This window comes from Maritimimonas sp. 2405UD52-3, from assembly GCF_056591715.1.
This window is the reverse complement of record NZ_JBWQOL010000006.1, coordinates 1-57671: the sequence shown is the minus strand read 5'-3', so window position 1 is coordinate 57671 and position 57671 is coordinate 1. Positions and strand designations below refer to the sequence as shown.

Here is a 57671-nt window from a genome sequence, read left to right as displayed (position 1 = left end):
CCGATTTTTTTCTTCTTAAATCAATAGCCAATTTTACACTAGTATTCATGATAATCAAGTTATAAAATTTGCACGCAATTTGCACGCAAATTATTGTTTTCAAATGATTTCAATGAATATCAAAATTTATTAAATTGTTGATTTTGAATTAATTAAAACTCTTATTAGATAACTTGACTGCTTATTTTTTTCGCTGTTAATCAGAGGGTCCTTGGTTCGAGCCCAAGAGGGGGAGCAAGTTTTGAATCCAGTCTTACGATTGGATTTTTTTATTTAATTTATTTTCAGCTTTTCTGAATCAATATGTGAGCTAGCGCCTTCATTAAATACATTCATCGGATGTATCTTAATTCTCAGTCTAGCTTGAGTTCAAGAGGGAGAAAAAATTGAAAGAGTTACTCAAATTCCTTATCGTAGTAATTAGTAGCATCTAATAGGAGCATTTCTAAATAGTTTCTTTCAGATTCTATACGCTGCTCATCCCAGTCTAGGTATTGAGTACAATCTTCTAAAACTATATTTTTATATTTCTGAACACTATTAATATTAAAATACAACCTGCCAGTTCTTCTAACAAAGAAATCAGCCAAACTATTAGTCATCTCATGATGAACGCAATACCATAACTCTGCACGCATTAATCGTTCTTTAGGATTACCTTTTGAAAAGAAATCCACTTTTTTTAAAATAGCTTCTGTTTGTTTTCCATAAGTAGACACTAAATACCAGGCATTATATTTACCGGGTATGCCTAGTGCTTCTAGCTTTTCTTCAACCCTTTTTTCATAAATTTTTACTTCTTCTGTTGAAGCTAAGGCATCTGAAGTCAGTGCTATCTTTTGAGTTTTAGATTTTTTAAACTCATCTCTTTTCGTGCTTGGCATAGTTTTAATCACAGAATCCATAACCCTATGCGCCATTTTTCGGTATCCTGTTAATTTTCCTCCCGCTATGGAAATCAACCCACTCTTAGAAATAAAAGTTTCGTCTTTTCTAGATAACTCAGAAGGATCTTTATCTTCCTCATGAATCAAGGGCCTTAAACCTGCCCAATTTGATTCAATATCATCCATCGTTAAATTAGCTTCAGGAAAGGTTTTATTCGCTGCCCTCAACAAGTAATCTGCATCTTCTTTAGTGGCTACTACTCTATCCAAATTTCCCCTATAAGTAGTATCTGTTGTTCCCACATAAGTCACTCGTCCCCGGGGAATAGCAAAAATCATTCGACCATCATCAACGTCAAAATAAACTGACTGCTGTACCGGTAATTTTTCTCTCGGAAATACCAGATGCACTCCCTTGGTTAAATGCAAGTATTTATGATTCATCGAACTGTCCTTCTTACGCAAGTTATCCACCCACGGACCAGTAGCCGATACAAAGTTTTGAGCACTAATATTTAATTTAATTCCCGTATTGTGATCTACACAATTAACACTTTGAATCTTACTTTCACTGTCATATACAAACTCTTCCATTTCACAATAGTTTAATGCGGTAGCACCAAATTCAGTTGCTTTTTTTAATAGTTCAATAGTTAATCTAGCATCATCAGTTCTATATTCTGCATAATAACCTCCACCTAATAATGTACTTTCATCCAAGAGGGGTTCTTTATCAATTGTTTCGCCCTTATCTAGCATTCTACGTCGATCGTCACCTTCAACATTAGCTAAGATATCATAAACCTTTAGACCTATAGATGTTAATATTTTGCCGTAGTTACCACCTTCAATAAGTGGTAGCAACATTTTTTCAGGAACTACAAGATGTGGTGCTAACTTATGGACAATAGCGCGTTCTGTACCAGACTCTTTTACCAATCCTATTTCCATTTGCTTTAGGTATCTAAGTCCACCATGTATGAGTTTTGTTGACTTATTACTGGTGCCAGAAGCAAAATCATTTTTCTCTATCAAGCAGGTTTTTAATCCACGTGAAGCAGCATCTAAAGCGATGCCCGATCCTGTAACTCCTCCACCAATAACAACAAGATCAAACTTTTCTGAAGTTAATTTTTTAAGTTGCTTTTCACGATCCAAAATTGAGAATCGTTCTGGAGTATCATTTTTTTTTATTGAAGCCGAAGTCTTTGTTCTTTCAATGGCTTTTAACCAACCTTTATATTTTTGCTTTCTTGTTTTTCGTTGCATTTTCGGCTCAAAAACGCGATCTACATCTCTAACCTTTTCTATATCATTTAATAACCAAATTTCCGCTTTGATACCAGCCAATAGGGCTGCGCCTAATGCGGTTACTTCTAACATCTTTGGTCTATCTACAGATACATTTAAAATATCTGATTGAAACTGCATCAAGTAGTTATTGGCGCAAGCTCCACCATCAACTTTTAGTGAGATCATTTGCTTACCACTATCTTCAATCATGGCATCAATAACATCTCTCGTTTGATATGCAAGTGCTTCGATAGTAGCTTTTATAATCTGCTCCCTACCTGAATCTAAAGTTAAACCGTAAATAGCACCTTTGGCATTTGCATCCCAATAGGGCGCTCCTAATCCTGCAAAAGCAGGAACTACATACACATCTTTTAAAGGAGGAATACTGGCACAAATTGCTTCAGTATCTTTAGCATTATCAATGATCTTTAATTGATCCCGCAGCCATTGTACTGATGCACCGCCAACAAAAATACTTCCTTCTAAAGCATACTTTACAGCGCCATCATCTAGACTGGCCGTTAGAGTAGTCAATAGGCCATTTTCAGAAACGACATGTTTCTTACCCGTATTTAGCAATAGAAAACAGCCTGTTCCATAGGTGTTTTTTGCCATACCTGATTTATAACCACCTTGCCCAAATAAGGATGCTTGCTGATCACCAGCAACACCATAAATAGGAATCTGATGCCCTTCATGCTCTACAAAACCGAAATCGGAGGAAGAAGCTTGCACCCTTGGCAACATAGAAGCTGGAATATTCATCGCCTCTAACATGGTTTGATCCCATTTTAGTTCTTTGATGTTATAGATCATTGTTCGTGAGGCATTAGTATGATCTGTAACATGTTTTTTACCATTGGTGAATTTATAAATCAACCAACTATCAATGGTACCGAATAAAAGATCTCCGGCTTCTGCTTTTTTTTGCGCTCCATCTACATTATCTAATATCCATTTTAATTTAGTACCTGAAAAATACGCATCAATGACTAGTCCGGTGTTTTCACGCACATATTCTTCAAGTCCTTTTTCTTTCAAGTCATCGCAGATATCAACGGTACGTTTATCTAACCAAACAATGGCATTATGAATTGGTTCTCCCGTATTTTTGTCCCAAACAACAGTAGTTTCTCGTTGGTTTGTTATCCCAATAGCAGCAATATCCTGAGGTAGTAGGTTTGCGTCTTTCAACACTTGCTCAAAAGCAGCTTTTTGATCACTAAAAATCTCATTTGGGTTATGTTCCACCCATCCAGATTGTGGATAATGCTGTGTTAACTCTTTTTGAGAAATGGCAATAATCTGTCCTTTAAGATCAAAAACAATAGCGCGTGTGCTTGTTGTTCCTTGATCAAATGCAATGACGTATTTTTTGCCCATTGGCTTGTTTTGTTTTTAAAAGATAAGATAGGTACTCAACACCAATAATATAATTACTACTCCTGCTGTTAATGCATGTTTCCAAGGTGTAATATCAATTTCATCGGTAAGCTCAGGTACATAAGGTTCCGTTCTTGGCTTAAGTTTACCTACAACAAGCATTATTAGCACATTTACAATAAACAAAATACCCATTACGTGTAGGAAATGAGGATATGCTTTGGCCTTAATCAAGGCAAGCTCATCAGGATTGGTAATACCACTAGCTTCGGCATTTGCCATGGCCGTGCTTACTGAGTTTGGTTCAAGTATTATTAAACTGGTTAAATACATAAGTACTCCACCAATAAGCACAATTTTTGCGCCTAATGCAGGTACTTTTTTTGTTAAAATTCCAATAAATACAACTGCAAAGATCGGTACACTTAAACTACCCAAGGCTCTTTGGATATAATCAAATAAACCTGCAGGAGCATTTGCAATAAATGGGGCAATCGACATAGAAACCAATGCCAATCCTAAGCCGAAACGCTTACCTGCTTTTACCGTATCATATTCTGAAGCTTCTTTTCTGAAGTATTGCTTATACAAATCAAAACCAAATAATGTTGCACTACTGTTTAATAAACTATTGAAAGAACTTAATACTGCACCAAAAAGTACAGCCGCAAAAAACCCAATAAAGGCCGTTGGTAACACTTTTTTAACCAATGCTGGGTATGCCTGATCCGCATTCTCTAAATTACCTTCGAATATATGCCAAGCTATAATACCAGGTAACACAACAATAATAGGTATTAAAAATTTGACCAATGCTGCGAGCATCATTCCTTTTTGGCCTTCTTTTAAACTTTTAGCACCAAAAACACGTTGCAGAATAGATTGGTTTGTTCCCCAATAATATATTTGTGCAATCATCATACCTGTAAATATGGTTCCTACCGGAATAGAAGAAGTAATATCTCCAGAAGCATCAAACTTATCAGGATGACTATTCCACAAAGTACTTAGACCTTGTCCAATACTACCATCACCAATTAACATCAATCCAAAAACAGGAATTAGTAATCCTCCAATTAACAGACCTATAGCGTTAATCAAATCAGAAACCGCTACGGCTTTTAACCCTCCATAAATAGCATAAATAATTCCTATAATACCTATGCTCCAAACGCAAATCCAGATCACAGCATTTTGTGACATACCAAGTACCTCTGGTAAATCAAACATGGTACTAAATGCCAATGAACCTGAATATAGAATTGTGGGTAATAATACCACTCCATAGGCCAGTAAAAATAATAATGATAGTAACCCTTTTGTATGTTTGTCAAATCTACTTTCGATAAATTCAGGTATGGTTGTAATACCCTGACTCATATATTTAGGCAAGAGGAAAACTGCACATACTACAATAGCAATAGCTGCTAATGTTTCCCATGCCATTACCAAAACACCTTCTGTAAAAGATTGACCATTCAACCCTACAATTTGCTCTGCAGAAAGATTCGTTAACAACAGAGAACCAGCAATGGTAACAGCGCCTAAACTTCTTCCACCTAAATAATAACCATCTGCAGTTTTTTCATCGGTTCCTCTGGTAGAGTACCAGGCTACAATAGCCACTAATAAAGTAAAACCAACGAAAGAAGCAATAGACAGGAAACCCATAATTATTTGTTTTAGTTAATTGGAAGGTTTCACAGAGGAAACCCATGTATTGCGAAGAAATAATCTCTTTTGCAATAGTCTCAAATGTACTAAAAAATAAGCTTCAATAATTTGTGGGTGGCAACGAAATCGTTTTAGTATTGATTGAAAAAATAGATGATCATATTGAAAACCATTGTTTTACACTTTTTACAATAGCTTCATCGCCTTGTTTACAATCAAACTCATTCGTTTTAGGGTTGTACGTATACGGTTTTTGCCACTCTTCAATGTTTTCAGCAATTTCCCTAATAGCATTACAAATGAAACGTAACTCTTTATTGGTAGTTATAGGATGCAATGATAGGCGAACCCAACCAGGTTTTATGGTCAAATCTTTATCAGATATCCCTTTAGTTATCTCTTTAGAGGTCTCTTCACATAAATCAAATAAATGATGACTATAGGTGCTGGCACATGACCAACCACCACGTACTTGAATACCAAACTTGTCATTTAGCAAGCGAACCACTAAATTATAATGAATATTGTTAATACCAAAGGATACACAACCAATACGGTCTTCATTATTATAACCAAGAATGAATAGGTTTGGAATCTTTTTTAGTTCATGAAAACAAAGTGCCAGTAACTCTTCTTCACGGTCTTTCATATTGATCACACCCATTTTATCCTTTAATCGCATTGCCAAAGCAGCTCTCATTACCTGTAAAAATCCGGGAGTACCTCCGTCTTCTTTTATTTCTATATCGTCATAATAGCCATATTCTCCCCAAGGATTCGTCCACTTTACATTACCTCCACCAGGAACATCAGGGCAAGAAGTATTATATAATTCCTTATTAAAAACCAACACACCACAAGTGCCTGGTCCACCTAAAAATTTATGTGGTGAAAAGAAAATAGCATCCAACCGCTCTTCAGAGTCTTCTGGGTGCATGTCTATTTGCACATAAGGTGCAGAAGCGGCGAAATCAATAAAGCAATAACCATCATGCTGATGCATAATTCTTGCTAATTGATAAAAAGGTGTAATGATACCTGTAACATTTGAACATGCCGTGAATGAACCTATCTTCAGCGGTCTGTCTTCATATTCTTTTAGAGCTTCTTCCAGACTATGTGGGCAGACCAATTTTTGATCATTACATTTTAAAATAACTACATCAGCTATAGTTTCCATCCATGGTACATGGTTTGAATGATGTTCCATATGAGTAATGAAAACAACTGGTCGTTCTTTTTCAGGAATATGAATTCTTTCTTTTACTGCATCAGGATAGCGTAAGCCCATCACACGCTGCAAACGCGACAAAACACCAGTCATTCCTGTTCCTGATGTTACTAATATATCATCCTCATAAGCATTGACATGATCTTTAATAATTTGCCTTGCATATTTATAGGCATAAGTTGATGCTTTTCCTGTTTCACTTGAAAATGAATGTGTATTGGCCACCATTGGGCCAATTTCTTGAGTCATAACATCTTCAATAGGCTGATAGAGTCTCCCACTGGCAATCCAATCGGCATACAAAACCTTTTTAACTCCTTCAAGAGATTCAAACTGATGGTTGTTGCCAATTACATGTTTACTGAATTGCTGAAAGTACTCTTCTAAGCCTGAATGCAGAATTTTTTGAGTTTTAGCATCTCTATTCTTTAATGAAGTATCCATACCAAAGTACTAGCTTTATAACTTCGGTAAAAGTACAGAATATTTTTAAGCTCTCTTATTTTTTGAAATTGCCAATACCCTCTTTTAACCATGCTAGATAACTCTCAATATTAGGGTCATAAGCGGAGTATTCATTCAAGTTTTCTCCTTGGTGATTAAGCAGGACATAATACGGCTGGGCATTAGCCTTATACTTTTTTATTTGAAAATCGCTCCATTTATTTCCTATAGACTTGATTTTTTTGCCAGTTGTTTCGGATGTGTACTGTTCAGTCTCTGGTAAAGCTCTTTTGTCATCAACATATAGTGAGATTAAAACAATGTCATTCTTTAATATTTCTAATACCTTGGGGTCAGACCAAACACGTTCTTCCATTTTACGACAATTCACACAAGCATGACCAGTAAAATCTAATAAAGCAGGTTTGTCAACCGATTTTGCATATTCTATTCCCTTCCCGTAATCAAGGAATGCTACAATATCATGGGGACCATATTTCGCCCCGTCAGGTAGTTTCTCCTTTGCCTCACCTCCAGAACCTAACTTCATAAAGCCTACTCCATAAGGTGATTCGCTATACTGCATCGGTGGTGGGAATCCGCTAATGAGTTTTAAAGGCGCGCCCCATAAACCAGGTATTAAATAAATAGTAAAAGCCAATACCAATAAACCAAAACTTAATCTGCCGACCGAAATATGCGTCAACGGTGAGTCATGTGGCAATTGTATTTTTCCGAAAAGATACAATGCCAATACTCCAAAAATTGTAATCCAAATTGCTAAAAACACCTCTCTTTCTAACCAATGCAATTGCAATACCAAATCAGCATTCGATAGGAATTTAAATGCAAGGGCTAATTCTAGAAACCCAAGTACAACTTTTACTGTATTTAGCCATCCTCCTGATTTAGGTAGAGAATTTAGCCACCCGGGAAAAGCTGCAAATAATCCAAAAGGTAATGCAATAGCAGAAGAAAAACCTAACATACCAACAATAGGTGCTATTCCTCCTTTTGATGCCGCCTCAACTAACAAAGTTCCAACTATTGGCCCAGTACATGAAAATGACACAATAGCCAAAGCCAAAGCCATAAAAAAGATACCTATCAATCCTCCTCTATCTGCCTGCGCATCTACTTTAGTTCCCCAAGAGCTTGGTAAAGTCAATTCAAAAGCTCCTAAAAATGAAGCTGCAAAAATTACCAGTATTAAGAAAAATAGAATATTGAACCAGACGTTTGTTGATAATGCATTTAACGAATCCGCTCCAAAAACGGCGGTTACCAATGAGCCCAAAAGTACGTAGATAGCAATTATAGAAATTCCATAAATAATAGCATTTCTAATTCCTGCTGCTCTACTCTTACTTTGCTTGGTAAAAAAACTTACTGTCATAGGAATCATAGGAAAGACGCATGGCGTCAACAAAGCGGCAAAACCAGAAAAGAAAGCAATTAAAAAAATCCCTAACAATCCTCGACTTTTCTTTTCAGAAGATTTAGAGGAGATCGATTTTCTATTTAATTCTTCGGTTTCATTCTTGTTTAAGATTTCTTCATCACTAGCTGTTTTAGTAGTATCATCACTTGTTCCGATAATACCTGATCCCACACTGGCCTTACCCTGTACAGTAAAATTTAAATCAACTTCAGTTGGTGGTAGACAATTAGTGTCATCACAAACCATAAACTCAACAGTTTCATTAATATCAATTTTATCTGATGTAAGTAACCTTATTCGTTGTTTGAAATTTGTTTCATCTTCAAAGTATTTGATATCCATTTCAAATACTTTATCAAATTCTTCATGCCCTTCACCTTCCTTAGTATTACCAACAAGTACATACTTACCATCAACATTTTTAAATGAAAAAGTGGTTGGTATAGGGCCTCCGTCAGGAATGGTTTGAGAATATAAATGCCAACCCGCTTCAATAGTAGCTTTCACTACTAAATCAAACTCAGAATCCGATATTTTTTCAACAGAAGTTTCCCACTCCACCGGATCATGAATCTGTGAAAAACCTAAGAAACTAATTAAAACTAAAAACAAGCTAAGCAAATATGTTCTCATTGAATATAATTTAGATAAAAACTTATCCTTTAGGCGCAAATTTATTTGAATCATTACAAAATAGTACTTAATAGTATGTTAAAGCACTTTTATCAGCTGCTCTAAACAAAAAACCTTATTGAATCTTCAATAAGGTTTTTGAATTTGTCTTTTATTTCTTAGTTTTCTGAAGTACTCTTTACTTTAATTTGTTGCACTACCTTGAAGTTAGTACGTCTATTCAACTGATGTTGTTCTTCAGTACATTCTTTACCATCAGTACATGCATTTACCAATTCAGATTCTCCCTTCCCCTCTCCATTTATTCTGCTAGCATCAATACCTTTAGAAATAATATAATCTATAGAAGACTTAGCCCTTCTATCTGATAATCGTTGGTTATACCTTTCTGTACCTCTGGCATCTGTATGTGAAGTTGCCATCAATTGCAACGCAGGGTATTTATTCATAACTTCTACAACTTTATCTAATTCAGCAGCAGCATCTGCGCGGATATTGTATTTATTTAAATCAAAATAAATGACATCTATATTTACTAATAACTCGTCGCCCACCAATTTAAATTCAGTAGCCAATTCAGAGTCTTGAACTATATCAGGAGCTCCCAAATCATTTATTGTTGCTACGGGAACCTCAAATTTTAAATAGCCATCTTTTTCTACAAGAATACTATACTTTGTATCACATGGTAATTTAAAGCTATAGCTCGCATCCTCTTCACCAGCAGCGGTTATTTGTACTTGATTACCATCTTCATCTAGAACTTGAACAATCACACCGGGCATTAATCGTTGTGTATCTTTATCTTTTACAACACCTTTAATAATTTGAAAACACTCTATGAATAATTCATCATCTTCACTAAAATAGTAAATATCATCATCACCCTTTCCATCCTTTCTATTAGAGGAAAAATATCCTTTGTGCTCAGCATTCTTTAGTATGTAGGCGAAGTCATCTTTTGGGCTATTAACTGGCTGTTCCAAATTTAATGCATCAGAAACAGTAGTATCAAAAATTCTGGCTGCAAATACATCTAAATTTCCATATCCTGGATGACCATTTGAAGAAAAATAAAGGATATTATCATCACTCATAAAAGGAAACATTTCGCGCTCTTCAGTATTAATCTTAGGTCCTAAATTTCTGGGTTCACTGTATGAACCGTCAGCATTAATATCTACTACATATAGATCTGTCTTACCAATACCACCAGGTCTATCAGACACAAAATATAACTTTGAATCATCTTTATTTAACGTTGGTAATCCTGATTGGAAATCATCACTATTAAATGGAAGTTTTTGCGCGTTTGACCATTCACCTTCTTCATTAACAGATGCTTTATATAACTGAATGTTGTCATATCCATCTTTACTTTTAATAGAACGATCCTTTTCATTATAATTATTAGCGCTGAAATAGACGGTTTTATAATCTTTAGTAAATGCCAATGATGCCTCATGTAAACGTCTATTTACCTCACCCGGTAATAGTCTTTTGTTTACAATCCCTCCTATGCTATCAATATCTCCTAGATATAAATCTAAATACGGCTGGCCATTTTCACGCCAAACTCTTCTTACAATTGTTACTTTTTCATTTGGGGAAGCAAATACCACCTGATTCCTTCCTAAAAAGGCTACGCCAAAATCAGCCTGTTCAGTGTTCACGTCTAACAGTTTAACACTATGGGCGCCAGGAGTTGTATTTTGTGAAATACCTATACTTAAAGAAAAAAGTATTAGAAAAGTAAAAATGTTTTTCATAAACAATATATTATATGTTCAAGACTCATCTTTGAACATTTTTTTGAGTTAATTATTTCTAATTGCCAGTAGTTAATTAAATATCAGGAGCTTTGGGGAGACTCTTGGTATAAATTGAAGCCAAAAATACTAATTAAAATTAATTTAAGAAAGATACCTTAGATGATACATGGGTAAAATAAATAAGAATTAAATTCTACCTGTTAAGAATCTCTATCATTTATAGCTTACGTTATTGCTTTTTTATAGCGCTCAACATTTGATTACATTGAATACTTCGAAGCTCGAAGCATTTCACGTTTACCAGGAGGTCCTGGAAGTCTCTCTACCATAAAACCGACTTCCTGCATAGCCCTGCGGACACTTCCTTTAGCAGCATAAGTAACTAGTATTCCATTTAGTTTAAGTGCGTTAAACATCTTTTTAAAAATTTCTACCGTCCAAAGTTCTGGTTGTACTCTTGCACCAAAGGCATCAAAATAAACCAAATCAAAACTATTTTGATCATTAATATCCTCAAAGAACTGCTCCCTTTTAGTCAATACAAATTCTTCATCTAAACTATTGTTTACGTTCCATGGTAATGAATGCATTTTAACGAAACAATCGTAATAAGCTTCCTTATCTAATTCCTTACTATAATTCAACTTTTCTACTTCAGCTATACCCACTGGATACGCTTCTATACCCGTATATTCAATTTTCAGATTGGTTTTCTTTGCTTGTAAATAGGTAATATATGCGTTGAGTCCTGTACCAAAACCCATTTCAAGAATTGCAATCTCAGGCAAATCTTTTATGTGTTCAAGGCCATTTTTTATGAATACATGATATGCTTCTTGAATGGCTCCATGTTTTGAATGATATTGTTCATTCCAATCTGGTAAATGAATAGTAGTGGAACCATCGCCAGTGATAATTATTTCTCTTTTCAAAATTAGTTAATCAAGAGTTTTTTAATTTTTGGAATAGGTCCAATACATCTTGTCTTATGGCATTCAATACAAGAATTAATGGTTTTATTAAAGTTACTGGTCAAGGATTCTTGATTTGAAGTAGTAATAGAACTTCGCAACTTTACATATATCGTTGAAAGACTATCAAATTCCTTAGTTCTTTCTGACGGATCCGTTAAGATAGCATTATGAATTGCTAAAAAATCACTTGGTAGTTGCAATAAACTATCTTGTTTTATGATTCTAGCTCTATTCGCTTTATTATACTCATACATCTGTCGCATCAATAATGCCATTTCTGAAGGTTCATATAACACTTCATTTGGAACAGTTTTTTCTTTTACTTCATTCTTTTCTTTACAAGAATAAAGACCTAGGACTATCAATAAAACAAACGCAGCTCGAGTCATTATTTTTTAATCAAAACACCATCAGCTTCAAATGCATAGGTATATTCAGGCTCAGTGATAGCTGCTATTTCCTCTTCCGATTTTCCTCCATCTTTAGCGTAATGCTTTAACTGATCAACTGAAATCTTGGTTACAAATGCTTTGCCATTCACAATTACTTCCTTACTATCAGTATCCATAGGTACAAAAAAGTCATAATCTTTAAAACGCACCATAGACTCTTGGTCATTACCCAAGTCTAATTTCATCCAACAACCTTTCTTTTTACAAACTTCATTGATTGTAGAAGCAAATTTCAATGACAAGGTGTCTCCTTCTTCAAGAGTTTTAAACTTTTTTACAACCAACTCTTTAGAAAGTGCGCCGTCATCAGTAATCTTTTTTCCAAAAGAAGCATAAGCTGTTTTGTTTTCAACTTTTCCCTGGTCTTTTTCTTTGTTTTGTTTACAACCTACTACCAGCATAAATATTGCAATAAACACTACTAATTTTCTCATAAGATTCTATCTAAAAGCTTTTAGCAAAGTTAATGTAACAATCTAAAATACAGATAAACATGCTGTTAAATTTGAGGTATTTAAATCTAAAATAATTACAAATTATAAGTTATTACCGCTAAATGAAATAAGTTTAGTTACATTTTATAATAAAAAACTAACAGATTATTATTTCACTCTCAAAATATGTACTTTTGTTGCTTTAAATAGCGTCAGTTATGAATGTAGAAGTTACTCCAAAAATAGCGGTTACTAAAATTGCAAAGTCTAAAATATCTGAAGTAGATTTTAATAATTTACCTTTTGGAAAGATTACTTCAGATCATATGTTTGTTTGCGATTATAAAGACGGTAAGTGGCAACAACCTCAAATTATGCCTTATCAAAATATTAGCTTAGACCCCGCGGCTAAAATTTTTCATTATGGTCAATCCGTTTTTGAAGGAATGAAAGCGTATAAGGATGAAGATGGACAAATTTGGTTGTTCCGTCCTGATGAAAATCAGAGGAGAATTAATATTTCATCTAGTAGGTTGGCAATGCCTGAGTTTCCTGAAGAGTATTTTATGGAAGGACTTAAAACGCTTTTAAAAATAGAACGTGATTGGATACCAACTACACCTGGAAGTTCTATGTATATCCGTCCGTTTGTGTTTGCCACCGGTGCTGGTTTTCATGCTTCTCCTGCAGATGAATATAAATTTGTAATTGCCTGCGCACCGTCGGGAGCCTATTTTGGTGGAGAGTTACGCGTGCTCATTGAGCAGAACTATTCAAGATCTGCTAATGGTGGTGTAGGTTACGCAAAAGCAGGTGGTAATTATGCAGGACAATTTTATCCTACTCAGCTAGCAATTGAAAAAGGATACCAACAAGTAATCTGGACAGATGATAACACGCATGAGTATATAGAGGAAGCAGGCGCCATGAATGTGTTTGTACGTATTAATGACACCTTATTAACGTGCCCAACAAGTGATAGAATTTTAGATGGTGTTACACGTAAGAGTATTATTGCTATTGCAGAAGATGAAGGCATCAATGTAGAAATACGCAAAATATCAGTTAAAGAAATTGTAGCAGCAGCAGAAAATGGAACGCTCAAGGAGATGTTTGGTGCTGGTACAGCTGCGGTGGTGTCACCAATTGCAGGATTTGGATTTAATGATAAAGATTATGATTTGCCTCAGCTAGAAAATGATTATGCTTCAAGATTTAAAAAACGCATTACCGATATTCAGTATAACCGAGCAGAAGATAAGTTTGGCTGGCGTTATTTAGTCAAATAATAGTTAAAATAAAAGCACTCAATTGAGTGCTTTTTATTTATCTAAAATTTCTGCAATCTTTGGCTTAAAATAATTTGGTCCTTTCATTACTTTACCATCTTCTCTATAGATTGGTCTTCCATCAGCTCCTAATTTACTCATATTACTACGCTGAATTTCATTGAACACTTCTTCAATTTTATCTTGCATGCCATGTTCTATAATAGTGCCACATAAAATGTATAACATGTCGCCTAAAGCATCTGCAACTTCTACTAAATCATTATCCTTAGCCGCTTCCAAGTATTCTTTGTTCTCTTCATCCATTAGGTCAAAACGCAATTGCATTTTTTGTTCTGAGAGTCGGGCAACAGGTTCTGTTTTATATCCTATGTTAAAAGCAGTATGAAATTCCTGAACCGCTTTAATCTTTTCTTTCATATTTATAGTTCTGTTATAAGTTTAGTTAAATCATTTTCATATACAATCTCAACGGAAGGGTTCGCATTAAAAAAGCCACGAAACGCCACCGTTTTGTAACATAAGCTTTTCGCTTTTTCTTCTTTATAGTCGTGTAAATCTGTTTCGTTGCTTTTTCAACAGTAGCCATCCAAAAAGTATTTCCAGTTACAATATCAGTATCAACAAATCCCGGTAAAATATTGGTTACATAAATCCTTGCTTTTTTTGTTCTGTCTGCCTTCATCCAAAGTGACTCTAAATAACTTGATTGATAGGCCTTAGAAGCATGATAAGCCGCTACTTGACGATTACCCACTATAGATGCAACTGAAGTTACTCCAACCAAATGACCATGACCTTGTTTTTTAAAATAATTATATGCCAACTGATATACTTTGGTAGCTCCCAATACATTAGTTTCAATAGTTGGCAAATCACCATCCCAACTTAATTCGTAATTTGGCACCGCAATACCTGCATTATGCACAACAAGGTCTACTGTATCGAAAATAGAAGGTAATTCCTTAAATAATTCATCTATAGATTCAAGATTGGTGATATCTTGTTGTTTAACAATGTAGCGCTCAGGATTTTCAGCTTGAATAGTTTCCAGTTTTTCTTTTCTCCTACCGGTGATCATCACTTTGTAGCCATCTTCTGCAAGTAGTTTGGCTAACTCCTTACCTATACCTGAAGAGGCTCCAAAAATTATAGCATTCTTACTCATTCATTAAAAATTTCATATACAAAATCCGTACTTTTGCATGCAATAAATATATAGAAATATGTTTAGCACAGGTCAAAAGATTTTTGCCTTATTTTTTATCATAGTATTTACCATAATTATGGTGTACGCCTATAGAAAAGATATCTACCTACATAAAATTTATTACAAGCGTGTATGGGTTGTTTTATTAGGTATTTTAGCTGTTGGAGGAGCTTTTGCACTTATAGCTCACTTGTTAGACTAGACTACTTTTTGAATTTCAATACTTCTGAGCGTCCTTTCTTAAATATCTTATTGCTATTGTGTTTTCCTTTTCGGAGTCTTTTTTGTTCTTCAAATGGAAGATTAAAGATCTCTTGACAATCTGCTGAGCAGCATCCTTGCATTTTTTCTTTGCACTCATTACATTGAATGAATAACAAATGACAAGCTTCATTCTCACAATTCACATGAGTATCGCAAGGGTTTCCGCATTGATGACAATTGGCAATTACATCATCAGAAATTCGTTCAGCTCTACGGTGATCAAACACAAAATTTTTACCAATAAATTTATTTTCTAGATCCTTAGCCTTGACCTGACGCATATATTCAATAATACCTCCTTCTAACTGATACACCTTTTTAAACCCTTTATGCTTATAGTAAGCACTAGCTTTTTCACAACGAATACCTCCAGTACAATACATTAAGAGATTTTTGTCTTCTTTATATTCTTTTAAATCTTCTTCGATAATATCTAATGAATCTCTAAATGTGTCTACATCAGGCGTAATTGCTCCATCAAAATGACCTATTTCACTTTCGTAATGATTACGCATATCTACACAGATGGTATTAGGATCCTCAAGTAATTGGTTGAACTCCTGAGCTTTTAAATGAACTCCTTTATTGGTAACATCAAACGTGTCATCATTCAAACCATCTGCTACAATCTTATGGCGGACTTTAACCTTCAATTTTAAAAACGACATATTATCTTGCTCAACAGCAATGTTCAATCGTATATCTTTTAAGAATGATATACTATCTAAATGCTCTTTAAAAGCACTGAAGTTTTCTGCAGGAACCGATAATTGTCCATTTATACCTTCATGGGCTACATAAATTCTGCCAAGAACATCAAGCTCGTTCCAGGTAACAAATAAATGATTTCTAAATAATTGTGGATTTCCAATTTTGGCGTACTGATAGAAAGACAATGTTAATCGTTGCTGGCCTGCTTCTTCAATTAACGCTGCTCTTTCCTTTGCACTTAAGGTATTGTACAGTTGCATGCTATACTAATTTTAAGTTTAAAAGAATGTTATAAATTTCAGCAAAAGTAATAATTTTGATACATATTTAACTTTAGAACATTTTTATTGACGAATTTGTTTGCTATTGTGTCTTTTTTATGACCTTTGCGAATACATTATTAAAAATAATATTATGAGAGTAGCAGTAGTTGGAGCAACAGGAATGGTAGGAACCGTAATGTTAAAAGTATTAAAGGAAAGAAATTTTCCTATTACTGAATTAGTACCTGTTGCCTCTGAAAGATCAGTAGGGAAACAAGTTGCATTCAAAGGAGAGCATTATACAATTGTTGGATTGCAAACCGCAGTAGATATGCATTTAGATATTGCTATTTTTTCCGCGGGTGGTAGTACTTCCTTAGAATGGGCGCCTAAATTTGCCGAAGTTGGCACTATAGTCATTGATAATTCATCTGCATGGAGAATGGATCCAACCAAAAAATTGGTGGTACCAGAGATTAATGCTTCTGTTCTTACAGAAAATGATCTTATTATTGCTAACCCCAACTGTTCTACTATTCAGATGGTTGTTGCTCTAGCACCATTACATCAAAAATATGATATTAAAAGATTGGTTATTTCTACCTATCAATCCATAACAGGCACAGGCGTAAAAGCAGTGCAGCAGTTAGAGAATGAATATAATAATGAAAAAGGAGATATGGCTTATCCTTACCCAATTCATAGAAATGTCATTCCTCATTGTGATGTATTTGAAAGTAACGGATATACCAAAGAAGAACTCAAGTTGGTTCGTGAAACACAGAAAATATTAGATGATAAATCCATAGCTATTACAGCTACAGCTGTTAGAATTCCTGTTGTTGGAGGGCATAGCGAAAGTGTAAATATTGAATTTGAAAATGATTTTGATGAGTCTGAAGTTCGCCAATTATTAAGTGAAACTTCTGGGGTTACCGTTCAAGACAATACAGATACGAATACTTACCCAATGCCTATTTATGCAGAAGGTAAAGATGATGTTTTTGTGGGTAGAATCCGTCGTGATCTGTCGCAGCCTAAAACACTAAATATGTGGATTGTTTCAGACAATCTTCGTAAAGGAGCCGCAACCAATGCTGTTCAAATAGCTGAGTATTTAGTTGAAAATAACCTTATTAAAAGTAGTGTAGCTTCTTAACTTTTATTCTGCTCCGGCTATTTCTTCTTTTTCAAGATTATCAACAGGTATAATGTTAAGACCATCATATTTCATTAAATATACACCCTGGTTTACATAACCATGTGTACCCTTAGCATATTTAAATAAGCTGCTTGTTCCTTCCAAATAGCCTTTTGTTAAAGCTTTGGTTGTTTCTGGATATGTGCCAAAACGCATTAATGCGTCATATGTTACATCAAAACCTCTAAATGCATATTCAGAAGGATCAACATAATTCTTGGCTTTAAAAAGCTGAATAAATTCTTTTACCTTACTATCTTCTTGATTAATATAACTAACAGTGGGGTAATGAAAGTTTACATGAGCCAAACTATTATTGCTTACATCCTTAAAATTATTTCCTTTATTCATTGAAAACAACGTTGCTTTTACTTTTTCTGGTAATACTCCTAAATTTTGAACAACATCTGTTGTAACAATAGGGTCATTACTGATCAAGACAATTATATTTTCTTCTTTTTCTGAAATGTTTTCCTTAAAAAGTTCAGGACTTATATAACCCTTTTTTGGTTTTAGAACCGTAATCTCTCTTAAAGAATCTAGTTTCTTAAGAACATTCAATGTTTTGTTAACTCTTGGTAAAGAAGTCTTAATGGTATCTGTCACCACTAAAAATTGTTGTCCTTTATAAGAAGCTTTTATATAGTTTAAAACAGCATCTTCCATATTTGATTCACTTGCTGTTGATTGAATCAAATAGTCATTATTTATTACAGAATGATCTTTTTGCGATAATGGAGAAACGATAGGAATATTTTTAGTGGCAAAAACCTTTGATACAAACTCAACATTATTATAAAAAAGCGGACCAATAATAACATCCGTACTATCGAAATCTCTACCTGTTAATAGGCTACTCACTTTAGTCTTACTATTTTGAGTATCATACACTTTCAATGAAACTGAGAGACCTTGTTTTTTTGCTATTTCTAATGCTAGCATAGCGCCTAAGTAAAAATCGGTGGCTATATCACTAGTTCTACTTTTCTTAAAATCTATTCTTGGCTTATTACTCATGAGCGGAAGCATCATGGCTACTCTCAACTCCTTACCAGGAAGTATCATTGGCTCAAAAACTATAGTAGATGTATCTTCTTCTACCAATGGAATCCTAATGATCATACCTTCCTTTAGGCCATCTTTCAAGTCAGGATTGTTTGTAATAAGGTATTCTTCAGTAATTTCAAATTGCTTGCCTAGACTGAAAATAGTTTCGCCTTTTTCTACCCTATGCATGGTAAATCCTTCTTCTTCATTAGGAATTTCATCTGTATCAGGAACAACTATGACTTCACCTAACTGTAAACCTCTACCTTTTATAGAAGGGTTCAAATCTTCTAATTTCTCTATGGAAATACCAAAACGTTTTGAAATACCATATTTAGCTTCTTTCTGTTTTACTATATAAGGCTTAGTAGTTACAGAGGAAGGTTTATTAACGGCTTCTCTTAGGTATCGCGAAGGTGCTGGAAATTTTATTACCTGACCAGCCTTTAGGTTATCATACCTTAGGAAAGAATTGTGTTTACGTAACACATTCTTTTTGACTCCAAATTCTCTTTTTAATTTCGAATAATTCTCTTTAGGCTTTACCTTATGATATAAAAAACCATTCTCTACATAATCATCACCAAATTCCTTACGTTCTGCAGCCGGATTATACGATTTATTTGGAATAATCAATATGTTGCCCTCTTCTATTTTTTGATTGTCTTTTAGTTCTGGATTTAATTTCAGTATGGTATATGGTGTAATGACCAATTTTCTGGCAATACTTTGTATTGTTTCGCCTTGCTGAACTTCATACGTAATGTACTTTTTCTGTTGAGAAAAAGTAACTGAAGTAGCTATAAAAAAGAATGCTAAAAGTAATACGATTTTCTTCATTATAATTTTCTTTATTCCCATTCTATAGTTGCTGGAGGCTTTGAGCTAATATCGTATACTACCCTATTCACTCCTTTTACATTATTGATAATTTTATTTGATGTTTCTTGTAAAAATTCATAGGGTAAATTTACCCAATCAGCAGTCATACCATCCGTAGATGAAACTGCTCGTAAAGCTACAACTTTTTCATAAGTGCGCTCATCACCCATAACACCTACTGAATTTACCGGTAGTAACATTGCCCCTGCCTGCCATACATCATCATATAAATTCCATTTCTTCAAACCATCTATAAAAATAGCATCTACTTCTTGTAGCATACTTACTTTTTCTTCAGTTATATCTCCTAAAATACGAATACCTAATCCTGGTCCTGGAAACGGATGTCTACCCAATAAAGATGCATCAATTCCCAAAGATCTGCCAACGCGTCGTACTTCATCTTTAAAAATCATTCTCAAAGGTTCTACAACTTTCAACTTCATAAAATCTGGTAATCCACCAACATTATGGTGACTTTTTATAGTTGCCGAAGGTCCTCCACTAACAGAAACAGATTCAATTACATCAGGGTAAATGGTACCTTGACCTAACCAAACTACATCTTGTATGTTGTGCGCCTCATCATCAAACACTTCTATAAATGTATTACCAATACCCTTTCGTTTTTGCTCAGGTTCTGTAATTCCTTCTAGAGCCTTCAAAAAACGTGCCGAAGCATCTACTCCTTTCACATTCAGCCCCATGTGTTTGTATTGATCTAATACATTTTCAAACTCATTTTTACGTAGTAGACCATTGTTCACAAAAATGCAATATAGGTTGCTCCCTATTGCTTTATCTAACAAAACAGCTGCTACTGTAGAATCTACCCCACCAGACAGTCCCAGCACCACTTTATCATTGCCTAACTTTTCTTTTAATGATGCAACTGTAGTTTCTACAAAAGAATCAGGTGTCCAGCTTTGTTCAACATTAGCTATATCCACCAAAAAATTCTTTAATAATTGTGCTCCTTGAGTGGTATGATAAACTTCGGGATGAAACTGAATAGCATAAGTATCTTCACCTTCAATTTTAAAAGCAGCATTAATCACATCATGAGTACTAGCAATGCGCTTATAATTTGAAGGTATTTCTATAATAGTATCTGAATGGCTCATCCAAACCTGGCTATCATCATCAATATTATTAAACAGTTTTGATTCTACATCAATCAACGTCAATTTTGCTCTACCGTATTCTCTAGTATTGGATTTACCTACTTTACCACCAAAAAAATGCACTAAATATTGTGCACCATAACAAATACCGAGTAAGGGTTTCTCACCTTTAATTTTTGACAAATCTGGTTTAGGGGCATTCTCTGAATTTACAGAATAAGGGCTTCCTGATAAAATAACTGCTTTAAAATCGTCTGGGTTGAATTTAGAGCTATTGAAAGGATGAATTTCACAGTATATATTAAGCTCTCTGATACGTCTGGCAATCAACTGAGTGACTTGCGAGCCAAAATCTAGAATAAGTACCTTTTGTTGCATTCGCAAAAGTAAAATTTAATTCACAATTGACATAAGGGTTCATATAAAATTTAGTGTGCCAGAAATACCTTAGATGATTCCTTAAAGGATATTTTAAATTTGGCAAGGTCAATACCTGTAGGAATATCTCTTTCATCAAAATATTCCACCAATTTTTCTGTTGGCATATTGCCAGTCAGTTCATCTTTAGCCATAGGACAGCCTCCGAAGCCTTTGATAGCACCATCAAATCGTAAACAGCCAGCTTTGTAAGCAGCATTTACTTTTTCAAACCATTTGTCTGGAGTAGTATGTAAATGTGCACCAAATTCTATGTTCTGATACTTTGGAATTAAATTTGAAAATAAATAGTCAATAATATCTGGTGTTGAGCTACCTATAGTATCAGATAAAGAGAGAATTTTCACCCCCATAGAAGCTAGTTTTTCAGTCCATTTCGCAACAATATCAACATTCCATGGATCACCATATGGATTCCCAAACCCCATTGACAAATAAGCCACAACCTCTTTATTTGTTTTATCTGCAAGGGTAAGTATTTCATCGAGTACTAAAATAGATTCGTCAATTGTTTTACTGGTATTACGCATTTGAAAATTTTCAGATATTGAAAATGGATATCCTAAATAACTTATTTCATCAAATTGAGCAGCATCATTTGCGCCACGAAGGTTTGCCACAATTGTCAATAATTTACTTTTTGTAGATTCTAAATCCAATAGCGATAGTACCTCAGCTGTATCTCTCATTTGGGGGATAGCTTTTGGAGAAACAAAACTTCCAAAATCTATGGTGTTAAAACCTACATCTAGCAAGGAGTTGATATATGTAGCCTTTACTTTAGCAGAAATATGATATTCTTTGATGCCCTGCATGGCATCTCTTGGGCATTCTATGATTTTAACTTCAGTCATCTATTTTCAAAGATACAAAGTTGCATCGTCTGTCAATCCGAAAAGACAATAAAAAGAGCTATCCCAACAAAAACAATAATTTGAAGCCATTTTAGGGCATATCCAACACCACTATGCTTCTTTAGGTACTCAGAAATTACTCCAGCCATTATGGCTATCAAACAAAAAATCATCAAAGAAACTCCCATAAAAGTAAAACCTAGGATGAAAAATTGATACGTAGTATTTATGGTATTACTAAATAAAAAGCTAGGAAAAAAGGCTAAGAAAAATATAGACACTTTAGGGTTCAAAACATTCATTACGAAACCCTGTTTAAAAAGCTGCAATGTACTTTTCTTTTCCACTGTTTCAGTTTCTAAGTCAATTTTAACATCGTTTTTAAAAACTTGGTATGCTAAATACAAAAGATACATTGCACCAAAAATTTTTAAGGCTAAAAACAAATTCTCATTTTCTTTGATAACAGCAGAAACACCAAAAGCCACTAGAGACGTATGAATAATACATCCTGTTATAAGACCTAAAACAGTAGCTATGCCATATTTTACGCCATTAGTAATACTCTGTATGAGTACAAAAATATTGTCGGGGCCAGGTGAAATAGCTAACAAGGACGTAGCTCCAATAAAAGATACTAAGATAGTATAATCCATAAAAAAAATCCTGTTACCATTTTCAGATAACAGGATTTAAATGTAATAAATAATCTACTATTTAAAACAAAGTTATAGTGAAGCTGAATATTCTAATAAATCAACAATTTTTGTAGAATAACCATACTCGTTATCATACCAAGAAATAATCTTTACAAAGGTATCTGTTAATGCAATACCTGCATTGGCATCAAAAACAGAAGTACGAGGCTCTCCAACAAAATCTTGAGATACAACTTGTTCTTCAGTATAGCCTAAAATACCTTTAAGCTCTCCTTCAGAAGCGGCTTTCATAGTATTACAAATCTCTTCATAAGAAGCAGCTTTTGCCAAATTCACAGTTAAATCAACTACAGAAACATCCATAGTAGGCACTCTAAATGCCATACCTGTTAATTTTCCGTTTAATTCAGGAATTACTTTTCCTACAGCTTTAGCAGCTCCTGTAGTAGAAGGAATAATGTTTCCTATTGCAGATCTACCTAGTCTCCAATTCTTAGTTGAAGGAGAATCTACAGTTTTTTGAGTTGCTGTTGAAGCGTGCACAGTAGTCATCAATCCATCAGCAATACCAAAATTATCATTTAGTACTTTGGCTACAGGTGCCAAACAGTTGGTAGTACATGAAGCATTTGACACTATAGTGTCTGACGCTTTCATACTTTTATGATTCACACCCATAACAAACATTGGTGCATCTTTTGAAGGTGCCGAAATAAATACCTTTTTAGCGCCACCATTGATATGTAGTTGAGCCTTATCTAATGTAGTAAATATACCCGTAGACTCAATTACATAATCAGCTCCTACAGCATCCCATTTAATATCTTCAGGGTTACGTTCTGCAGTAACACGGATCTCCTGCCCATCAACCACAAGTTTACCGTCCTTTACGCTTACGTCACCTTCAAAATGACCGTGCACTGAATCGTACTTTAATAAATAGGCCAAATAATCAACTTCTAGTAAGTCATTTATTGCTACTATTTGAATATTACTTCTTTTGATAGCTGACCTAAATGCGATTCTACCAATTCGCCCAAAACCGTTTATTCCAATTTTAATCATAATTCTTTATTCTTTTTTATACTGATAATATATCTGATATTCTTAATAATTCTCTATTTATTTCATGTGAGGTTTTAATGGCGGTCTCAATATCAGAAGTTACAATGCGACCATTGACAAATCCAACCATGGAGTTTGATTTGCCATCTAATAATTCTTCAACAGCCTTTACTCCCATTTTACTAGCCAAAACCCTGTCAAAGCACGTAGGTGAACCTCCTCGTTGCATATGGCCCAAGACGGAAACTCGTGCTTCATAATCCGGCAAATTCTCTTTCACATATTCTGCTAATTCAAAGACATTCTTGCCAATTTTATCGCCTTCTGATACTACTACTATACTAGATGTTTTACCAGATCGTTTACTGCGTTTAAGCGATTCTAACAATCTATCTAACCCAAGGTCTTCTTCAGGTATTAAGATCTCTTCAGCTCCAGCACCAACTCCAGCATTTAAGGCTATAAATCCTGCATCACGCCCCATAACTTCAATAAAAAACAAACGGTTATGAGAACTGGCAGTATCTCTAATTTTATCAATGGCATCTACCACAGTATTTAAAGCTGTGTCATAGCCTATAGTAGAAGTTGTACCGGCAATATCATTATCAATAGTCCCAGGAATTCCGATAAAAGGAATTTCATGTTCTTTACCAAAAACGACCCCACCTGTAAATGTACCATCTCCTCCAATTAGGATTAGACCATCTATTTCAGCTTCCTTTAAATTTTCGTGGGCTTTTTTACGACCTGGCTTTGTTCTAAATTCTGTAGATCTGGCAGATTTCAGTATTGTGCCACCTTTGCCAATAATATTTTTTACGCTTCGGGCATCAAGTTCAACATAATCACCTTCAATCATCCCTTGATATCCTCTGTAAAAACCAACACATTTTATTTTGTAGTATGCACAAGCTCTAACAACAGCTCGTATTGCAGCATTCATACCCGGGGCATCACCTCCAGAGGTAATTAGCCCTATTCGTTTTATTACTTTACTCATGGTTTAATTAGACTTGTAAAAATAAAAATTATAAACTTAAGAGATTATTAAATGGATGTTTTTATACGAAAACGTTATCGTATAAAAACACCTATAAATAACTGAAAATAAAGATTATTAAATTACGGTTTCGTTACCGAATCCTTTTTTACCGTAGTGAAATTCAGAAGCTTTCTTTTTGCTTTGAGAGAATCTTTAGATTTAGAACCCTTTTTTGTGTTTTTTTTGCCAAATACTTTCTCTTTTAATTCCTTCCCGCTATCAAAATCTACGCGATACGACAAACCAATACCTTGTGTGTACCCTTCTTCATCTGCAACTGTAAACTGCACTTCGTTTTGTCTGTTGTAAACCTTAGCTCTAAATGTCTCGGCTTGGTTTAAGGGTAATTCTAACTCAACTTCACCAACAATGCTTGATTGGGTATTACCGCCTACAGGCACTCCAACTTTACCGTTGTAGATCAATTTCTTTCCTATTCTTCCTGAGACTGTCAAACCTAACTGATCATCTGTTTGTAATGCAGAATTTAAGGTATTCCCTCTTTGTCCTGGATCATATGTCACTCCAACCTGAAAAATATCACCTTTACTTTTTAATATGTTAGATAATACATCTGATATCTTTTCTGATAGAGTTCCCGTTAAAGCCGCATTACCATCAAAATTTAAATTACCCTCATCAAGATTTATAAATGAACCTGTAGTCAATAATGAGAAGAACTGTGTCATTTTTCTATCTTCATCACTTAATTTGAAGGCCAATTCAGAATTCACCTGAGAGCTAGCATTAGGTATTTGAAGATCAAAAGCTATATCAGAATTCAATAACTGCCCTGTAATATTTGCAACTAAATCTATGTCTAATTCTCTAGAAGAAACATTATCTAATAATACAGCTGGATTTGCTCTTGTTCTATATACAGCTTTGATATTACTCAAATACGCATCAAAAGGATTCCCATTCCAAACTACAATACCACCAGGTTGAACAATAAAATCCTTATTGACAATATTTCTAAACTCATAAATTCCATTGTCAACCACATATGAGCCATAAATCTCAAACTTACCAGTAGTGTTTATCGCTACAGACATAAAACCATCTCCACTTCCCCTTAAGATACTTCCCGTATTTTTATCAACAACTATTTCGGCTATCGCATCTTTAGTAACTGTTAAATCCATATTCAATGTAAGACCTTTAACCTCATCAAAGATGATCTCCTCTACTTGATTTTGGTCTTCGCCCTTATTTGTTTTGGTAATAAAATTAATAAGTTTAGAATCACCAACAGTTGTAACATCACTTAAAGGAATAATGAATTCCGTGCCGGAATTGGTAGTTGCAGTAGCATCAATTACCAAACCATCAGTTGGTCCTTTTATACTCGCTTCACCGTCAATGAAAATACTACCATAATAAGGAACATCTTCTTGTTCTTGTGTATTTAAGACTAATAAATTATCTGTTTTTACATTTAAATCTAGTGCCCAATCCAGAAATTTAACATGTGATATACTACCTGATAAAGTAGCCTCGGTATCATGCACTTCATCTAGCAAAGTGGTTGGTAAAAACTGAAATTGCTGCTTACTTAAATTTACTTTTGAGGTACCAATTAAATCATAATTGACGTTTAAATAGGGTATTGATAACCCACCCTTTTTAACTAATAACTCACCATCTATATCAGGATTTGCCAATAAACCCGTCGCTATTCCCTTACCTGAAACTTCACCTCGTATTTTGTCGATTACTCCTTCCCCTAAAGGATTAAAAGGATGCAACTGAAATTTATCTAATTCAAAATTTGCAATAATGGTTGGTTGGCTATCTTCAAAATCTATTTCCCCTCTGGCATCAAAACTTTTTAATTTATCATTTTGAAGTGAAGCATTGACTATATATTTTCTTAATGATTTATCACCCTGAGCACTTACTATCAAATCACCCTCATTAAAATTATTTACATAAAAATCATTAATCACAAGGTTGGCTAATGGTGCCGGAGTTCCTTTAATTTCTTTATAATTAATAGATCCATTAACTAGACCTCTTAATGCCAAACTATCAATTTTAGGTGTAATACCTTCTAGCTTTACATTCTCTAGATTTAGTGTAACGTCTTTATCATTTCTTCCGGCAAATACTCCTGCGAAATCTAACTTTTGAACACCAGAAACGGCATTAAATTTATCAAAAGCAAACGTGCTTAAGTTTTCATCAAAAACAACTTTATTTTGTTTATTGTTGGTAGGATTTATTTGCCAGTTATTTTCTTTAAATTTTATATTTGATTTCTTTAGACCAACAACAGAACGATTATCTTCATTAAGCGTATGGTAAAAACTTAAGTCAAATTTTTCCTGTGCCCTTTTACCCCCATAAAAATCTGTTCTAAAAAATAAGGTGTCATTCAAAGTAACGTTTACCAAGTTTAAATCAGCAATATTATAGTACTTTGTGTTGACCTTATTAATACTTAACAAAGTATTATATAAAGGATTCTTGTTGTCAACTTGTAATCGAATATTTTCGGCTAAATTTTTATATGCCTCTACCTTAGGTGATCTGAATGTTAATTCAAATTTTTCAGTATCAGCCACAATTTTCCCCTTTATAGACGTATTAGAACCTAACTTAACATCTGGGAAAAAAACTTCAACAATTTTGTTATAAATCTTAAAATTAAAATCTAAAAACTGACCTGAAGTCACTTGCTCAGGTTTATAATCAGTATAAATACTACCTAGAGAATTCTTCGCTAGTTTTCCCAACTGCTCAAATTGAAAACGGCCTTTTAAGGTGCCATTGACAATATCTGTAGAATTTATGGTAATTACCCTGGTTGTGTCTGCATAGGTAGAACTTACGTTAAAGTCTTTGAAAAAGTAAGAATCGTTTTGATTCGTGTAAGAAGCATCCTTGAAGTTGATACTTCCGTATATATTGTCAATGGTATTTCCAATAAGATTGATATCTATTTTGCCTTTTAAAATGGCTGTGGAATCCCTCTTGGATAAGTTTAGATTATTAAATTCTGAATGAGCGACATCCGCTTTAAAATCAAACCTATAAACTTCTGAAGATAAGTCGGCTAGACCGTTAAATTTCATTTTTAAATTCTCATCATCTGCTATCAATTCTCCATTAAAACGCTTATTTTCAAAGTTGCCATTGACCAAAATATTGCTATAGGTATATCCTTTATATTGATGTTTATATACTTCACCTTTAATATCCGTATCCAAATTTTCAAGTGTAAATCCCTTACCTTTTACATCTGCAGTTAATGACAATTTCCCTATAAGCGAATCGTTTACAATCTTGCCAAAATTTAAATCAATAAATTCTACTCTACCTTGATACTTTGCGTTATCAATGTCATCAATATTGGTCAATTCTAAATCTGATATTGTTCTTCCTAAAGCACTATTCATTACCATATTGGCATTTACACTTTCTTCCGTTATAAAAGAAGTACCTGCAATAGAAAATCTGCCAAACTTACTAAAGGTACTTGGTAAGGTCTTACCAAGAATATTAGGTAATAGTAATTTTAAATTCTGATAATTAGAAGAAAGCTCATAGATCTTCGCATCTAATGAAAATCCGTTTTCTGTATTTACTACATTTTTAAAAGTAAAATCACCATTGATAACAGAATTCCTATTTGAAGTCAATTCTAAGTTACTCACTTCAAAATGATTTAATGTACCTTTTACATTCCCCGTAAACTTTATAACATCATTTTTACCAAACTCTTTGTACAATTTTTGAAGATCTACTAATGAAATCGTTGATTCTGTGAAATCACCTTCAATTAATACCTTATTGTTAAAGTCAGAAAGATCCTCAATGTTATAACTAAAAACAATATCTCCATTGAGCAATGAACCATCTGTTTTAAGCTTAGTATTCTTAAAAAACATATTCTCTTTGGTATAGGTAAAATCTGTAGTCAAATCTTTTACTATAATTCCATTATTATCAATAAGAGCGACATTCCTAACATTTCCTTTTACAACAGGTCCTTCAATCTTAAAATCTTCTACTCTACCCTCTATATTTTTATAAAATACAATTGGTATTTCTTGCTTGTTACGATCGTATAAAATAAAATTAGCACCACTCAGATTTAACATTGAAGAAGAAAGTAAAAAAGGTGGTGTTCCAGGTTTTCGTTCTGAACCGTCGTCAAACTTATCTACAAAAACAGATAAATTATCTTGATCCTCTCCTTTATGAGTGATCATATTGAGTATTAGACCATCCATATCCACTTCTCCCAACTCAAGACTATTATCAAGAATATTTTTGTAACTAAATATAGAGGTAGTAAGGTTTTTGATATAAATAAGTGAATCTTTACGATGATCTTTAATGTCAATATCTTTAAGTTTCACATTTCCTAAAAAGGAAAGATCCACTTTCTTTACCAGAATGTTAGTATCGTAGGTATCGTTGAGTTGAGAAGTGGCAATTTTTCCTAGTTGGGTTTGAATAAATGGAAGTCTCAATAAGATTACGCTCAAAATAAGAAACAGTAATAGAATTACCACAACCCTTTTTGTTATTTTGAGCGTTCTTTTGATCCCTTTATTTCTTTAGATTTGCAACTTTAAAAGTACTGATTTTATTAGCACAATTTTTGTGCCTTTTTTCATTTTTAATGAACAAAAATACTATATACTTACTTGCAATAGAGTCTTCTTGCGATGACACCAGTGTAGCTATTTTACAAAACGATAAAGTATTGTCAAATGTTGTTGCTAATCAAGAAATACATGCCAAATACGGAGGTGTAGTACCTGAACTGGCTTCAAGGGCACATCAACAGCATATTGTTCCAGTAGTGCAGCAGGCTCTTGAGCAAGCAGGAATTGATAAAAAAGAATTAAATGCCATTGCCTTTACAAGAGGACCTGGCTTAATGGGTTCTTTGTTGGTAGGCACTTCTTTTGCTAAATCTATGGCTTTAGCTTTGAATATTCCGTTAATTGCTGTGAACCACATGCAAGCCCATATTTTAGCCCATTTTATTAATGACAAAGCACAACAAAAACCTGAATTCCCATTTATTTGTTTAACAATTAGTGGAGGCCATACTCAGTTGATCAAAGTCAATGATCATTTTGATATGGAAATTTTAGGAGAAACTATAGATGATGCTGTGGGTGAAGCTTTTGACAAATCAGCTAAGATTTTAGAGTTAGCATATCCCGGAGGGCCATTAATCGATAAACATGCTCAGTTGGGGAATCCAAAGGCATTTGAATTCCCTATTCCAAAAACAAAAAACGAACTTGATTTTAGTTTTAGCGGATTGAAGACATCGATTTTATATTTCATTCAGAAAAGAACGAAGGAAAATCCAACATTTATAGAAGAAAACCTCAACGATATCTGTGCCTCTATTCAATATACAATTATTACTATTTTGATAAAGAAACTTCAAAAAGCCGCTCGGCAAACTGGTATACAACGAATTGCCATTGCCGGAGGTGTATCAGCTAATTCAGGAATCAGAAAAGCACTAAATGAGAATAGCCATGGATGGAAAACGTATATTCCTAAATTTGAATATACCACTGATAATGCAGCGATGATAGGTATAGTAGGATACTATAAATTTTTAAAAGAAGATTTTGCAGATTTTTCTATTTCTGCAAAAGCGAGAATTTCATTTCCTTAAAAAGAAAAATTCCAAATCTCAATAAGAAATTTGGAATTCATTATCTATAATTTTTCTTAACTTATTGGGTAATAGCTTCGGCTATTCTTTTATAAACACCACTTCTCAGCTTTGTTCTAATTCCTGAGAAAGCTTCTATTGTTTCTTTAACATCCTCCAATGTATGTGTTGCCGTAGGAATTAAACGTAAGATGATCAATCCCCTTGGAATTACTGGATAGACTACTATTGAACAAAAAACACCATAATTTTCACGCAAATCATGTACCATAGCCATTGCCTCAGGGATATCGCCTTTTAAATACACAGGTGTGATACATGTCTGAGTAGTTCCTAAATCAAAACCTGCAGCTCTAAGTCCGTTTTGCAGTGCATTGGTATTTTCCCAAAGTTTTTCTTTTAGCTCTGGCATTGAGCGCAACATATCTAGACGTTTTAAAGCACCCTTTACCATAGGCATAGGTAATGACTTAGCAAACATTTGCGAACGCATATTGTATTGTAAGAATTGAACTATTTCTTTATCGCCTGCAAAGAAAGCTCCAATACCTGCCATAGACTTTGCGAATGTTGCAAAATACACATCTATATCGTCTTGAACGCCTTGTTCATAACCGGTTCCTCTACCTCCTTCACCAAGTGTACCAAAACCATGTGCATCATCAACTAGCAATCTAAAGCCGTACTTTTTCTTTAATTCAGCAATCTCTTTAAGTTTTCCTTGCTCTCCACGCATGCCAAAAACACCTTCAGAAATAACCAAAATACCTCCGTTATTTTCATTAGCCATTTTCACAGCACGCTGTAAGTTCTTTTCTAAACTTTCAACATCATTGTGCTTATAGACAAATCGTTTACCAGCGTGTAAACGAACACCATCAATAATACATGCATGCGTGTCCATATCATATACTATGACATCATTTTTAGACACCAATGCATCAATTGCAGAAACCATTCCTTGGTAGCCAAAATTCACTAAATATGAAGCCTCTTTACCAACAAATTCAGCACATTCTTGTTCTAATTGTTCATGGTATTTTGTGTGGCCCGACATCATCCGGGCTCCCATAGGGTATGCCATTCCGTATTCTGCTGCAGCTTCACTATCAACTTTCAATACTTCAGGATGATTTGCTAAACCCAAGTAGTCATTAATACTCCAGGTAACTACTTTCTTACCATTGAACATCATTCGGTTAGAAATAGGTCCTTCTAATTTTGGAAACACATAGTATCCTTCAGCTTGCTTAGCCCACTTTCCTAAAGGGCCTTTGTCTTTTATAATCCTGTCAAATAAATCTTTCATCTCTCCTTGATTTTTAGACGGTTGCAAAGTAACTACTTTTTTAGGGCTATACAAAGACTATCTCTTTAATTTTTTAACAAAAAAAGGAGGCATCTTATTGATAAGAGCCTCCTTCATCATTGTATAAAATTGAGTTTATTTTATATATTCTATTACCTCTTGAGCATATTTTTGCGAATCGAAAAAACCTTGTTCTTGCATCCAAGTATCACTATATACTTTGGCCATATATCTTGAACCGTGGTCAGGAAAAATAACTACCACTTTACTATTCACATCAAACTCACCTTTTTCCGCCAATTGCATAACCGCCTGCATAGCTGCGCCACTAGTATAGCCTGCAAAAATACCTTCTGTTAAAGCTATTTCTCTTGCTCTATGTGCACTGGTTTCGTCACTGACTTTTTCAAATTTATCAATTATATCAAAATCAGTAGCAGTTGGAATCAAATTTTTACCTAGTCCTTCTATTCTATAAGGGTAGCTTTCTTTAGGATCTAGCTCACCAGTTTCATGAAACTTCTGTAGTACAGAACCAAAAGCATCTACACCAATAATTTTGATATTTGGGTTTTGTTCCTTTAAGAAACGTGCAGCTCCAGAAATAGTACCACCTGTACCACTGGCCGCTATTAAATGCGTAATTTGACCTTTGGTCTGTTCCCAAATTTCAGGACCTGTAGTATTATAATGAGCTTCCATATTTAACTCATTAAAATACTGATTGATATATACAGAATCAGCAATCTCAGCATGTAGTTTTTTGGCCACATTATAATAAGATCTCGGGTCATCGGCACTAACATGAGCCGGGCACACATATACCTTAGCTCCCATAGCCTTTAACATATCAATCTTATCTTTAGAAGATTTAGACGAAACAGCAAGAATGCATTCATAACCTTTTATGATACTCACCATAGCAATACTAAACCCGGTATTACCCGAGGTAGTTTCTATAATGGTATCACCATCTTTAAGAATACCTTTTTTCTCAGCCTGCTCAATTATATGAAGCGCTATTCGGTCTTTGGTTGAATGTCCGGGATTAAAACCTTCGAACTTCGTGTAGAACTCTCCTTCAATATCCTCCGTGATCTTATTTAATCTGATCATTGGAGTGCAACCAATCAGTTCTAACACATTTTGGTTTACACCTAAATTTTGTTTCATAATAACTTAAATACAGTTCGTATTAAATTAACCGCGCAAATTTAATATTTTTTTTTTAATTACTTTTTTATACCCTCTAAATCAATTAGGAAGGCATAATCGCGGGCTCTTTCCTTCAATGCATTGAACCTTCCTGAGGCTCCACCATGACCCGCTTCCATATTTGTATGCAACAGTAGAACGTTATTATCTGTTTTATATTCTCTTAATTTAGCTACCCATTTTGCTGGCTCATAATATTGCACCTGAGAGTCATGCAATCCTGTGGTAACAAGCATATTAGGGTATTCTTGTTTTTCTACTTGATCATAAGGTGAATAAGATAACATATAGTCATATGAATCCTTATTATTAGGGTTTCCCCATTCATCATATTCAGAAGTGGTTAAAGGAATGCTTTCATCTAACATTGTAGTCATTACATCTACAAAAGGTACCGCGGCAATAACACCATTAAATAATTCAGGGTTCATATTTACAATTGCTCCCATTAATAATCCACCGGCTGAACCACCCATAGCATATAAATGGTCAGAAGAAGTATAATTTTCAGCTATAAGTCCTTTTGCCGCATCTACAAAATCAGTAAATGTATTTTTCTTATTAAACATTTTACCATCTTCATACCACGCTCTTCCTAAGTATTGACTTCCACGAATATGCGCTAGGGCAAAAATGAAACCACGATCTAACAGACTTAATCTCGTAGTACTAAACCCATCAGGAATAGTGGCGCCATACGATCCGTAAGCATATAATAATAAAGGTGTGTCCTTACTTGGTTTTATATCTTTTCTTCTAACTATAGAAACTGGCACTTTCTTACCATCTCTAGCATCTACCCAAATACGTTCACTTGTATAGTTGCTTTTATCAAATTTTCCACCTAGCACTTCTTGCACTTTTTTGACCTCTTTACTTTTGTTTTTCATATTGAAATCAATGACGGAAGCTGGTGTTGTAAAAGAATTATAACCATAACGGATGATATCTGTATCAAAATCAGGATTACTATACACTCCAACAGAATAGGTTTCCTCATCAAATGGAAGATAATAGTCAACGGTATCATCCCATCGTTTAATACGAATCTTGTTTAAACCATTAGTGCGTTCTTCTAAGACCAAATAATCTTTAAAAATGGAAATATCTTCTAATAGTGTATCCTCTCTATGAGGAATGACATCTACCCAATTCTCCTTTGAAGTTTTATCTTCAGGAGTCTTCATTAATTTAAAATTTGTAGCGTCATCTTTATTGGTAAGAATATAAAAATGATCACCATAATGTGATACACTGTATTCTAAACCGCGTGTTCTAGGTTGGATTACTTTTAGTTCTCCATTAGGGTTATTAGCATCTAATGCTTGATACTCTTGAGTAAGTGTACTGTAGGAGCCAACCATGATGTACTTTTTTGATTTTGTTTTGTAAACAAAAGCATCAAAAGTTTCATCTTTCTCATGAAAAACTACCTCATCTTTTGAAGAGTCAGTTCCTAGAACATGCTTATATATTTTTTCACTTCGTAGTGTTACTGGGTCTTTCTTGGTATAAAAAATAGTCTTGTTATCATTGGCCCATGTTGCGCTTCCAGTAGTATTTTCAATTTTATCAGGATACATCTCACCTGTTTCTAAATTTTTGAATTGCAAAACATATTGGCGACGGCTTACGGTATCTAAACCAAAAACCGCAATTTTATTATCCTCGCTAACATTTACACCTCGTAAGTTATAATAATCATAACCTTCTGCCATTTTGTTAACATCAAACATGATTTCTTCTGCAGCATCTAAGCTTCCTTTTTTACGAGAAAAAATAGGGTATTGCCCTCCAGTTTCATATCTGGTTATATAGAAATAACCATTATTCTTGTAGGGTACTGATTCATCATCTTCTTTAATACGAGCTTTCATTTCTTGAAACAAAGACTCTTTTAATTCTTTTGTATGTGCAGTAATGGTATCGTAATACGCATTTTCAGCATTTAAATAATCAAATACTTTTTGCGAATGCTCATCAGGATCTTTAGCGTTACGTTGTGCATCAGTTAGACGCATCCAATAATAATTATCAATACGAACATCTCCATGTTTTTCTAGTTCTTTGGCCTGTTTTTCAGCAACAGGAGGCTGTACATTTGGTAATTTCATTTTCTTATCTTGAGCTTTACACAAAGGCACAAAAGTAAGCGATACAATTATAAAAGCTTGAAATAAATTCTTCATTTTTTAAGGGATTGAATAGGTCGAAAATAGTAATTTTGCGAGTACTTAATTGTTAAAATTTTTAAAATTATGTTTGGAGACCTTGGAGGAATGATGCAAAAATTAAAGGATGCGCAGCGAAAAGTTGAAGAGACGAAAGTACGTTTAAATACGGTTCTAGTTGACAGTGAATCTAGTAATGGCAACATAAAAGTTACCGTTACGGCCAATAGAGAAGTGAAATCTATCGCTGTTGCAGATGAACTCTTAAATGACAAAGAGGAGCTAGAAGATTATTTAATTCTCACCTTAAATGACGCTTTAGCAAAGGCAACCAAAATACATGATGCGGAAATGGCAGTTGCAGCCAAAGATGGTATGCCAAATATTCCAGGGTTAGACAACTTTATGTAATTCTTCTTCAATTAACGATTTACAAATAAGGTATTGAGCTATTGCATAAGTAATCATTATAACAGCAGTTAAATTTACTTCTGTGAACAAAAACTTATTAATGGCTATTGTAGCGTCTGAAACAATAAAAGTGCTTGCTCCTAAAAACAATAAAAAAGCTTTCTTGGATTTTATTTTCAAATAATTATAAAGAGCTAATGCACCAAGCAAACTGATTGTAATTCCATAGATTAATACAGGGAATAAAAGCTCATTTAAATTAGGATGAATAAGACGCATCAGAATTATAAGAAAAGCTATAAAAGGTAGAACAGAAATTAAAAATCTATTGACTTCTATTTTTCTGATCTTTCTTAAAATAATGGTTATATATAATAAATGCGCTAACAGAAAAGAACTTAATCCCAACATGAAGTATCGTTGCCCCTTAGATAACAGAAATACGTCTCCAAGAAAGGAAAACAATAGTCCAAAAATCAATAAATAGTTCAGCTTTGAAGTTGACTTTAAATAAAATAGTATTAATGTTGGTATGATGAGCGGTTTAAAAATGTACATCAAACTATTGATACCAGTATACGATCCTACAATATGGAGTAATGTAGCGACCATATAAAGAATCAATAAAACAGAGAAAAATTTAGCGGTGCTCATTAATTAATCTGACTTCGCTTGTAGCTTTAGGTCGCTTTCAGAATAGGCCCTGGCGATGAAATAAAGAGATAATGTATACAAAGCAATATTGATAAGTCTATACGTTACTTTTGAAACATTAATACGGTCTAAACCTCTTGCTATAGCAGCTAAAATAAATAATGAAGTACCAATTAAATTAAACAGTGAAACTTTGTCCTTTTGATCTAGATACAGGTAAATGGCAAATGAAGCATAGATAGCCAGAATGCCACCAAAAACATGAAATAATAAAGATATTTGTCCTGCATTAGTAAATAAAAAATATTGTACAGCAGTCAAGACCGCAACCATTATTAATGTTATTTTGAAAAACTTAGTAGTATTCATTTCACCAATTTCTTCTGCTACTATGAGCATATTCAAAATAATAAATAATAACGTACTAAACATACCTAAAACAAAACGCCCTTCTGTTGGATCAATCATTAAAACATTTCCTAAAAAAGTAAAGAATAAAGAAGCTATAAAAAGCCAATTTATCTTTGGGGTTATAGAGATGTAAAATAAACCTGCAGTAGGCGCTATTAAAGGTTTTGAAAAGTAAATCAGTGTTTTATTTTGAGCAGCAAAACCGTAAGCATACATTAACGCTGCTATAAAAAGTACGATTAATAGTATATTTTCTTTTTTTAATTTCATAGCTATAGCATAGCTAGATAATCATCTTCAGAAATAATAGGTATTTCCAAATCTTCTGCTTTTGTTTGCTTACTAGGCCCCATATTATCGCCTGCCACTATAAAGGTAGTCTTTTTTGAAATAGAGCTAGACACTTTCCCCCCATTATCCTCAATAGATTTTTTAAGTTCATTTCTACTCAATTTTGTAAAAACACCAGATACCACAAATATTTTTCCCTGTAACTTATCTGTTTGTCCTTCTTGTGCCTCTGCAGAAAGCTCTAATTGCACCCCATAATTCTTAAGGCGGCTGACTAATTCTATATTTTGAGGATTTTGGGAAAAATCAATAATACTTTGTGCTATACGATCACCAATTTCATCAACGGCAATCAATGTCTCAAAGGATGCTTGCATCAACGCATCTAAATTTTTAAAGCGTTTCGCCAATTTCTTGGCCACTGTTTCACCTACGTATCGAATTCCCAAGGCAAACAATACTTTTTCAAACGGAATCTGTTTAGATGCCTCAATTCCATTAACTAAATTTTGTGCAGACTTTTCAGCCATACGCTCTAATGGAATTACTTGCTCAACAGTCAGATCATATAAATCAGCAAAGTTTTGAATTAAACCTTCTTTATAAAGCAGTTCTACCGTTTCAGCACCTAAGCCATCAATATCCATAGCTTTTCTGCTAATATAATGTTGAATACGTCCTGTTATCTGAGGTGGGCAACCATATTCATTAGGACAATAATGCTGTGCTTCACCCTCTTTTCTAATCAATTCTGTATCACATTCAGGGCAAAGTGTAGCGTACTGGGTAGGTTGAGAATCTTTAGGGCGTTTTGAAAGATTAACGCTTATTACTTTAGGTATAATCTCGCCTCCTTTTTCAACAAACACAGTATCTCGCTCTCTAATATCTAATTTGGCAATTTGATCTGCATTATGCAATGAAGCTCTTTTTACAATTGTTCCAGCCAATTGTACAGGTTCTAAATTAGCAACCGGGGTAATGGCACCAGTTCTTCCTACCTGATAGGTAATTTCATTCAACACAGTACTTTCTTGCTCTGCTTTAAATTTATAAGCAATAGCCCATCTAGGGGCTTTAGCAGTATACCCTAGTTCTTCTTGTTGGTACAAGGAGTTTACCTTCACTACCACACCATCTGTTTCATAAGGTAGGTCATGTCGGGCTTTATCCCAGTGATTAATAAAACCAAATACCTCATCTATATTATTACATACTTGAATAGCAGTAGGCACTTTAAATCCTATCTTACGAGCACCTTCAAGCGACTCATAATGTGTTTTAAAGGGCAATTTACCAACCATATGATACAAAAGACAATCAAGAGGGCGTTTGGCAACTTCTGCACTATCCTGTAATTTTAAACTACCACTAGCTGTATTTCTAGGATTTCGATAAGGCTCTTCACCCTGAGCTATTCGTTCTTCATTCATCCTGTTAAAACCCTCAAGTGGTAGTATAATCTCACCTCGTATTTCAAAATTGAGTACAGAGCTTTCTTTTAGTTTTAATGGGATTGATCGTATGGTCTTTATATTGGTTGTAACATTATCTCCCTGAAAACCGTCACCACGCGTAACTGCACTTTTGAGCTCACCATTTTCATAGGTTAAATTAATAGACGCACCATCATATTTTAACTCACAAGTATATTCAATCTGATCAGTTCCCAAAACTCGTTGTAATCTTTTTTCCCAATCAAGTAAATCTTCCTTGGAATAAGAATTATCTAAAGAGTACATTCTGTTTTTATGCGTAACCGTTTCAAAATTTTTAGTGATTTCTCCTCCAACACGTTGGGTAGGCGAATTGTTATCAAAAAATTCAGGATGTTCAGCTTCAAGCTTTTCAAGTTCTTTAAGCTTCACATCAAATTCATAATCTGAAATAGTTGGTACATCTAGCACATAATAGTTATAGTTATGCTCACGAAGTTCGTCTCTTAGCTTTTCAATTTGGTCTTTAATTGATGGCATGTGTTCAGTTCAAATCTATTGGTTAAAAATAATGAAAGTCTATTCAAATTCCTTAAAAGATTATACTTAAAAACAACTTCACACGTTATGGATAGCACTAAAACTTAATCAAAATCAACATTTATTATGAAAAAATTAAATTCACTTATTCTTTTAGCGTTCATTTTCAGTCTTTTAATTGCTTGCAGCAGTGATGATGACTCAAATGGAACTACAGAAAACGCCATTTCTACAACTGTGTTAGATAATGGAATTTTTATTGAAGGAGCCACAAAAAATTCTGGAACAGCTCCTGCTCCTGCTGGAAGTTTAGACTTTCAAATTGACACTCAAGAGCAAGACGCTTTCCAATCTACCGGTTATACCATCAAATTTGCATCAAATGACAATGTTGCAGGTGCATATATTCAATTAAAGGATGTAAATGGCAATATAGCCGATGGTTATTTTGACGTACCCTCATCTGCATTTAGTACTGAAACTAAGCGTGCAATACATAAAAAAAAATAAAGGACTTAAAACTATTTCAAAGTCTGCTGTTGATGGCGAATATGAAATAGATGTTGATTTTGAAAATACGATTCTTCCTGGTGAGTTTTGCTATGAGATTTGCATTTATGATGCAAATGGTAATATTAGTCAAATTCAAGAAGTATGTGTAGATGTTGAAGCTTGGGGAGGAAATGATAGTATTGTTGGTGAATGGATATTTGATAGATATGAGCCAGCAAATGCGAATTCAGATACTACTATTATAGAATGTGAAGTAGAAACTATTGAGGTATTTTATAATAAGTATGAAAAAAATGATTGGGTACTTGCCTTGAATTCTGATGGTTCATATTATGAAATTTATGATGAAATTTATCAGATTTTAGATTTCTCAGCTTCAGCTAATGCATGTGCACCTATTTACTCTGAAGATATTATAGAAAATAATGAAAAGTTCTCTGGGTATTGGTCATATAGCCAAGAAGATGAGTCATTAACAATAGTTGATTTTGCTTTTGAAAACTTAATTAGTGGTGAGACGGAAGAATATGAAGACGGTGAATTGTATTTTGAAGGCGCTGGTGCAGAAGTAATCAATGATGAGTTAGTTCTTAGTGAAACTTTCTTAGAAAGTGGAGAAAGTGTAAACTATAAAGCTATCTTTAAAAGAAATTAATATTTTCCAATAGAACATTTAGAAAACTAAAAACCGAGGCTTATACCTCGGTTTTTTTATAGATTCCAGATCAAGTCTGGAATGACAAATTATCATTAATAATAAGTATAACGCCTTACTTTAGCAATATGCTTTGCTAAACGAATTACCTGATGACTATACCCATATTCATTATCATACCACACATACACCACGGCTGTTTTTCCATCAGGAGTTACTATGGTAGCATTGCTATCAAAAATGGCTGGTGCTGAAGTACCTACAATATCAGAAGACACTAGCTCATTACTCAATGAGTATTTAATTTGCTCAACCAGATCACCTTCTAAAGCATATTTTTTCATTGTAGCATTTAAAGCATCTGCGCTAGCCGCATTTTCTAATTGTAAATTTAAAATAGCTAAAGAACCATTAGGTACTGGCACACGAATAGCATTGGAAGTCAACTTGCCTTCTAACTCAGGTAATGCCTTGGCTACTGCCTTACCTGCACCCGTTTCTGTAATGACCATATTTAGTGCTGCCGCCCTACCTCTACGGTATTTTTTATGCATATTGTCTACTAAATTTTGATCATTAGTATATGCGTGTATGGTTTCTAAATGTCCGGATTCAATACCAAAGCTATCATTAATAACTTTTAGAATTGGCGTAATAGCATTTGTAGTACAAGAAGCAGCTGAGTAAATATCAACCTGATCAGGGTCATAATCTGCGTGATTTACCCCATGTACAATATTTGGTACTCCTTTACCTGGTGCAGTAAGCAATACCTTACTTACTCCATTCGCTTTTAGATGTCTCCCTAAACCTTCTTCATCTCTAAACGCTCCTGTGTTATCTATAACTAGCGCATCATGAATTCCATATTGGGTATAATCTATAGTTTCAGGCGCATTTGAAGAAATGATATAAACGGTAGTTCCATCAACTATTAAGGCTTTATTTTTAACGTCAGTTTTTACGGTACCCGGAAAATCACCATGTACAGAGTCACTTCGTAATAATGATGCTCTTTTTTCTAATACGGTTTCATCAACTTCTCCTCTGGTAACAATAGCACGCAAGCGCATCTGTTTGCCTCTACCGGTTCGTGTCATTAATTCACGAGCCAACAAGCGTCCAATTCTACCGAAACCATAGAGCACAACATCTTTTGGTTGAAAGTCATTAGAATTGTTAGCATCCTTTAATTTATTTTGGATGAATAACAGTACATCTTCAGAATCATCTATATGAAATTCATAGGCAAGTTTACCAATATCTAATTTGGCAGGTGGGAAATTCGACTGCTTTAATGCTCGGGCAATTTCAACCGCATCAAAAATTGAAATAGGCTTTTGTACAAAATCCCCAGCATAGTCAATAAGATTTAGAATTTCACTAACGTTTCTATCGATCAGTTGATTTCTGAACAAAACCAGTTCAATAGCATTATCATACCAAAGATCACTGATAATATTAATAAATTCTACAGTAGCTCTTCTCCTATCTGCCTGAAAGGCCAGTTCTTTTTCATAGGAATCATTTGTTAACATAGGTAACTATTTATTGGTTTCAAAATTTTCGGCAAAATTACATATTTCAAACGTTTTCGAACAATTATTTATAAATAAAAATTCCCTCAAAATTTGAGGGAATTTTTACAAATTTTAAAATATGTTTAATTTCCTATATATGCTCTAATATATTCGGCATAGCCTTCTTGATTTAAAACCTGAAGCACAATACCTTTGCCTTTATTTTTTCTCAACTCGGTCTCAACATCATCAATGGTATATACTTTCTTTTCATTAACCTTTAATAAAATATCACCTTGTTTAACGCCTTGCTCAGTTAATACATTATTTATATTACCTTTAAAAGCCAAACCATAATTGATTCTGAATTCAGAAGCATCTGATTTTGAAACCTTTTGAAAGCTACCTAAATGATATCTTGAATAGTCATATTTATCTACATTTAATTTACCAAACTGATTCTTTAAACTTACAGCAAACTCTATTTCATTACCATCCCTCAATACGGTAATATTCACTTCATCACCAGGCCTTTTAGAACTTAAAAATCCTTGAAGATCTGCAAACTTATTAATATCTATATTATCAGCTTTTATAATAATATCGTTCTTCTTTAAACCAGCCTCTTTAGCACCACCATTTTCAGAAATACCGGTAATCAATACACCTTCTGAAGCTCCGTAAAGATCAAAACCCTTAGCACGTTCATCATCCAAATCAGCAAAATTGATACCTATATAGGCTGTGCGCACATCACCAAACTCCATAATATCTTCTATTACTTTTTTAGCAATATTAGATGGCACCGCAAATGAGTAACCTACATACGATCCGGTTTGCGATGTAATAGCTGTATTAATACCCACAAGTTCTCCTCGTACATTTACTAAAGCACCTCCACTATTACCTGGGTTTACAGCTGCATCAGTTTGAATAAAAGACTCAATCATATTGCTACGACCAATATTAATATCTCTTCCTTTAGCGCTTACAATACCCGCTGTAACTGTAGAAGTTAGGTTAAACGGATTACCAACTGCCAATACCCACTCGCCTAAACGCACATTATCTGAATTGGCAAAAGGTACATAGGGCAAGTCATTATCTTTTATTTTTAATAAAGCAATGTCAGAACGTTCATGCGCTCCCATCACCTCTGCTTTATATGTTTTTTGGTTATTTAAGGTTACCTCAATATCCTCAGCACCTTTAATCACATGATTATTGGTAATAATATATCCATCCGGAGAAATGATGACTCCAGACCCTGTTCCTTGAAGGGCGCGTTGCCCAGAACGACCACTACGACCAAAAAATAATTCTTCTAGTGGATTAGAAGGTGCAACAGCCATATTCTTAACATGTACCACAGCATTTACGGTCTCTTCAGCAGCTTTGGTAAAATCTACTGCCTCACCATCAATACCTGTTGTTGCCGCTGTAGGAATATATTTGGTTTGAAAAACTTTGGGATTTGATCCATTTTCTTGACCAGTAGCTAAGACCGAATCTTTTGCGATCAAACTATAGCCACCCAGTGCCAATACAGCACCAAAAACAGATGCTAAAACTAAACTTCCTATTTTCTTCATGTTCAAAAAGTTTTAATTAATTACTAAGTCGGTTAAATACAAACAAAATAACACTCAAAAATAATAGAATATTACCTGTTAAACCCTACTTTAACGATACTTTAACAGCATTAAAGCTTCTAAAATAATCTGTACATTTGCCGTAGGTATGAAATTTACATTTTTTAAATATCAAGGCACGGGAAATGACTTTATTTTGATTGATAATCGTCAACTTTCTTTTCCCAAAAATAATACCAAACTTATAGCACGACTTTGTGACAGAAATTTTGGCATAGGTGCTGATGGTCTTATTCTGTTAGAAAATTCTAATAATACAGATTTTAAGATGGTATATTACAATTCAGATGGTCGTTCCAGCAGTATGTGTGGTAATGGTGGTAGATGCTTGGTTGCTTTTGCCAACTATCTGGATGTTATCGAAAATGATACCGTTTTTGAAGCAACTGACGGATTGCATCAAGCTACTATTCAGGATAGTATTGTGACACTAAAAATGATAGATATAAAAGATGTAGAGCAGCACCCAAGCCATTTGTTTCTAGATTCCGGCTCTCCTCATCATGTAGCCTTTGTACAAGATGTTGCAGCTATTGATGTGCAGTCGCATGGAAGTAAAATTAGATATGGTGCACCTTATTTTGATGAAGGAAGCAACGTGAATTTTGTAGAACAAATAGATGATCACACTTTCAAAGTACGCACATATGAGCGTGGCGTAGAAGATGAAACTTTAAGTTGTGGTACCGGAGTTACGGCTGTAGCTATTGCTTCTTATCATGCAAAAAAGACAGCTGACAACAAGATCATATTACAAACTCCTGGTGGTGAACTTGAAGTTTCCTTTGAAGCTAACAATAATAATTATGAAAATGTGTTTTTAAAAGGAGCAGCCACATTGGTTTTTTCAGGTTCAATAGAGGTTTAATGCAGGTATTAAAAGGTTCAAAAATATATTTAAGGGCTTTAGAGCCCCAAGATTTAGATTTTCTCTTTACCAATGAAAATGATACTTCTTTTTGGGAAATCAGCTCCACACAAACACCATATTCTAAATATATTCTTGAACAATATATTTTAAACTCACATCAAGATATTTATACAGCAAAGCAACTGCGACTTATCATTACAGAAAACGATTCAAATAAACCTACGGGCATTATCGATCTCTTTGATTTTAATCCGCAACATAAACGAGCAGGTGTAGGTATATTGATCACCAAAGATTTCCAACAAAAGGGATATGCGCATGAGGCATTACGGTTATTAATAGACTATAGTTTCAAAGTATTGAATTTACATCAACTATTTGCAAATATTACCAGCGATAATACCACTAGCCTATCACTTTTTAACAAAGTTGGATTTAAAGAAGTAGGTACAAAAAAAGAATGGATATTTAGTAACAGTATATATAAGGATGAAATTTTATTACAATTGGTAAACGCATGAGTTTAAAGAAAATCATACTACTAATTTTAGCCGGGCTTCTTTTAGTTGGAGCCTTTATAGGATATAGCTATTATAACAAGATTTTTCAAGGAAATATTAAAGAAGATGCTTCTTTGTACTTACCTTCAAATGCTACTTTTGAAGAAGTGACATCCTTGATTTCTCCATTCCTGAATAATGAAAATAGCTTTAAATGGGTTGCTGAGCAGAAAAATTATCCTAATAAAATAAAAGGAGGACATTACATCCTTAAAAAAGGAATGGACAATAATAGTATTATTGATCTATTGCGAAGTGGTGAACAAACTCCAATAAAAGTGTCCTTTAACAATCAAGACACACTTGAAAAACTAGCAGGACGCATTGCTGAACAGATTGAAGCGGATTCAATTTCCATTTTGAATGCCATTACGGATAGTAATTTCTTAAACAAAAATGATTTCAACAAGGTAAATGTGTTGGGTATGTTTATTCCTAATTCGTATGAATTTTACTGGAATACTTCTGCTGAAAAATTCAGAGACAGAATGTTGAAAGAATACAATCGGTTTTGGAACAATGGTAGACTAGCAAAAGCGAAAAAATTAAATTTAACCAAGCATGAGGTATCTACACTGGCTTCTATTGTTCAAAAGGAAACAACCCAAATCAGTGAACGTCCTACTGTAGCAGGATTATATCTTAATAGAGTTAGACAACGTTGGCCTTTAGGTGCGGATCCCACCATTATCTATATTCTAAAGCAAAAGCATGGCCAGGATAAAGTTTTTAAACGTGTATTAAATAAAGATTTAGAAATAGACTCACCCTATAACACGTATAAAAATTTAGGATTGCCACCATCTTTGATTGCCATGCCAGATATTTCATCTATTGACGCTGTGCTTGCAGATAAGCGTCATGACTTTTTTTATATGTGTGCCAGTGTAACCAATATAGGTTTTCATGAATTTGCCAAGACCTTAGCACAACACAATGTAAACGCAGCTAAGTATCATAAGTGGGTGAGTAAACAAGGAATTAATAGATAGTATTGATCTTGAATACAAAATACATAGCCTTTTTATTTGTTGTTTTTATTTCATTAAGCTGTTTTTCGCAGGAAAAACCCTCTTTTTGGCAAAAATCTGATTCCTTAAATAAGAAAAGACGTAATGCGGTTTACATTACCGAAGCTTCGGCTGCTGCCGTTGCATTGATTGGATTAAATCAATTATGGTATGCTGATTACCCCAGAACATCTTTTAGAACTTTTAATGATAACAATGAGTGGTTGCAGATGGATAAAGTTGGCCATGTAATGGCTTCCTATTATGTAGGAAAATTGGGTATGCAAACATTAGATTGGGCTGGTGAAAGTAAAAAGAATCAATTACTTTATGGAGCTACCTTGGGTTTTGCCTTTTTAAGTGCAGTTGAAGTATTAGATGGTTATTCCGCGCAATGGGGCTTTTCAACAGGTGATTTTATAGCCAATGCTGCAGGGGCAGGACTCCTTATTGGACAGGAACTCTTATGGGATGAACAGCGCATTCATCTAAAATATTCATTTCATACTACTAAATATGCAGATATGCGTCCTGAAATATTAGGGGAAAACTTTTTGGAGCAAACTTTAAAAGATTACAATGGGCAAACTTATTGGCTTTCAGCCAATTTATGGTCATTCAATAAGGAAAGTAAAATCCCTAAATGGTTAAATATTGCCTTTGGATATGGTGCCGACGGTATGCTCACCGGTAATGAAGACACCGTTATAGAGACTCAAAATTTACCAAATCAAGAGAGATACAGGCAATTTTACCTTAGTTTAGATGTAGACTTAACTAAAATAAAAACGAGGTCTAAATTGCTAAAAACACTGTTTTCTACACTTAATTTTATCAAAATACCAGCCCCTACCATTGAATTTAATGTAAATCGTAAAACAAAAGTGCATTTTTTGTATTTTTAATAATCTGATTTTCAATAAGTTAAATAATTCTTAATAATTTTTGTATCTTTGAACAATTGCTATACATTTGCACGCTCATTTTGAAAAGCGTCTGACTCGCTTGTTAAATGTGAACAAAATGGAAAAGAAACTATTAAAGGTAATTAGTATTCTGTCAGTAATATACTTTGTTACCACTAGTTTTTCTAGCTGGAAAAAAGTAACTGTAGTTTACAACGTGCCAGAAGAAAATGCAATTACAACGGTTTACCCCACTGGTGTAATTGAGCCCGAAACAGTAATTTTTAGACCTGTAGTTGGTAAAGCATTTATTGGTTTTAAAGAAGCTGTTGGATTCAAAGAATCGCAAGGTATTTACCAAAGAGTAAATACTTTAGGTTATCTAGGAAAATACCAATTTGGTAAAGAAACCCTAAAGCGATTCAAAATTTACAACACTGCAGCGTTTTTGCAGGATGCTAAATTACAAGAAGATGCATTTGCAGCTTTATGTTCTGTAAACAAATGGATTTTGATTAGAGACATTAAGCGTAGTGTTGGTAAAAGAATTAATGGAATTAGAATTACTGAATCTGGTATTTTGGCAGCAGCCCATTTGGCCGGAGCAGGTAGCGTAAAGAAATACTTACGCAGTAATGGTCAGTTTGAATTTACAGATGCTTATGGCACTACAATTGAACATTACTTGAAAAAATTTGCTGGTTATGATACCTCAATGGTAAAAGCAGATAAAAAACCTGCAATTTAATTAGTTAAAATAATTATTGATAGTTAATGAAAATCCTCAATGTACATTGAGGATTTTTTATTTTTTATGAATAATAAAAATAGCCGGACGTTTATGCAAGTCTGGTTTTTTTGTTTTCCAGTCTTTAGCAGTATAGGTTCTAATAAATTCTGTTGGTAATGTAATATCTGCAGCTATGCATAATTCTGTTGTTGGGGTTAGGGCTTGAACCAAATCAGTAAACATTTTTTCATTTCTATAGGGTGTTTCAATAAAGAGTTGTGATTGGTCTATTTCCTTAGAGAGTCGTTCCAATTGTTTGATTTTCTTTTTACGTTCTGTCTTTTCGATGGGCAAATAGCCATTAAAAGCAAAATTCTGCCCGTTTAAGCCTGAAGCCATTAACGCCATAATAATTGAAGAAGGCCCTACGAGCGGCACCACTTGTATTCCTTTTTGATGTGCTAGAGCAACAATAATAGCTCCAGGGTCAGCCACTGCAGGTACGCCAGCCTCAGATAATAACCCAACAGATTTACCTTGTTCACAGGCATCTAGATAATGTTGTACTTCTACTTCTGTAGTGAACTTATCAAGCTTGTATAATTCTAAAGAAGGCTGTGATTTTCTTGGAGTTATCTTCTTAATAAATCGCCTAGCAGATTTTTCGTTTTCTACTATAAAATGAGTTGTTCTTTCCACCACTTTCTTTACAGACAACGGCATTACTTCTAAGGGCTCATTATCTCCTAAAGTTGTAGGGATTAAGTACAACTTTCCTTTAGATATGTTCATTCTATAGTTTGATTAATGGTTTTCTAAATCTGTTACCTTGCTCATCAATGAGCTCCACAAGGTACAAACCTGAATTAAAATTTCTAACAGAAAACGGTTGATTTTCTTGTAAATTATAAACACTGTTCTTTAACAGTCTGCCATTCAGGTCATATATCTTTACAGAGAAGAAAGTTGTAAGATTAGAATCAGAAACCCTAAAAGCATCATTTGTAGGGTTTGGATGAATTGTTATTGCTGAAGCATTTATAGCATCAGTACTTAAACTAGCATCTTTAATTTTATAAATAGTACTTGAACTAATACCTGCAATATATAATTCACCTTCTACGTCCTCACCAAAAGTTACCCACCTGTTGCCGTTGAATGGAGTAGAAAATGTCATATTAAAATTGGAGCCATTCTGTTCTAACACGCCAATTTCATTGCTACAGTAATCGGCAAAAAAATACAATCCAGTAAATCCTGGATATTGTGAACCCCTATATCTATAACCCCCGGTAATGGAACATCTTGAGGTGCCTGAATGCGCATATACACCTACAGGAAACGTTAAAGTATTCATATTTGGACACCCTGAAGTATTAAACGTATCATTTCCTTCATAACAGCGCCATCCAAAATTCAATCCTGCTTCTGAAGAGCTCACCCTGTTGATCTCTTCAAAATCTCGTTGTCCTACATCTGCTATCCATAAGTCATTTGTTTGTCTGTCAAATGAAAATTTCCATGCATTTCTCAGTCCATAGGCCCATATTTCATCTAGTGCGCTGGCATTACTAACAAAAGGATTATTGCTTGGGATGGCATAATTATTACCATTACTCGTATTATCTACATCTATACGTAATAATTTTCCTAATAAAGTATTCAAACGTTGAGCTCTATCGCCAGGGTCACCGCTATCACCACCATCTCCAGAAGAAATATACAAGTATCCATCAGGGCCAAATGCCAGATCTCCTCCATTATGATTAGAAAAAGGCTGATCAATAGTAAGCAGAATCACCTCAGAATTAGCGTCTGCTACATTAGAATTAGAGTTGCTTACAGAAAATCTTGAAACTGTTGTATCACCAGAATTATTAATATAATTCACATAAAAAAAACCGTTAGTAGTGTACTGAGGGTGAAATGCTAAACCTAATAAACCACGTTCGTCACCTATACCAGTTACATTAATAACACGTCCTTGAATATCTAAAAAAGGGGTTGAATTTACACTACCATCAGGGTTTACAATCCGAATCAAACCATCTTGTTCAATAACAAAAAGGCGTGCATCACCTGCATGCTTAATACTTACTGGCTTATCTAAATTTTCAGCAAATACTTCTAATTCAATTTGTGGCTGTGCAAACAAACAACTAATAAGAAATAAAGAAAAAATACTACTAAAAAAGGTTTTCATTTCTAAATTATTTTAAAAATGGTGACCTGTAAAAGATACGGAAATTTTAGGAATTTAATTCAGATGCTATCACGGCACATGCCTTATCTAACATTTGGTAAACATGCTCAAAACCATCTAACCCACCAGTATAAGGATCTGGAACATCTACATTTTCATCAGGAAATAATTCATTTAAAATCATCTTTACCTTTTGGCTATCCTCTTGATTTTTGGCAAGATGTAGCACGTCTCTTCTATTTGAATTATCCATTACATAGATCAAGTCAAAATCATCAAAGTCATGCACGCTGAATTGCCTGCAACACTGATCTGTAATATCAATATTATATTTATTGGCGGTGGCTATAGAACGCTTATCGGGCAATTCTCCTATATGATAACCTCCGGTACCTGCAGAATCTACAAAAACCTTAGAAGTATCAACTTTAGATTTTAAAATACCCTCTGCCAATGGTGATCTGCAAATATTTCCCAGACAAACCATTAGAATACGAGTCATACTCTAAAAATTAAAAAGAAAGTTTCTTTGAAATATCGTCAACGTATTTTCTGAATTGCTTGTCAGTCTCTGTAAGATTATCTACTGTTTTACAGGCATGTAAGACAGTAGCATGATCTCTATTACCAATTTGTGAACCAATACTTGCCAATGACGCTTTTGTCATTTTCTTAGCAAAATACATGGCTAATTGACGCGCCTGTACAATGTGGCGTTTTCTTGTTTTTGACTGCAACGTAGTCACATCCATTTCAAAGTACTTAGATACTACTTTTTGAATGTAATCTATAGAAACTTCGCGCTTAGTATTCTTCACAAATTTATCTACTATTTGCTTGGTAAGCGCTAGTGTGAATTCTTTTCTGTTAAAAGATGCCTGCGCAATCATAGAAATCAATACACCTTCCAATTCGCGAACATTAGTTTTAATATTCTTAGCAATGTATTCAATAATCTCCTCTGGCATTTCAACACCATCTCTGAACAACTTATTCTTTAAGATAGAGATTCTGGTTTCATAATCAGGCGGTTGCAATTCAGCAGACAAGCCCCATTTAAAACGAGACAATAAACGCTGCTCTATATCTTGCATATCAACAGGAGCCTTATCAGAAGTTAAGATCACCTGCTTTCCATTTTGATGTAAATGGTTGAATATATGGAAGAATACATCCTGTGTACCAGATTTACCTGATAAGAACTGTACATCATCAATAACAAGTACATCTATCATCTGATAAAAATGAATAAAATCATTTCTTGTGTTCCCTTTTACGGAATCTATATATTGTTGTGTGAATTTCTCAGCAGAAATATAAAGTACCGTTTTTTCAGGATACTTATCTTTGATATCAACACCTATGGCATGTGCCAAATGCGTTTTTCCTAAACCTACACCACCATAAATTAATAGTGGATTGAAAGAAGTACCTCCTGGCTTATTGGCCACAGCCATACCTGCAGAACGCGCCAACCTATTCGCATCACCTTCTACAAAACTTTCAAAATTATAATTAGGATTTAACTGCGACTCTATTTTTACCTTTTGAATACCTGGAATTACAAACGGATTACGTAATTCACGCTTATCAATCTCTAATGGTACTGTAACCCCCTGCGAATTAAATGGCTTTCTATTTGAGCTTGGTATTTTAACCGTATGCGGATTCTTACTACTATACGCATTTTCCATACGCACATCATAAATCAATTTAGCATCTTCTCCTAACTCTCTAACCAATGCTACTCGCAATAATTTTATATAATGTTCTTCAAGCCATTCATAAAAAAATTTGCTAGGCACTTGAATTGTTAGAGCTTCTCCGGTAACTTTAATGGGTTTTATTGGTTCAAACCAAGTTTTATATGCTTGAGGTTTTATATTATCTTTAATAAAAGACAGGCAATTATTCCAAACTGAAGTAGCAGTTTTAGTCATTCTTAGGGTCTAGTGTTTTTAGTCGGTTAATTTTCGTGAGAATGCACGGGCTACCCCTTGCATTTTTAGCTCTACAAAAATGTGAATATTTTTCATTATAAAAAAATAAAATACCTATTGATTATTAAGTTTTTTTTCCGTAAACTCTGCATCCTTAAAAAACAAAAAAATGCGCTCACACAGCATACAATTTAGGGTTCGATACGGAGAAACAGATCAAATGGGTTACGTATACTATGGTAACTATGCCCAATACTATGAAATGGGGAGAGTTGAATGGCTTCGCAACCTGGGTACATCTTATAAACGCCTAGAATCCTCTGGTATTATGTTACCAGTGCTAAATATGAATATTGACTACCTAAAACCGGCAAAATATGACGACCTTCTCACCTTAAAAACCACCTTGATCAAGCAGCCCTCTGTACGCATTGAATTTGATTTTGAACTCTTTAACGAAGCAGAAGAATTACTGAATAAAGCCTATGTAAGTTTAGTGTTTATTAATATGGAAAGAAATAGACCTACCAAAGCCCCTGAATCAATTTTGGAAAAGACTGCTTCTTTATTTTAGTCTAACATGAATCTAGGATAAGAAAATTTTGTCAGTTAGAGTGAATTTGACAATTGAAATGAGTGGAATTTGTATCGAAAACAAGAAAATTTCTAACAAAAATACACTTCCCTATACGCCTGCCATTAGCAGACACTCGAAGTGACGTGCTAAACCCTAAAAAAAGTTCACGTTAGTTGAATTCCTTTACTTCAATAAAATGTAGACCTTTAATAATAGCTCTTATTTTAGCAGCTTCCTTTTTTCTAATCGATAGAATATACTCACATTTCATTTCCATTTTTTGACTGACAATATTGAGTTGATGTTCTTTAATCAAACGCATTACCTTATCAAGATGTTCATAGTCAAAAATCAGCTGAAAACTTTGATCGATAGTCTTTTCAATAATTTTAGCTTCATCTAAAGCCAGTGACGCACCCATTCTATACGCATTGATCAAGCCACCAACCCCAAGCTTAGTGCCCCCAAAATAACGGACAACCACCACTAATATATTGGTCAAGTCTCTTGATAGTATTTGCCCATATATAGGCTGCCCAGCAGAATTAGAAGGTTCTCCGTCATCACTTACTCTAAATCGTTGGTTTGACTCTTCTCTACCCAAACGCCAGGCATAACACCAATGTCTCGCTTTTATATGATCTGCTTTTAGTTTTGCAAGGATAGGCTTTACCTCTTCTTCAGATTGAATTGGAAAAGCGTAACCCAAAAATTTACTCCCCCTATCTTTAAATATGGCTTCCTTACCTGACCGTAAAATGGTTTTATATATGTCTTGAATTGACACCATAAAAGGTATTTTTAACAATCTTTAGCCTATCCGTATCAATAGACAATTCATTGATTTCCTTACCAGAAACTACCGGAGCTCTTAAGCCCTTTTTAAAAGAATTGGTTCCTTTAAAAATACGTGCTTCATCCCAATAATTAGCATTGATAAATGTTTCTAAGGTTTGTTTCCCACCTTCAATAATAACCGACTGCATATTGTGTTGATATAGTACATCGCATATTTGTTTCGGAACGTTTTTGGAAAAATCAATTTGATTAAATTCAGTCTTTCCTTCAGAAGTTTTCTGTTGTTCTGTAAAGACAATGGTTTTTTCTTGACCATTATATATATGGTATTGCTTAGGGATTCTCAGCAACCTGTCTAAAACTATGCGAACAGGGCTTTTCCCTTGCCAGTCTCGTGTATTTAACTTTGGGTTATCATTAATCACTGTATTGGTTCCTACCAAAATAGCATCTTCTTCTGAACGCCATTTGTGCACCAATTGCCTAGCGCGTTTTCCGGTGATCCAATTGGGTTTTGCAGCATCTATTGCGGTAACTTCCCTATCAACATCTATAAATCCATCAGCCGTTTGTGCCCATTTCAAAATAATATAAGGTCTTTTCTGTAAATGATACGTAAAGAAACGTTTATTCATTGCAATGCATTCATCTTCCAACACACCTACTACAACTTCCACACCGTGATCACGTAACTTTTCAATACCACTACCTGCTACCTTTTCAAACGGGTCAACACAGCCTACTATTACTTTAGGAATGCCTGCTTTAATAATTTTATCACTACATGGCGGTGTTTTACCATAGTGATTGCACGGCTCTAAACTAACATATAATGCGGCATCCTTAAGCAACTCTGGTGTAGCAACAGCATTGATAGCATTTACCTCGGCATGCGATCCGCCGTAAGCGCTGGTATAACCTTCACCAATAATGCTACAATCATGAACAATCACCGCACCTACCGAAGGATTAGGCCGTGCTTCTAACAAGCCTTTTTTAGCCAATTCTAAGCAGCGTAATATGTATTTTTCATGTATATTCACCAAAGCAAAAGTACTGTTTAAAGTTTAGTTTTTAAGGGCATGATCATTAGAAAAATACTAGCGAAAGACAACAAAAAAATAGAAGAAATTATTAAATCTACCTTGGTAGAATTTGGGCTTCCTACGGTTGGTACCGCCTATGAAGATCCTGAAACAGCCGCTATGTTTGAAGCCTATCAAAATGACGGCGAGGTGTATTTTGTATTAGAAGTTGACAATGAGGTAGTAGGCGGTGGTGGTATTAAACCTTTAAAAGGTCAAAATGGAGCTATCTGCGAATTGCAGAAAATGTATTTTAAACCAGAAGCAAGAGGTAAAGGCTACGGCTGGCAGATTTTTAATGCCTGTTTAGTTGCTGCCAAAGAATTAAGATATACCCAATGTTATTTAGAATCAGACCCCGGTATGACCTCAGCAATAAGTATTTATGAGAAAAACGGATTTACACATTTAAAAGGCCCTATTGGAAATACCGGCCATACAGCCTGCGGTGTTTGGATGCTAAAAGAGCTATAATCGCTCTGGAGATCCATTAAAATATGATTTTATTTAGTAAGAACAGCTTTAAGTTCCAAAACAAAAAAAGAGAACTTTTTAATATGTAAATATGCCTTCATTCCCATTAAAATATGATTTTTTCAAAAAATCAAGCCTTCTTTTTAGCACATATATACATTTAAAAGGTTACTAACATGACGCTAGCTGCATTAAAATATGATTTTTTAAAGCAATTAGAGGGTTTATACCCTAAGGAAGAAATCAGCGCTTTTTTTAAATTATTGGCAACGCACAGACTTCAATTGAATACCGTTGAACAGACATTAAGACCTCAGTTAGAAATCACCAAAAAAGACATTGATTATTTTACAAATGCCCTAGCGGAATTAAAAAATCAAAAACCTATACAATATATTATAGGTGAAACTGAGTTTTATGGATTGCAATTAAAAGTCAATAAAAATGTATTAATACCCAGACCGGAAACTGAAGAGTTGGTCGATTGGATTATTCAAGATACCAAAAGCCAAAAGCGAACACTCAATATTCTGGATATCGGAACCGGAAGTGGTTGTATTGCCATTGCCCTGGCAAAAAACATCCCTCAAGCCAATATATTTGCCTTAGACGTATCTGAAAAAGCTCTGGATATTGCACAAGAAAATGCCAGATTAAATGAAGTAACCATTCATTTTATACAACAAGATATTTTAGACCCCAATGTGATGCGGAGCCTGCCGAAGCATCTAAACTCCGATGTCATGCTGAGCCAGTCGAAGCATCTAAACATTGGTACGTATGAGAACTCTTTAAAATTTGACATCATCGTTTCCAACCCTCCTTATGTACGAAATTTAGAGAAAGAAGAAATACACCCCAATGTATTAGACTTTGAACCGCATTTGGCCTTGTTTGTTGCAGATCAAAACCCACTTCTCTTTTATAATGCCATTGCTAATGTTACAAAAACCTATCTAAGCCCAAATGGACAACTCTATTTTGAGATCAATCAATATTTGGGAAGGGAAACAAGCGCTTTATTAGAAGAAAAAGGGTTTACAAACATTCAACTTAAAAAAGACCTACAGGGTAATGACCGAATGTTGTACGCCATGATTTAGTTTGTTTCTTAACAAATTTTCCTCGAACTTCGCTTATCAGTCGCTAAACGGAATTAAAACTCCACTTAGCTTAATCGTTAGGCACAATTAAAAATCAATCCAGGTCATGATTTTAAAATAGCATCGACAATTTTCTGCATTCCAGGTGGCTTGAATCCTTCTTCCCTCATCTTGGATAAAATCAAATCACGAAAAACTTCATATTTAACTCGCTGAACATATTGATTCACAAAACGTTTTAGAATGTCTCGACCACGGAAAGTTTGAAGCCATTTATCACTCTTGAGGTGTTGCTTGAACTTGTTTCTTTCGAATTTTTCTTGACGTTCTAATTTTTTTAAAGTTAGGTCATTCGTAATTGCGCTATCAATTAAAGTTTGAGTTTCGCTAATCGCCTTATTTAACGCGGTCGCTATTGATAATTCACTCCTTGAAACTTTTGTTTTGATCGAAGAAATTAGAATATTATTAGCGTTAGATTCTAACTCATGTCGTACCAAATCATCAAGTGTTTCCTCTGCACACTTATTAAGTCTTGTCTTAATTCCTGCGGAAGATTTTAACCCTACTTCTTCAATATTTAAGCTCTTAAGAACTTGAAGTATAAATCTTGGCTCTAGTAAATAATTCTCGATATGATAGCGATCCCACGCAAATGCATCAGCTGCCCGATCCATCCATCCCGAGTCGCTATCAACCACTGAGAAAAATCTAGATTTAAGAGAGCCTGAATCTGATGCCTTTTTCAACAAATCATGTAAATTTTGTACTCGACCTCGATCACCCGCAGATATTGGAGTAGTTTCACTGCTTATAGATGGGAAAAGAGAGGTCACCATTCGAATATCAAATTCAACATCTCCACCACCTTCGAAAATAACAACTTTTCCATCTGGTTGATACGTGGCTAAATCACCTACTAAATCTATAATTGCCCTATCGAGGGGTTCTCCAGTTTCAATGGCTTCGACCTGATTTTCTTCTACCTCCAAGTTTATAGCTTGTTTCATATGAAAAACAGAATATCCAGGGCGACCAACTGCTTCTCTAAGTAAAGTATCAGAATGTGTCACAAGCCAAAGTTGATTACCCAACTCTTTACCAATGTATTTGTGGTAAAACTGTGGTAAACCTCTCAATAAAGCCGGATTAAGATGAATTTCTGGTTCATCTATTAACATGACTGAATGTTTTGGCGCGTTATTTCTGAGTCTGAGATAGCCAAATAAAACTTCTTTTTCACCAGAGCTAAGATCATCAATATCATGTTCAGAATTATCTTCCATAATTACTGGGAAGTCTAATGTTCCGTCCTTACCAGGTGTTGGTCCTGGAAACTTCTTGCCTGGGAAAAATGTTGCAAACAACTCCTGTAAGGTATCAATTAGAGATTCCGTTTTTCCTGACTTAACTCCTGTTTCTGCTGCAATTAAATCCCGTACATAACCTGCAGCTAACTCTGATTTTATATTCGAAAACTTACTTGCCCAGTTATATAGTGAACTTTGTCTACTTCTTTGTTCCGACTGGGCAATATTAAGATTAATCCCCCCTAGTCGCTCTCTATTGTAATTGCGTTGAGCCCCATGATAATTAATTATTCCTAAGTGTTTTGGCTCATATGTGCTAAACAACAATTCAAGACCTAAATTTTCCTTTGTTTGATATGTAAGATTTGGAAAAACTTTCAATTCACCCGTTAATATAGGTTCGTCTAAAAAAGTATTTGTAATCCTCACCTCTTTTTTTGTTCGTTCTTCAACTGTTTCACCATGAACTCTTTGAGCCTGAGCTGATGGAGTCCTTTTATCACCCGTTTCAGGGTCAATATCCGGAACTAATTCCTTCCAAATTCTAGAGCGAATTTGATTCTCTGCAATCGTTTTAAGAAAAGTTCTTTCTGCCGAAGTAAGCTCAAAAGAAGCTTTTATTTCAATTGGTTGATTCCGGTCTCTAAAAATGTGATAAATTCCTTTTCCTGGTTGATTAAGGTTTATTTGGAATTCACCCCACCATTGCTGATATTCATTAGCTTGATATCCACCATAACTAGATTTGAAAAGACGAATAGCATTGTAAATTTGGGTTTTCCCACAACCGTTTGAACCAGCAATAACAATCATATCTCCCAAATCATGAAGTGATAGGTTTTTAATTGCTCGGAAATTCTTAATAGATACGCTGTTAATTCTCACCTTATTTTAATCATTAAAGTTCTTACTAAAACTACAATATAATAATCACATTCAATTTATCATAATAAAATTGTCGCCTAGCTAATCAACAGGACTGATAAATAACAGTGCCT

49 protein-coding genes (1 of these 49 running past the window's edge) are annotated in these 57671 nt (G+C 34.4%); 15 read left to right on the top strand and 34 right to left on the bottom strand.

The annotated features are described in order from the left end of the window. The 9 genes from AC1EU5_RS13660 to AC1EU5_RS13620 all read right to left on the bottom strand — a co-directional run. Window positions 1-49, bottom strand: partial view of a site-specific integrase gene (locus tag AC1EU5_RS13660; RefSeq protein WP_480192965.1) — the beginning only. The gene continues 1169 nt to the left of window position 1, outside the view; the window shows 49 of its 1218 coding nt (coding positions 1-49); its start codon is at window positions 47-49; the stop codon falls past the left edge of the window. A gap of 346 nt (window positions 50-395) precedes the next feature. Continuing rightward, the gene (gene glpK, locus AC1EU5_RS13655) at window positions 396-3566 is read right to left on the bottom strand and encodes a glycerol kinase GlpK (RefSeq protein ID WP_480192964.1); all 3171 of its coding nucleotides are present in this window, start codon (window positions 3564-3566) and stop codon (window positions 396-398) included. 15 nt (window positions 3567-3581) lie between these two features. Then, window positions 3582-5237 (bottom strand): solute:sodium symporter family transporter, encoded by a 1656-nt coding sequence (locus AC1EU5_RS13650; protein WP_480192963.1) that lies wholly within the window; start codon window positions 5235-5237, stop codon window positions 3582-3584. A 160-nt stretch (window positions 5238-5397) separates the two neighbouring features. Continuing rightward, entirely contained in the window at window positions 5398-6915 is a 1518-nt protein-coding gene (locus AC1EU5_RS13645) for an aminotransferase class V-fold PLP-dependent enzyme (RefSeq protein WP_480192962.1), read from the bottom strand. Window positions 6916-6970: 55 nt separating this feature from the next. Then, window positions 6971-8989, bottom strand: a complete 2019-nt coding sequence (locus AC1EU5_RS13640; protein ID WP_480192961.1) for a protein-disulfide reductase DsbD family protein — start codon at window positions 8987-8989, stop codon at window positions 6971-6973. Window positions 8990-9147: 158 nt separating this feature from the next. Next, window positions 9148-10758, bottom strand: a complete 1611-nt coding sequence (locus AC1EU5_RS13635; RefSeq protein ID WP_480192960.1) for an OmpA family protein — start codon at window positions 10756-10758, stop codon at window positions 9148-9150. Window positions 10759-11021: 263 nt separating this feature from the next. After that, entirely contained in the window at window positions 11022-11693 is a 672-nt protein-coding gene (mnmC2, locus tag AC1EU5_RS13630; protein ID WP_480192959.1) for a tRNA (5-methylaminomethyl-2-thiouridine)(34)-methyltransferase MnmC2, read from the bottom strand. A gap of 2 nt (window positions 11694-11695) precedes the next feature. Further along, window positions 11696-12124: a hypothetical protein gene (locus AC1EU5_RS13625; protein ID WP_480192958.1), complete on the bottom strand. Its 429-nt coding sequence runs from the start codon at window positions 12122-12124 to the stop codon at window positions 11696-11698. Beyond that, on the bottom strand, window positions 12124-12621 hold the full coding sequence (locus AC1EU5_RS13620; protein WP_480192957.1) for a DUF4920 domain-containing protein: 498 nt from the start codon (window positions 12619-12621) through the stop codon (window positions 12124-12126). The genes AC1EU5_RS13625 and AC1EU5_RS13620 overlap by 1 nt, the downstream gene beginning before the upstream one ends. 218 nt (window positions 12622-12839) lie before the next feature. On the opposite strand from AC1EU5_RS13620, the gene AC1EU5_RS13615 reads away from it, so the two are divergent. Continuing rightward, complete coding sequence (locus tag AC1EU5_RS13615) at window positions 12840-13910, top strand: branched-chain amino acid aminotransferase (RefSeq protein WP_480192956.1); 1071 nt, start codon at window positions 12840-12842, stop codon at window positions 13908-13910. Window positions 13911-13943: 33 nt separating this feature from the next. Here AC1EU5_RS13615 and AC1EU5_RS13610 read toward each other — a convergent pair whose 3' ends face one another. Continuing rightward, a complete protein-coding gene (locus AC1EU5_RS13610; RefSeq protein WP_480192955.1) occupies window positions 13944-14330 on the bottom strand; it encodes a pyrophosphohydrolase domain-containing protein in 387 nt (128 codons plus the stop codon). Between the two features lie 25 nt (window positions 14331-14355). Further along, on the bottom strand, window positions 14356-15078 hold the full coding sequence (locus tag AC1EU5_RS13605) for an SDR family NAD(P)-dependent oxidoreductase (protein WP_480192954.1): 723 nt from the start codon (window positions 15076-15078) through the stop codon (window positions 14356-14358). 58 nt (window positions 15079-15136) lie between these two features. Here AC1EU5_RS13605 and AC1EU5_RS13600 point away from each other — a divergent pair, with 58 nt between their 5' ends. Further along, a complete protein-coding gene (locus tag AC1EU5_RS13600; protein ID WP_480192953.1) occupies window positions 15137-15322 on the top strand; it encodes a hypothetical protein in 186 nt (61 codons plus the stop codon). Window position 15323: 1 nt separating this feature from the next. Here AC1EU5_RS13600 and trhO read toward each other — a convergent pair whose 3' ends face one another. Then, window positions 15324-16355, bottom strand: coding sequence for an oxygen-dependent tRNA uridine(34) hydroxylase TrhO (gene trhO, locus AC1EU5_RS13595; RefSeq protein ID WP_480192952.1), 1032 nt, complete (start codon window positions 16353-16355; stop codon window positions 15324-15326). A 154-nt stretch (window positions 16356-16509) separates the two neighbouring features. Between trhO and AC1EU5_RS13590 the strand changes: the two genes are divergently transcribed. Next, window positions 16510-17517, top strand: coding sequence for an aspartate-semialdehyde dehydrogenase (locus AC1EU5_RS13590; protein WP_480192951.1), 1008 nt, complete (start codon window positions 16510-16512; stop codon window positions 17515-17517). A 3-nt stretch (window positions 17518-17520) separates the two neighbouring features. Here the strand turns inward: AC1EU5_RS13590 and AC1EU5_RS13585 are convergent, their stop codons facing one another. From AC1EU5_RS13585 to AC1EU5_RS13555, 7 genes are all read right to left on the bottom strand, one after another. Continuing rightward, window positions 17521-19446, bottom strand: a complete 1926-nt coding sequence (locus AC1EU5_RS13585; RefSeq protein ID WP_480192950.1) for a LysM peptidoglycan-binding domain-containing protein — start codon at window positions 19444-19446, stop codon at window positions 17521-17523. An 11-nt stretch (window positions 19447-19457) separates the two neighbouring features. Continuing rightward, window positions 19458-20990 carry a glutamine-hydrolyzing GMP synthase gene (gene guaA, locus AC1EU5_RS13580; protein ID WP_480192949.1) on the bottom strand — a complete coding sequence of 511 codons (1533 nt, stop codon included), beginning with the start codon at window positions 20988-20990 and terminating at the stop codon, window positions 19458-19460. 50 nt (window positions 20991-21040) lie between these two features. Beyond that, window positions 21041-21904, bottom strand: coding sequence for a hydroxymethylglutaryl-CoA lyase (locus AC1EU5_RS13575; protein WP_480192948.1), 864 nt, complete (start codon window positions 21902-21904; stop codon window positions 21041-21043). Between the two features lie 32 nt (window positions 21905-21936). Continuing rightward, window positions 21937-22560: a LysE family translocator gene (locus tag AC1EU5_RS13570; RefSeq protein WP_480192947.1), complete on the bottom strand. Its 624-nt coding sequence runs from the start codon at window positions 22558-22560 to the stop codon at window positions 21937-21939. Window positions 22561-22632: 72 nt separating this feature from the next. After that, window positions 22633-23628, bottom strand: a complete 996-nt coding sequence (gene gap, locus AC1EU5_RS13565) for a type I glyceraldehyde-3-phosphate dehydrogenase (RefSeq protein ID WP_480192946.1) — start codon at window positions 23626-23628, stop codon at window positions 22633-22635. A 16-nt stretch (window positions 23629-23644) separates the two neighbouring features. Beyond that, window positions 23645-24631, bottom strand: coding sequence for a 6-phosphofructokinase (gene pfkA / locus AC1EU5_RS13560; protein WP_480192945.1), 987 nt, complete (start codon window positions 24629-24631; stop codon window positions 23645-23647). A 122-nt stretch (window positions 24632-24753) separates the two neighbouring features. Beyond that, window positions 24754-29169 carry a translocation/assembly module TamB domain-containing protein gene (locus tag AC1EU5_RS13555; RefSeq protein ID WP_480192944.1) on the bottom strand — a complete coding sequence of 1472 codons (4416 nt, stop codon included), beginning with the start codon at window positions 29167-29169 and terminating at the stop codon, window positions 24754-24756. Between the two features lie 137 nt (window positions 29170-29306). On the opposite strand from AC1EU5_RS13555, the gene tsaD reads away from it, so the two are divergent. Beyond that, a complete protein-coding gene (gene tsaD / locus AC1EU5_RS13550) occupies window positions 29307-30329 on the top strand; it encodes a tRNA (adenosine(37)-N6)-threonylcarbamoyltransferase complex transferase subunit TsaD (protein ID WP_480192943.1) in 1023 nt (340 codons plus the stop codon). A gap of 61 nt (window positions 30330-30390) precedes the next feature. On the opposite strand, the gene capB is transcribed toward tsaD, so the two are convergent. The 3 genes from capB to AC1EU5_RS13535 all read right to left on the bottom strand — a co-directional run bounded on the left by capB (window position 30391) and on the right by AC1EU5_RS13535 (window position 35042). Then, window positions 30391-31638 carry a cysteate-C-fatty acyltransferase gene (gene capB / locus AC1EU5_RS13545; RefSeq protein ID WP_480192942.1) on the bottom strand — a complete coding sequence of 416 codons (1248 nt, stop codon included), beginning with the start codon at window positions 31636-31638 and terminating at the stop codon, window positions 30391-30393. A gap of 135 nt (window positions 31639-31773) precedes the next feature. Next, a complete protein-coding gene (gene capA, locus AC1EU5_RS13540; RefSeq protein ID WP_480192941.1) occupies window positions 31774-32811 on the bottom strand; it encodes a cysteate synthase in 1038 nt (345 codons plus the stop codon). A 59-nt stretch (window positions 32812-32870) separates the two neighbouring features. Then, entirely contained in the window at window positions 32871-35042 is a 2172-nt protein-coding gene (locus AC1EU5_RS13535; RefSeq protein WP_480192940.1) for a S9 family peptidase, read from the bottom strand. A 69-nt stretch (window positions 35043-35111) separates the two neighbouring features. On the opposite strand from AC1EU5_RS13535, the gene AC1EU5_RS13530 reads away from it, so the two are divergent. Continuing rightward, on the top strand, window positions 35112-35435 hold the full coding sequence (locus AC1EU5_RS13530; protein WP_480192939.1) for a YbaB/EbfC family nucleoid-associated protein: 324 nt from the start codon (window positions 35112-35114) through the stop codon (window positions 35433-35435). On the opposite strand, the gene AC1EU5_RS13525 is transcribed toward AC1EU5_RS13530, so the two are convergent. The 3 genes from AC1EU5_RS13525 to ligA all read right to left on the bottom strand — a co-directional run bounded on the left by AC1EU5_RS13525 (window position 35418) and on the right by ligA (window position 38767). Then, window positions 35418-35993 (bottom strand): lysoplasmalogenase, encoded by a 576-nt coding sequence (locus tag AC1EU5_RS13525; protein WP_480193088.1) that lies wholly within the window; start codon window positions 35991-35993, stop codon window positions 35418-35420. The two genes, AC1EU5_RS13530 and AC1EU5_RS13525, sit on opposite strands and share 18 nt — an antisense overlap. A 99-nt stretch (window positions 35994-36092) precedes the next feature. Then, entirely contained in the window at window positions 36093-36770 is a 678-nt protein-coding gene (locus AC1EU5_RS13520) for a lysoplasmalogenase family protein (RefSeq protein ID WP_480192938.1), read from the bottom strand. 2 nt (window positions 36771-36772) lie between these two features. Continuing rightward, window positions 36773-38767, bottom strand: coding sequence for an NAD-dependent DNA ligase LigA (gene ligA, locus AC1EU5_RS13515; protein WP_480192937.1), 1995 nt, complete (start codon window positions 38765-38767; stop codon window positions 36773-36775). A 126-nt stretch (window positions 38768-38893) separates the two neighbouring features. On the opposite strand from ligA, the gene AC1EU5_RS13510 reads away from it, so the two are divergent. Continuing rightward, on the top strand, window positions 38894-39277 hold the full coding sequence (locus AC1EU5_RS13510; protein ID WP_480192936.1) for a hypothetical protein: 384 nt from the start codon (window positions 38894-38896) through the stop codon (window positions 39275-39277). Beyond that, window positions 39255-39935, top strand: a complete 681-nt coding sequence (locus tag AC1EU5_RS13505; RefSeq protein WP_480192935.1) for a hypothetical protein — start codon at window positions 39255-39257, stop codon at window positions 39933-39935. Before AC1EU5_RS13510 ends, AC1EU5_RS13505 begins: the two co-directional genes overlap by 23 nt. A 95-nt stretch (window positions 39936-40030) precedes the next feature. Here AC1EU5_RS13505 and AC1EU5_RS13500 read toward each other — a convergent pair whose 3' ends face one another. Further along, window positions 40031-41473, bottom strand: coding sequence for a glyceraldehyde-3-phosphate dehydrogenase (locus tag AC1EU5_RS13500; protein WP_480192934.1), 1443 nt, complete (start codon window positions 41471-41473; stop codon window positions 40031-40033). A gap of 125 nt (window positions 41474-41598) precedes the next feature. Continuing rightward, window positions 41599-43047, bottom strand: a complete 1449-nt coding sequence (locus AC1EU5_RS13495; RefSeq protein ID WP_480192933.1) for a trypsin-like peptidase domain-containing protein — start codon at window positions 43045-43047, stop codon at window positions 41599-41601. 148 nt (window positions 43048-43195) lie between these two features. On the opposite strand from AC1EU5_RS13495, the gene dapF reads away from it, so the two are divergent. The 5 genes from dapF to AC1EU5_RS13470 all read left to right on the top strand — a co-directional run bounded on the left by dapF (window position 43196) and on the right by AC1EU5_RS13470 (window position 47201). After that, complete coding sequence (gene dapF / locus AC1EU5_RS13490) at window positions 43196-43975, top strand: diaminopimelate epimerase (protein WP_480192932.1); 780 nt, start codon at window positions 43196-43198, stop codon at window positions 43973-43975. Then, window positions 43975-44499, top strand: a complete 525-nt coding sequence (locus AC1EU5_RS13485; protein WP_480192931.1) for a GNAT family N-acetyltransferase — start codon at window positions 43975-43977, stop codon at window positions 44497-44499. Before dapF ends, AC1EU5_RS13485 begins: the two co-directional genes overlap by 1 nt. Next, on the top strand, window positions 44496-45530 hold the full coding sequence (gene mltG / locus AC1EU5_RS13480; RefSeq protein WP_480192930.1) for an endolytic transglycosylase MltG: 1035 nt from the start codon (window positions 44496-44498) through the stop codon (window positions 45528-45530). Before AC1EU5_RS13485 ends, mltG begins: the two co-directional genes overlap by 4 nt. Window positions 45531-45538: 8 nt before the next feature. Then, window positions 45539-46453: a DUF2279 domain-containing protein gene (locus AC1EU5_RS13475; RefSeq protein ID WP_480192929.1), complete on the top strand. Its 915-nt coding sequence runs from the start codon at window positions 45539-45541 to the stop codon at window positions 46451-46453. Window positions 46454-46571: 118 nt separating this feature from the next. Continuing rightward, window positions 46572-47201 carry a hypothetical protein gene (locus AC1EU5_RS13470; protein ID WP_480192928.1) on the top strand — a complete coding sequence of 210 codons (630 nt, stop codon included), beginning with the start codon at window positions 46572-46574 and terminating at the stop codon, window positions 47199-47201. 57 nt (window positions 47202-47258) lie between these two features. Here AC1EU5_RS13470 and AC1EU5_RS13465 read toward each other — a convergent pair whose 3' ends face one another. From AC1EU5_RS13465 to dnaA, 4 genes are read right to left on the bottom strand one after another with little or no spacing between them, the layout of a single operon-like run. Further along, window positions 47259-47975, bottom strand: coding sequence for an SAM-dependent methyltransferase (locus AC1EU5_RS13465; protein WP_480192927.1), 717 nt, complete (start codon window positions 47973-47975; stop codon window positions 47259-47261). A gap of 1 nt (window position 47976) precedes the next feature. Next, entirely contained in the window at window positions 47977-49386 is a 1410-nt protein-coding gene (locus tag AC1EU5_RS13460; protein WP_480192926.1) for a PQQ-dependent sugar dehydrogenase, read from the bottom strand. 46 nt (window positions 49387-49432) lie between these two features. Next, entirely contained in the window at window positions 49433-49888 is a 456-nt protein-coding gene (locus tag AC1EU5_RS13455) for a low molecular weight protein-tyrosine-phosphatase (RefSeq protein WP_480192925.1), read from the bottom strand. A gap of 10 nt (window positions 49889-49898) precedes the next feature. Beyond that, on the bottom strand, window positions 49899-51326 hold the full coding sequence (gene dnaA, locus AC1EU5_RS13450) for a chromosomal replication initiator protein DnaA (protein ID WP_480192924.1): 1428 nt from the start codon (window positions 51324-51326) through the stop codon (window positions 49899-49901). A gap of 169 nt (window positions 51327-51495) precedes the next feature. Here dnaA and AC1EU5_RS13445 point away from each other — a divergent pair, with 169 nt between their 5' ends. Further along, window positions 51496-51900, top strand: a complete 405-nt coding sequence (locus tag AC1EU5_RS13445) for an acyl-CoA thioesterase (protein ID WP_480192923.1) — start codon at window positions 51496-51498, stop codon at window positions 51898-51900. Between the two features lie 172 nt (window positions 51901-52072). On the opposite strand, the gene AC1EU5_RS13440 is transcribed toward AC1EU5_RS13445, so the two are convergent. Next, window positions 52073-52693: an IMPACT family protein gene (locus AC1EU5_RS13440; protein WP_480192922.1), complete on the bottom strand. Its 621-nt coding sequence runs from the start codon at window positions 52691-52693 to the stop codon at window positions 52073-52075. Then, on the bottom strand, window positions 52668-53744 hold the full coding sequence (gene ribD / locus AC1EU5_RS13435; protein ID WP_480193087.1) for a bifunctional diaminohydroxyphosphoribosylaminopyrimidine deaminase/5-amino-6-(5-phosphoribosylamino)uracil reductase RibD: 1077 nt from the start codon (window positions 53742-53744) through the stop codon (window positions 52668-52670). The genes AC1EU5_RS13440 and ribD overlap by 26 nt, the downstream gene beginning before the upstream one ends. A 39-nt stretch (window positions 53745-53783) precedes the next feature. Here ribD and AC1EU5_RS13430 point away from each other — a divergent pair, with 39 nt between their 5' ends. Beyond that, entirely contained in the window at window positions 53784-54260 is a 477-nt protein-coding gene (locus AC1EU5_RS13430; RefSeq protein ID WP_480192921.1) for a GNAT family N-acetyltransferase, read from the top strand. Window positions 54261-54436: 176 nt separating this feature from the next. Beyond that, complete coding sequence (gene prmC / locus AC1EU5_RS13425; protein ID WP_480192920.1) at window positions 54437-55363, top strand: peptide chain release factor N(5)-glutamine methyltransferase; 927 nt, start codon at window positions 54437-54439, stop codon at window positions 55361-55363. A 104-nt stretch (window positions 55364-55467) separates the two neighbouring features. On the opposite strand, the gene AC1EU5_RS13420 is transcribed toward prmC, so the two are convergent. Beyond that, window positions 55468-57558, bottom strand: coding sequence for an AAA family ATPase (locus tag AC1EU5_RS13420; RefSeq protein WP_480192919.1), 2091 nt, complete (start codon window positions 57556-57558; stop codon window positions 55468-55470). Window positions 57559-57671: the final 113 nt, after the last annotated feature.

What these genes read in the sequence shown, in the direction of transcription:
- dapF (WP_480192932.1), top strand. Translation starts at nt 43,196, where the DNA reads ATGAAATTTACATTTTTTAAATATCAAGGCACGGGAAATGACTTTATT.
- pfkA (WP_480192945.1), bottom strand. Translation starts at nt 24,631, where the DNA reads ATGAGTAAAGTAATAAAACGAATAGGGCTAATTACCTCTGGAGGTGAT.
- tsaD (WP_480192943.1), top strand. Translation starts at nt 29,307, where the DNA reads ATGAACAAAAATACTATATACTTACTTGCAATAGAGTCTTCTTGCGAT.
- trhO (WP_480192952.1), bottom strand. Translation starts at nt 16,355, where the DNA reads ATGCAACTGTACAATACCTTAAGTGCAAAGGAAAGAGCAGCGTTAATT.
- AC1EU5_RS13455 (WP_480192925.1), bottom strand. Translation starts at nt 49,888, where the DNA reads ATGACTCGTATTCTAATGGTTTGTCTGGGAAATATTTGCAGATCACCA.
- AC1EU5_RS13485 (WP_480192931.1), top strand. Translation starts at nt 43,975, where the DNA reads ATGCAGGTATTAAAAGGTTCAAAAATATATTTAAGGGCTTTAGAGCCC.
- AC1EU5_RS13530 (WP_480192939.1), top strand. Translation starts at nt 35,112, where the DNA reads ATGTTTGGAGACCTTGGAGGAATGATGCAAAAATTAAAGGATGCGCAG.
- AC1EU5_RS13460 (WP_480192926.1), bottom strand. Translation starts at nt 49,386, where the DNA reads ATGAAAACCTTTTTTAGTAGTATTTTTTCTTTATTTCTTATTAGTTGT.
- AC1EU5_RS13605 (WP_480192954.1), bottom strand. Translation starts at nt 15,078, where the DNA reads ATGAGTAAGAATGCTATAATTTTTGGAGCCTCTTCAGGTATAGGTAAG.
- AC1EU5_RS13575 (WP_480192948.1), bottom strand. Translation starts at nt 21,904, where the DNA reads ATGACTGAAGTTAAAATCATAGAATGCCCAAGAGATGCCATGCAGGGC.
- AC1EU5_RS13650 (WP_480192963.1), bottom strand. Translation starts at nt 5,237, where the DNA reads ATGGGTTTCCTGTCTATTGCTTCTTTCGTTGGTTTTACTTTATTAGTG.
- AC1EU5_RS13440 (WP_480192922.1), bottom strand. Translation starts at nt 52,693, where the DNA reads ATGGTGTCAATTCAAGACATATATAAAACCATTTTACGGTCAGGTAAG.
- AC1EU5_RS13570 (WP_480192947.1), bottom strand. Translation starts at nt 22,560, where the DNA reads ATGGATTATACTATCTTAGTATCTTTTATTGGAGCTACGTCCTTGTTA.
- AC1EU5_RS13445 (WP_480192923.1), top strand. Translation starts at nt 51,496, where the DNA reads ATGCGCTCACACAGCATACAATTTAGGGTTCGATACGGAGAAACAGAT.
- AC1EU5_RS13510 (WP_480192936.1), top strand. Translation starts at nt 38,894, where the DNA reads ATGAAAAAATTAAATTCACTTATTCTTTTAGCGTTCATTTTCAGTCTT.
- ligA (WP_480192937.1), bottom strand. Translation starts at nt 38,767, where the DNA reads ATGCCATCAATTAAAGACCAAATTGAAAAGCTAAGAGACGAACTTCGT.
- AC1EU5_RS13585 (WP_480192950.1), bottom strand. Translation starts at nt 19,446, where the DNA reads ATGAAGAAAATCGTATTACTTTTAGCATTCTTTTTTATAGCTACTTCA.
- dnaA (WP_480192924.1), bottom strand. Translation starts at nt 51,326, where the DNA reads ATGACTAAAACTGCTACTTCAGTTTGGAATAATTGCCTGTCTTTTATT.
- glpK (WP_480192964.1), bottom strand. Translation starts at nt 3,566, where the DNA reads ATGGGCAAAAAATACGTCATTGCATTTGATCAAGGAACAACAAGCACA.
- AC1EU5_RS13465 (WP_480192927.1), bottom strand. Translation starts at nt 47,975, where the DNA reads ATGAACATATCTAAAGGAAAGTTGTACTTAATCCCTACAACTTTAGGA.
- AC1EU5_RS13600 (WP_480192953.1), top strand. Translation starts at nt 15,137, where the DNA reads ATGTTTAGCACAGGTCAAAAGATTTTTGCCTTATTTTTTATCATAGTA.
- AC1EU5_RS13535 (WP_480192940.1), bottom strand. Translation starts at nt 35,042, where the DNA reads ATGAAGAATTTATTTCAAGCTTTTATAATTGTATCGCTTACTTTTGTG.
- gap (WP_480192946.1), bottom strand. Translation starts at nt 23,628, where the DNA reads ATGATTAAAATTGGAATAAACGGTTTTGGGCGAATTGGTAGAATCGCA.
- AC1EU5_RS13620 (WP_480192957.1), bottom strand. Translation starts at nt 12,621, where the DNA reads ATGAGAAAATTAGTAGTGTTTATTGCAATATTTATGCTGGTAGTAGGT.
- AC1EU5_RS13635 (WP_480192960.1), bottom strand. Translation starts at nt 10,758, where the DNA reads ATGAAAAACATTTTTACTTTTCTAATACTTTTTTCTTTAAGTATAGGT.
- prmC (WP_480192920.1), top strand. Translation starts at nt 54,437, where the DNA reads ATGACGCTAGCTGCATTAAAATATGATTTTTTAAAGCAATTAGAGGGT.
- AC1EU5_RS13500 (WP_480192934.1), bottom strand. Translation starts at nt 41,473, where the DNA reads ATGTTAACAAATGATTCCTATGAAAAAGAACTGGCCTTTCAGGCAGAT.
- AC1EU5_RS13640 (WP_480192961.1), bottom strand. Translation starts at nt 8,989, where the DNA reads ATGAGAACATATTTGCTTAGCTTGTTTTTAGTTTTAATTAGTTTCTTA.
- AC1EU5_RS13610 (WP_480192955.1), bottom strand. Translation starts at nt 14,330, where the DNA reads ATGAAAGAAAAGATTAAAGCGGTTCAGGAATTTCATACTGCTTTTAAC.
- mltG (WP_480192930.1), top strand. Translation starts at nt 44,496, where the DNA reads ATGAGTTTAAAGAAAATCATACTACTAATTTTAGCCGGGCTTCTTTTA.
- capB (WP_480192942.1), bottom strand. Translation starts at nt 31,638, where the DNA reads ATGAAAGATTTATTTGACAGGATTATAAAAGACAAAGGCCCTTTAGGA.
- AC1EU5_RS13525 (WP_480193088.1), bottom strand. Translation starts at nt 35,993, where the DNA reads ATGTACATTTTTAAACCGCTCATCATACCAACATTAATACTATTTTAT.
- AC1EU5_RS13615 (WP_480192956.1), top strand. Translation starts at nt 12,840, where the DNA reads ATGAATGTAGAAGTTACTCCAAAAATAGCGGTTACTAAAATTGCAAAG.
- guaA (WP_480192949.1), bottom strand. Translation starts at nt 20,990, where the DNA reads ATGCAACAAAAGGTACTTATTCTAGATTTTGGCTCGCAAGTCACTCAG.
- AC1EU5_RS13470 (WP_480192928.1), top strand. Translation starts at nt 46,572, where the DNA reads ATGGAAAAGAAACTATTAAAGGTAATTAGTATTCTGTCAGTAATATAC.
- AC1EU5_RS13430 (WP_480192921.1), top strand. Translation starts at nt 53,784, where the DNA reads ATGATCATTAGAAAAATACTAGCGAAAGACAACAAAAAAATAGAAGAA.
- AC1EU5_RS13495 (WP_480192933.1), bottom strand. Translation starts at nt 43,047, where the DNA reads ATGAAGAAAATAGGAAGTTTAGTTTTAGCATCTGTTTTTGGTGCTGTA.
- AC1EU5_RS13520 (WP_480192938.1), bottom strand. Translation starts at nt 36,770, where the DNA reads ATGAAATTAAAAAAAGAAAATATACTATTAATCGTACTTTTTATAGCA.
- AC1EU5_RS13590 (WP_480192951.1), top strand. Translation starts at nt 16,510, where the DNA reads ATGAGAGTAGCAGTAGTTGGAGCAACAGGAATGGTAGGAACCGTAATG.
- AC1EU5_RS13645 (WP_480192962.1), bottom strand. Translation starts at nt 6,915, where the DNA reads ATGGATACTTCATTAAAGAATAGAGATGCTAAAACTCAAAAAATTCTG.
- capA (WP_480192941.1), bottom strand. Translation starts at nt 32,811, where the DNA reads ATGAAACAAAATTTAGGTGTAAACCAAAATGTGTTAGAACTGATTGGT.
- AC1EU5_RS13625 (WP_480192958.1), bottom strand. Translation starts at nt 12,124, where the DNA reads ATGACTCGAGCTGCGTTTGTTTTATTGATAGTCCTAGGTCTTTATTCT.